This window comes from Marinobacter persicus (assembly GCF_900114155.1).
Lineage (GTDB): Bacteria > Pseudomonadota > Gammaproteobacteria > Pseudomonadales > Oleiphilaceae > Marinobacter > Marinobacter persicus.
The window spans coordinates 57,672-115,342 of sequence record NZ_FOSC01000011.1; the positions used below are offsets into that span (position 1 = coordinate 57,672).

General features: G+C 56.1%; 51 protein-coding genes and 1 riboswitch (2 of these 52 cut by a window edge). Of the genes, 22 read left to right on the plus strand and 29 right to left on the minus strand.

Going from position 1 to position 57,671, the window contains the following annotated elements; translation table 11 throughout:
• From BMZ63_RS12585 to BMZ63_RS12620, 8 genes are all read right to left on the minus strand, one after another.
• A protein-coding gene (locus tag BMZ63_RS12585) for an AAA family ATPase (protein ID WP_091705990.1) crosses the window boundary here: on the minus strand, positions 1 to 1,163 show its 5' portion. The gene continues 301 nt to the left of window position 1, outside the view; the window shows 1,163 of its 1,464 coding nt (coding positions 1-1,163); its start codon is at positions 1,161 to 1,163; its stop codon lies off the left edge, out of view.
• A gap of 3 nt (positions 1,164 to 1,166) precedes the next feature.
• Positions 1,167 to 2,261, minus strand: coding sequence for a 3-dehydroquinate synthase (gene aroB / locus BMZ63_RS12590; protein ID WP_091705992.1), 1,095 nt, complete (start codon positions 2,259 to 2,261; stop codon positions 1,167 to 1,169).
• The gene (aroK, locus tag BMZ63_RS12595) at positions 2,242 to 2,820 is read right to left on the minus strand and encodes a shikimate kinase AroK (RefSeq protein WP_091705993.1); all 579 of its coding nucleotides are present in this window, start codon (positions 2,818 to 2,820) and stop codon (positions 2,242 to 2,244) included. The genes aroB and aroK overlap by 20 nt, the downstream gene beginning before the upstream one ends.
• A gap of 135 nt (positions 2,821 to 2,955) precedes the next feature.
• On the minus strand, positions 2,956 to 5,058 hold the full coding sequence (locus BMZ63_RS12600) for a type IV pilus secretin PilQ (protein WP_227663591.1): 2,103 nt from the start codon (positions 5,056 to 5,058) through the stop codon (positions 2,956 to 2,958).
• Between the two features lie 65 nt (positions 5,059 to 5,123).
• Complete coding sequence (locus BMZ63_RS12605) at positions 5,124 to 5,666, minus strand: pilus assembly protein PilP (protein ID WP_091705996.1); 543 nt, start codon at positions 5,664 to 5,666, stop codon at positions 5,124 to 5,126.
• A gap of 2 nt (positions 5,667 to 5,668) precedes the next feature.
• Positions 5,669 to 6,280 (minus strand): type IV pilus inner membrane component PilO, encoded by a 612-nt coding sequence (locus BMZ63_RS12610; RefSeq protein WP_091705998.1) that lies wholly within the window; start codon positions 6,278 to 6,280, stop codon positions 5,669 to 5,671.
• A complete protein-coding gene (locus BMZ63_RS12615; protein ID WP_091705999.1) occupies positions 6,277 to 6,843 on the minus strand; it encodes a PilN domain-containing protein in 567 nt (188 codons plus the stop codon). Before BMZ63_RS12615 ends, BMZ63_RS12610 begins: the two co-directional genes overlap by 4 nt.
• Positions 6,843 to 7,907: a pilus assembly protein PilM gene (locus BMZ63_RS12620; RefSeq protein ID WP_091706001.1), complete on the minus strand. Its 1,065-nt coding sequence runs from the start codon at positions 7,905 to 7,907 to the stop codon at positions 6,843 to 6,845. The genes BMZ63_RS12615 and BMZ63_RS12620 overlap by 1 nt, the downstream gene beginning before the upstream one ends.
• 258 nt (positions 7,908 to 8,165) lie before the next feature.
• On the opposite strand from BMZ63_RS12620, the gene BMZ63_RS12625 reads away from it, so the two are divergent.
• A complete protein-coding gene (locus tag BMZ63_RS12625; protein WP_091706002.1) occupies positions 8,166 to 10,691 on the plus strand; it encodes a penicillin-binding protein 1A in 2,526 nt (841 codons plus the stop codon).
• Positions 10,692 to 10,787: 96 nt separating this feature from the next.
• Here the strand turns inward: BMZ63_RS12625 and BMZ63_RS12630 are convergent, their stop codons facing one another.
• Positions 10,788 to 12,053 (minus strand): malic enzyme-like NAD(P)-binding protein, encoded by a 1,266-nt coding sequence (locus tag BMZ63_RS12630; RefSeq protein WP_091706004.1) that lies wholly within the window; start codon positions 12,051 to 12,053, stop codon positions 10,788 to 10,790.
• A 217-nt stretch (positions 12,054 to 12,270) separates the two neighbouring features.
• The gene (gene rpmE / locus BMZ63_RS12635) at positions 12,271 to 12,489 is read right to left on the minus strand and encodes a 50S ribosomal protein L31 (RefSeq protein ID WP_091706006.1); all 219 of its coding nucleotides are present in this window, start codon (positions 12,487 to 12,489) and stop codon (positions 12,271 to 12,273) included.
• A gap of 232 nt (positions 12,490 to 12,721) precedes the next feature.
• Between rpmE and BMZ63_RS12640 the strand changes: the two genes are divergently transcribed.
• The 5 genes from BMZ63_RS12640 to hslU all read left to right on the plus strand — a co-directional run bounded on the left by BMZ63_RS12640 (position 12,722) and on the right by hslU (position 19,315).
• On the plus strand, positions 12,722 to 14,893 hold the full coding sequence (locus BMZ63_RS12640) for a primosomal protein N' (RefSeq protein WP_091706007.1): 2,172 nt from the start codon (positions 12,722 to 12,724) through the stop codon (positions 14,891 to 14,893).
• Between the two features lie 131 nt (positions 14,894 to 15,024).
• Complete coding sequence (gene argS, locus BMZ63_RS12645; RefSeq protein WP_091706009.1) at positions 15,025 to 16,710, plus strand: arginine--tRNA ligase; 1,686 nt, start codon at positions 15,025 to 15,027, stop codon at positions 16,708 to 16,710.
• Between the two features lie 7 nt (positions 16,711 to 16,717).
• Entirely contained in the window at positions 16,718 to 17,371 is a 654-nt protein-coding gene (locus BMZ63_RS12650; protein WP_091706010.1) for an SPOR domain-containing protein, read from the plus strand.
• A 70-nt stretch (positions 17,372 to 17,441) separates the two neighbouring features.
• Positions 17,442 to 17,972, plus strand: a complete 531-nt coding sequence (gene hslV / locus BMZ63_RS12655; protein ID WP_091706012.1) for an ATP-dependent protease subunit HslV — start codon at positions 17,442 to 17,444, stop codon at positions 17,970 to 17,972.
• A gap of 11 nt (positions 17,973 to 17,983) precedes the next feature.
• Complete coding sequence (gene hslU / locus BMZ63_RS12660; protein WP_091706014.1) at positions 17,984 to 19,315, plus strand: ATP-dependent protease ATPase subunit HslU; 1,332 nt, start codon at positions 17,984 to 17,986, stop codon at positions 19,313 to 19,315.
• A 69-nt stretch (positions 19,316 to 19,384) separates the two neighbouring features.
• Here the strand turns inward: hslU and ptsP are convergent, their stop codons facing one another.
• Both ptsP and BMZ63_RS12670 read right to left on the minus strand, forming a co-directional pair.
• Positions 19,385 to 21,691, minus strand: a complete 2,307-nt coding sequence (gene ptsP / locus BMZ63_RS12665; protein ID WP_091706016.1) for a phosphoenolpyruvate--protein phosphotransferase — start codon at positions 21,689 to 21,691, stop codon at positions 19,385 to 19,387.
• A gap of 12 nt (positions 21,692 to 21,703) precedes the next feature.
• Positions 21,704 to 22,237 carry an RNA pyrophosphohydrolase gene (locus tag BMZ63_RS12670; RefSeq protein WP_091706017.1) on the minus strand — a complete coding sequence of 178 codons (534 nt, stop codon included), beginning with the start codon at positions 22,235 to 22,237 and terminating at the stop codon, positions 21,704 to 21,706.
• 220 nt (positions 22,238 to 22,457) lie between these two features.
• On the opposite strand from BMZ63_RS12670, the gene BMZ63_RS12675 reads away from it, so the two are divergent.
• Positions 22,458 to 23,114, plus strand: a complete 657-nt coding sequence (locus tag BMZ63_RS12675) for a histidinol-phosphatase (RefSeq protein ID WP_091706019.1) — start codon at positions 22,458 to 22,460, stop codon at positions 23,112 to 23,114.
• Positions 23,115 to 23,118: 4 nt separating this feature from the next.
• On the opposite strand, the gene gcvH is transcribed toward BMZ63_RS12675, so the two are convergent.
• Positions 23,119 to 23,511 (minus strand): glycine cleavage system protein GcvH, encoded by a 393-nt coding sequence (gene gcvH / locus BMZ63_RS12680; protein ID WP_091706020.1) that lies wholly within the window; start codon positions 23,509 to 23,511, stop codon positions 23,119 to 23,121.
• Positions 23,512 to 23,557: 46 nt separating this feature from the next.
• A complete protein-coding gene (locus tag BMZ63_RS12685) occupies positions 23,558 to 24,448 on the minus strand; it encodes a LysR family transcriptional regulator (protein WP_091706022.1) in 891 nt (296 codons plus the stop codon).
• 112 nt (positions 24,449 to 24,560) lie between these two features.
• On the opposite strand from BMZ63_RS12685, the gene metE reads away from it, so the two are divergent.
• Positions 24,561 to 26,834 (plus strand): 5-methyltetrahydropteroyltriglutamate--homocysteine S-methyltransferase, encoded by a 2,274-nt coding sequence (gene metE, locus BMZ63_RS12690; RefSeq protein WP_091706023.1) that lies wholly within the window; start codon positions 24,561 to 24,563, stop codon positions 26,832 to 26,834.
• A gap of 3 nt (positions 26,835 to 26,837) precedes the next feature.
• On the opposite strand, the gene cpdA is transcribed toward metE, so the two are convergent.
• From cpdA to thiC, 4 genes are all read right to left on the minus strand, one after another.
• A complete protein-coding gene (cpdA, locus tag BMZ63_RS12695; protein ID WP_091706025.1) occupies positions 26,838 to 27,644 on the minus strand; it encodes a 3',5'-cyclic-AMP phosphodiesterase in 807 nt (268 codons plus the stop codon).
• A 166-nt stretch (positions 27,645 to 27,810) separates the two neighbouring features.
• Entirely contained in the window at positions 27,811 to 28,296 is a 486-nt protein-coding gene (locus tag BMZ63_RS12700; RefSeq protein WP_091706027.1) for a DUF1249 domain-containing protein, read from the minus strand.
• Positions 28,293 to 28,916, minus strand: a complete 624-nt coding sequence (locus BMZ63_RS12705; RefSeq protein ID WP_091706028.1) for an NUDIX domain-containing protein — start codon at positions 28,914 to 28,916, stop codon at positions 28,293 to 28,295. Before BMZ63_RS12705 ends, BMZ63_RS12700 begins: the two co-directional genes overlap by 4 nt.
• Positions 28,917 to 28,989: 73 nt before the next feature.
• Complete coding sequence (thiC, locus tag BMZ63_RS12710) at positions 28,990 to 30,867, minus strand: phosphomethylpyrimidine synthase ThiC (RefSeq protein ID WP_091706030.1); 1,878 nt, start codon at positions 30,865 to 30,867, stop codon at positions 28,990 to 28,992.
• A gap of 79 nt (positions 30,868 to 30,946) precedes the next feature.
• Positions 30,947 to 31,058: riboswitch (TPP riboswitch) on the minus strand.
• 133 nt (positions 31,059 to 31,191) lie between these two features.
• On the opposite strand from thiC, the gene BMZ63_RS12715 reads away from it, so the two are divergent.
• Positions 31,192 to 32,556, plus strand: a complete 1,365-nt coding sequence (locus BMZ63_RS12715) for a TolC family outer membrane protein (protein ID WP_091706032.1) — start codon at positions 31,192 to 31,194, stop codon at positions 32,554 to 32,556.
• Between the two features lie 56 nt (positions 32,557 to 32,612).
• On the opposite strand, the gene waaA is transcribed toward BMZ63_RS12715, so the two are convergent.
• Positions 32,613 to 33,866 (minus strand): lipid IV(A) 3-deoxy-D-manno-octulosonic acid transferase, encoded by a 1,254-nt coding sequence (waaA, locus tag BMZ63_RS12720; RefSeq protein ID WP_091706034.1) that lies wholly within the window; start codon positions 33,864 to 33,866, stop codon positions 32,613 to 32,615.
• A gap of 98 nt (positions 33,867 to 33,964) precedes the next feature.
• On the opposite strand from waaA, the gene lpxL reads away from it, so the two are divergent.
• Together lpxL and BMZ63_RS12730 are read left to right on the plus strand one after the other, a co-directional pair.
• Complete coding sequence (gene lpxL, locus BMZ63_RS12725) at positions 33,965 to 34,915, plus strand: LpxL/LpxP family Kdo(2)-lipid IV(A) lauroyl/palmitoleoyl acyltransferase (RefSeq protein WP_091706036.1); 951 nt, start codon at positions 33,965 to 33,967, stop codon at positions 34,913 to 34,915.
• Positions 34,916 to 34,960: 45 nt separating this feature from the next.
• On the plus strand, positions 34,961 to 35,857 hold the full coding sequence (locus BMZ63_RS12730) for a lysophospholipid acyltransferase family protein (protein WP_091706037.1): 897 nt from the start codon (positions 34,961 to 34,963) through the stop codon (positions 35,855 to 35,857).
• 55 nt (positions 35,858 to 35,912) lie between these two features.
• Here BMZ63_RS12730 and BMZ63_RS12735 read toward each other — a convergent pair whose 3' ends face one another.
• Genes BMZ63_RS12735 through rfaD form a run of 4 tightly spaced genes read right to left on the minus strand, consistent with a single transcriptional unit; the run spans position 35,913 to position 39,698 of the window.
• Entirely contained in the window at positions 35,913 to 36,956 is a 1,044-nt protein-coding gene (locus BMZ63_RS12735; RefSeq protein ID WP_091706039.1) for a glycosyltransferase family 4 protein, read from the minus strand.
• 50 nt (positions 36,957 to 37,006) lie between these two features.
• Entirely contained in the window at positions 37,007 to 37,762 is a 756-nt protein-coding gene (locus BMZ63_RS12740; RefSeq protein ID WP_091706041.1) for a glycosyltransferase family 2 protein, read from the minus strand.
• Positions 37,753 to 38,760: a lipopolysaccharide heptosyltransferase II gene (gene waaF, locus BMZ63_RS12745; protein WP_091706042.1), complete on the minus strand. Its 1,008-nt coding sequence runs from the start codon at positions 38,758 to 38,760 to the stop codon at positions 37,753 to 37,755. Before waaF ends, BMZ63_RS12740 begins: the two co-directional genes overlap by 10 nt.
• Positions 38,757 to 39,698: an ADP-glyceromanno-heptose 6-epimerase gene (gene rfaD, locus BMZ63_RS12750; protein ID WP_091706044.1), complete on the minus strand. Its 942-nt coding sequence runs from the start codon at positions 39,696 to 39,698 to the stop codon at positions 38,757 to 38,759. Before rfaD ends, waaF begins: the two co-directional genes overlap by 4 nt.
• Before the next feature lie 209 nt (positions 39,699 to 39,907).
• Between rfaD and BMZ63_RS12755 the strand changes: the two genes are divergently transcribed.
• The 10 genes from BMZ63_RS12755 to rffA are packed head-to-tail and all read left to right on the plus strand — an operon-like array spanning position 39,908 to position 49,487.
• A complete protein-coding gene (locus BMZ63_RS12755; protein WP_091706046.1) occupies positions 39,908 to 40,492 on the plus strand; it encodes a D-sedoheptulose-7-phosphate isomerase in 585 nt (194 codons plus the stop codon).
• The gene (gene hldE, locus BMZ63_RS12760) at positions 40,489 to 41,937 is read left to right on the plus strand and encodes a bifunctional D-glycero-beta-D-manno-heptose-7-phosphate kinase/D-glycero-beta-D-manno-heptose 1-phosphate adenylyltransferase HldE (RefSeq protein WP_373296710.1); all 1,449 of its coding nucleotides are present in this window, start codon (positions 40,489 to 40,491) and stop codon (positions 41,935 to 41,937) included. Before BMZ63_RS12755 ends, hldE begins: the two co-directional genes overlap by 4 nt.
• Before the next feature lies 1 nt (position 41,938).
• Positions 41,939 to 42,982 carry a glycosyltransferase family 9 protein gene (locus tag BMZ63_RS12765; protein ID WP_091706049.1) on the plus strand — a complete coding sequence of 348 codons (1,044 nt, stop codon included), beginning with the start codon at positions 41,939 to 41,941 and terminating at the stop codon, positions 42,980 to 42,982.
• Positions 42,979 to 43,488, plus strand: coding sequence for a D-glycero-beta-D-manno-heptose 1,7-bisphosphate 7-phosphatase (gene gmhB, locus BMZ63_RS12770; RefSeq protein ID WP_091706051.1), 510 nt, complete (start codon positions 42,979 to 42,981; stop codon positions 43,486 to 43,488). The genes BMZ63_RS12765 and gmhB overlap by 4 nt, the downstream gene beginning before the upstream one ends.
• Before the next feature lie 11 nt (positions 43,489 to 43,499).
• Positions 43,500 to 44,756 carry an O-antigen ligase family protein gene (locus BMZ63_RS12775; RefSeq protein WP_091706053.1) on the plus strand — a complete coding sequence of 419 codons (1,257 nt, stop codon included), beginning with the start codon at positions 43,500 to 43,502 and terminating at the stop codon, positions 44,754 to 44,756.
• Between the two features lie 2 nt (positions 44,757 to 44,758).
• On the plus strand, positions 44,759 to 45,844 hold the full coding sequence (rfbB, locus tag BMZ63_RS12780) for a dTDP-glucose 4,6-dehydratase (protein WP_091706055.1): 1,086 nt from the start codon (positions 44,759 to 44,761) through the stop codon (positions 45,842 to 45,844).
• A complete protein-coding gene (gene rfbA, locus BMZ63_RS12785; protein ID WP_091706057.1) occupies positions 45,841 to 46,722 on the plus strand; it encodes a glucose-1-phosphate thymidylyltransferase RfbA in 882 nt (293 codons plus the stop codon). The genes rfbB and rfbA overlap by 4 nt, the downstream gene beginning before the upstream one ends.
• Positions 46,723 to 46,734: 12 nt before the next feature.
• Positions 46,735 to 47,790: a TDP-N-acetylfucosamine:lipid II N-acetylfucosaminyltransferase family protein gene (locus BMZ63_RS12790; protein WP_091706059.1), complete on the plus strand. Its 1,056-nt coding sequence runs from the start codon at positions 46,735 to 46,737 to the stop codon at positions 47,788 to 47,790.
• Between the two features lies 1 nt (position 47,791).
• The gene (locus BMZ63_RS12795) at positions 47,792 to 48,364 is read left to right on the plus strand and encodes an acyltransferase (RefSeq protein ID WP_091706061.1); all 573 of its coding nucleotides are present in this window, start codon (positions 47,792 to 47,794) and stop codon (positions 48,362 to 48,364) included.
• The gene (rffA, locus tag BMZ63_RS12800) at positions 48,351 to 49,487 is read left to right on the plus strand and encodes a dTDP-4-amino-4,6-dideoxygalactose transaminase (protein WP_091706063.1); all 1,137 of its coding nucleotides are present in this window, start codon (positions 48,351 to 48,353) and stop codon (positions 49,485 to 49,487) included. The genes BMZ63_RS12795 and rffA overlap by 14 nt, the downstream gene beginning before the upstream one ends.
• Before the next feature lie 38 nt (positions 49,488 to 49,525).
• Here the strand turns inward: rffA and BMZ63_RS12805 are convergent, their stop codons facing one another.
• The 6 genes from BMZ63_RS12805 to glnE all read right to left on the minus strand — a co-directional run bounded on the left by BMZ63_RS12805 (position 49,526) and on the right by glnE (position 56,722).
• Complete coding sequence (locus tag BMZ63_RS12805) at positions 49,526 to 50,125, minus strand: YrbL family protein (RefSeq protein ID WP_091706064.1); 600 nt, start codon at positions 50,123 to 50,125, stop codon at positions 49,526 to 49,528.
• Position 50,126: 1 nt separating this feature from the next.
• Complete coding sequence (locus tag BMZ63_RS12810) at positions 50,127 to 51,239, minus strand: glycosyltransferase family 4 protein (protein ID WP_091706066.1); 1,113 nt, start codon at positions 51,237 to 51,239, stop codon at positions 50,127 to 50,129.
• Between the two features lie 87 nt (positions 51,240 to 51,326).
• Positions 51,327 to 52,151, minus strand: coding sequence for a BUD32 family EKC/KEOPS complex subunit (locus BMZ63_RS14910; RefSeq protein ID WP_143072220.1), 825 nt, complete (start codon positions 52,149 to 52,151; stop codon positions 51,327 to 51,329).
• The gene (locus BMZ63_RS12815) at positions 52,112 to 52,792 is read right to left on the minus strand and encodes a 3-deoxy-D-manno-octulosonic acid kinase (RefSeq protein WP_177187082.1); all 681 of its coding nucleotides are present in this window, start codon (positions 52,790 to 52,792) and stop codon (positions 52,112 to 52,114) included. The genes BMZ63_RS14910 and BMZ63_RS12815 overlap by 40 nt, the downstream gene beginning before the upstream one ends.
• Before the next feature lie 2 nt (positions 52,793 to 52,794).
• Positions 52,795 to 53,721, minus strand: coding sequence for a branched-chain amino acid transaminase (locus BMZ63_RS12820; protein WP_091706069.1), 927 nt, complete (start codon positions 53,719 to 53,721; stop codon positions 52,795 to 52,797).
• 100 nt (positions 53,722 to 53,821) lie between these two features.
• The gene (gene glnE / locus BMZ63_RS12825) at positions 53,822 to 56,722 is read right to left on the minus strand and encodes a bifunctional [glutamate--ammonia ligase]-adenylyl-L-tyrosine phosphorylase/[glutamate--ammonia-ligase] adenylyltransferase (protein ID WP_091706070.1); all 2,901 of its coding nucleotides are present in this window, start codon (positions 56,720 to 56,722) and stop codon (positions 53,822 to 53,824) included.
• 78 nt (positions 56,723 to 56,800) lie between these two features.
• Here glnE and BMZ63_RS12830 point away from each other — a divergent pair, with 78 nt between their 5' ends.
• Positions 56,801 to 57,671: the 5' portion of a potassium channel family protein gene (locus BMZ63_RS12830; RefSeq protein ID WP_091706072.1), read on the plus strand. Its footprint extends 305 nt past the window's final position; only the first 871 of its 1,176 coding nucleotides appear in the window; it begins with the start codon at positions 56,801 to 56,803; its stop codon lies off the right edge, out of view.

Below are 57,671 nucleotides of genomic sequence, written 5' to 3' on the forward strand. Positions count from 1 at the left end.
TCTGGCTCTGGCTCTGGCTCTGGCTCTGGCTCTGGCTCTGGCTCTGGCTCTGGCTCTGGTTCGACAGGTTCGGACAACTCTTCCACTGGTTGCAAGGGTTGCTCGGTTGTCTCGGGAACCGGTTCCGGCGCGGGCATTGCCTCCGGCATGCGCTCCACGGTACCGGAATTGCCCTCCGTGACCTCCGGGTTATCCGGGCCGATGGTGATGCTTTTGCGCACCGGCTCCACTTTAGGCGGTTTTTCCGACTGGCGCACCGCGTCGTTGTATTGCTGGGAGACAAACCAGAAAGAGCCACCAAGCAGCACCAGGGCCAACGCCGGCCAGCGCAAAGTCCGCACGGAAAGTACGCCCGACAGGGATGGCAAACCCGCAGACCCGCCGGCTCCGGCAGACACCATGTCCAGCCAGACTCCTGGCGTTACCCGCCTGATCCTGCTGAACCGCCCTTCGCTCAAGGCGTGGATTTTTTTCAGGTTAGCCAAAGAAAGCAATTGCTTTTCCGCGCCCCCCGCTCGCTCCACCCGGGGCTGCAGATAGGCACGAATGTCATCCAGAGACAGGGGTGTGAGCGCAATGTGATGAAGCCGGGAACTGTCAGCCAACTCGGTCAGCATCGAGTAAAGCGGGGGCTCACCGGCAAACACCGGGACGGCTGCCATGGAACGATCCGCAGCCAGGTAACCGGCCAGCAACAACTGCACCGCCTCTGTGGCCCCCTGGCCGGCATCATCCACCAACAATACCTGCCGGCTGCCACGCTGGGCGCGAGTCTCCGACCACCGAAAATAGTCCTGCACCACGCCTCTGGCATCGGCATCTTCGGAAATGGCGGAGCGGGCAACTTTCTTCAGGTCCCGCGCCAGTGCATGGGCACTGGTCAGCGCGGACGCCGGAATCCGGTGAATATCCAGCCGCCCGGCCTCGTGGCGAACAAATTCCGCCAGCAGGCGGGTTTTGCCGGTTCCCGGCTCGCCGGTGACGACCAGTGCCATGTCACCAAAACCGCACAGATGGCGCAAAGATTCCAGCGCCTGCTGGCGCCCGGCACCGGCATAAAACGGGGCATCCATGTCCAGCGGGTTTCCCCGCAAGCCATAACGCTGCTGCAGGCGTGGAAAAAGCCCGCCGTCTTCAAGACTGTTCAGAGTGTCTCGAGCCACACGTTATCCCTGATGAATAAAAGCCTGCAAAGTTGCCTGAAGGTTCTCGGGACTGGCATCCGCAGTCACGTATGCGTCACCCAAAGAACGGAGCAGCACCAGACGCAATGCACCATCCACATTTTTCTTGTCGACCGCCATCAGACCCATAAAGTCCTCAACCGACATGCCTTCCGGCGCGCGGTCAGGCAGTGAGGCACGGCGAATCAGTGCAACGGCTCTTGCCTGATCGTCCCTACTGATCTTACCCTCACGTACCGACAGGTCGGCCGCCATCATCATGCCGGTCCCCACGGCCTCTCCATGCAACCAGTTACCATAACCGGCAAAGGTTTCAATGGCGTGGCCAAAGGTATGCCCAAGATTCAGTATGGCCCTCAAACCACCCTCTTTCTCGTCCTGGGCCACTACATCCGCCTTGCATTGACATGAGCGATAAATGGCCTCGCCCAACGCCGTGGGCTCCAGCGAAACCAGCGCATTCATGTTCTGTTCAAGCCAGACCAGGAAAGGCTCGTCACGAATCAGTCCGTATTTGATGACCTCCGCCAGCCCGGCGGACACCTCTCTCGGCGGCAGGGTATTCAGCGTATCGGCGTCAATCAGCACCGCCTCGGGCTGGTGAAAGGCGCCCACCATGTTTTTACCCAGCGGGTGGTTGATGCCTGTCTTGCCACCAACCGAAGAGTCCACCTGGGATAACAGCGTGGTCGGAATCTGGATAAAAGGTACGCCACGCTGGTAGCTGGCTGCCGCAAAGCCCGTCATATCCCCAACAACACCACCGCCCAGAGCCACCAGGGTGGTTTTCCGGGTGTGACGCTTTTCAAGCAGGGCAGTAAAAATCAGGTTAAGGGTCTGCCAGTCTTTGTATTTCTCGCCATCGGGCAATACCACGACATCGATCGCTTTACCGGGGAAACAGGCTTTTGCCTGCTCAAGATAAAGCGGTGCAACCGTATCGTTGGTGACGATCATCACCTGATTTCCAACCACCCAGGGGGTCAGATCAAACTCACCCAGCAAATGCTGACCGATGATGATCGGGTAGCTGCGCTCCCCGAGATCTACCTCAAGCTCACGAAGTACCTTTTGCATACTGACGACCTTGTTTTCGACGCTGGCGCTTCTGCCGGGGCGTTTTAGGATTCAATCGGTTAACCAGTTGCCGGACCACCAAACGGGGACTCTTCCTGTCGGTAAACATCACGATATCGGCCAGTTCGGTATAAATGGGGTCACGCACGGCAAACAGGTTGCGTAACACTGCTTCCGGATTGTCGTTTTGCAGAAGCGGCCGGTTCCGGTCCTTGCGGGTTCGCTCCACCTGCTGCTCAAGGGAGGTCCGCAAATACACCACAACCGCGTCTTTTTTCAGGAATTCGTGATTTTCCCGGCGCATGACAGCGCCACCACCGGTGGCCAGCACGGTACACGACGCTTCGGACAGCTCCCGCAACATGGCGGATTCACGCTGGCGAAAACCGTCTTCCCCTTCAACATCAAAAATCCACGGGATGTTGGCACCACAACGCTCCTCGATTATGCGATCGGAATCCAGAAACCGGTAACCCAGCTCCTTGGCAAGCATTCGGCCGATAGTGCTTTTTCCGGCCCCCATGGGCCCAACCAGAACAACACGTTTGGGCAAAGTCATAATTTCCGCTCAACAGCTTTCAAGCCGGTGAGAATAGCACAGGGCGCCGCTTTCCATAAGTCAGACCATGATCAGGCAAACACCAGGGCATAAAAAAACCGCCGGATTAACGGCGGTTTTTTATGCAAGTCCCGATTAACGGAGCAAATCGGTTTTGACGATTTTCGGAGTAATGAAAATCAGCAGCTCCGCCCGCTCGTCAATCTTCTCGGTGCGCTTGAACAGGCGCCCGACATAGGGAATGTCACCCAGGAACGGTGTTTTGGTGGTTTGGGTCGCCTTCTCGGACTGGAAAATGCCACCAAGCACCACGGTTTCGCCGTCAGCCGTCAACACCTGCGTGGCAACCTCGTTGGTGTTGATAGACGGGATACCCGCCGTTACTTCGCCCCGGGAATCCTGGCTGACCACCAGATCCATGATGATCTTGTCATCCGGAGTAATTTGCGGAGTGACTTCCAGAGACAGTACCGCCTCCTTAAAGGATACTGATGTAGCGCCGCTAGACGAGGCTTCCTGATACGGAATTTCCTCACCGGATTTAATCGTGGCTGTCTGGCGGTCAGCGGTCAGGACCCTCGGCTGTGAAACCACCTCAGCTTTACCGTCCGTTTCAAGCGCTGACAGCTCCAGATCGACCAGAAAATCATCACTACCAAACCCAATTGCGAACGATGAGGCGCCCTCACCAGTAACGCCAAGGTTAACTCCAAGAGCTCCCGGGAAAGAGATCTCGCCATCACCACCTTCAGCTGCATCACGAGCTTCCTGAAGCGTCTCCTGCGAACCACCAATGGTGATCACGTCATTGCCGTTCACGTCATATGCCGCTCCACCCCAGCGAACACCAAGATCTTCAGACACGTTAGTCTGCGCACGGACAATCCGGGCTTCGATCGACACCTGGCGCACCGGCACGTCCCAGGTATCCACCAGCCGGCGAATTTCTTCCAGCTTCTCGGCTGTCTCACGCACACTGATGGTGTTGGTGCGCGCGTCAGAGGAAACGAAGCCTCGGGAAGAGACCAGGTCCTTGTCCGCCTGGATGAGTGAAACAATATCGGCCGCCTTGGCGTAGTTCACCTGAATGATATCCAGACGAATCGGGGCCAGTTCGGCAATCTGTTTGTCGGTTTCCAGCTCCAGCTTTTCCCGGGCAGCAATTTCATCCGCCGGAGCAACCAGCAGGACATTGCCAATCTGTCGCTTGTCCAGGCCCTTGGTTTTCAGGATCAGGTCCAGGGCCTGATCCCAGGGAACATTCTGCAGGCGCAAGGTAATGCTGCCACCGACGGTGTCACTGGCGACCAGGTTCAGGCCCGTGAAATCGGCGATCAGCTGCAGCACCGAACGCACTTCGATATCCTGGAAGTTCAGGGACAACTTGTCGCCGGTGTACGGGAATTTTTCTTCACGGCGGGATTCCGCCTCTTCTTCGGTCAGTTGCTCAACACTGACTGTGAACTCGGAGCCGGATTGGTAGGCAATATAGTCGTATGCACCTTCAGGCTGAATCTCTATCGTCGCCTGGCCGGCTTCAATAAAGGTGTCCACACGGGACACCGGCGTGGCAAAATCGGTAACGTCGAGACGGCGGCGCAGGTTGTCTGGCACGGTCAGTCCCGGCATGGTCAAACGAATACGGCCACCGCGCTCAACCAGGTTCACATCAGCCTTGCTGCTACCCAGGTCAACAATAACCCGGCCTTCGCCGTCTTTGCCGCGGCGGAAATCAACGCCGGCAAGCGCATCACCATCACCTGATGCCGCACCCGTATCCCGCCCCTGCAGGGCGGCTTCCGCCCTAGCCATACCGGAGCTTTCGGCAGCCGCTGCCGGCTCCTGCTCCGCCACCTGCTGGTCACCACCAATGGTCATGACCAGGGCGTTGTCTTCCCGGCGGGTTTCATAGGGCACCAGATCAATGAGATTGAAAATCAGGCGAGTGCGTTCGCCCGCTTCCACCACCGTCACACTTTGGGCATTGCCATTACCCAGGGAAATGCTGCGCTGGTTCAGGCCGCTGCGGGTATCCCGAAGGTCCAGCGCAATACGGGCCGGGCGCTCGATGGTGTAACCGGATGGTTCCGGCGGGGCGCCATCAAATTCAAGCGTGACTTCCAACGCCTCCCCCGGCAGCGATGTAAACGATACATCCTCCAGCGTGACCGCGCTGGCCAGGCTGCTCCACAACCCTACGGCAATAATGCCGGCACATACCTTGATTGTTTTGAACATCGCTAGCCTCGACCCCAATACTTTTGCTGCATTCATGGTTCTTGTGTTCATCCTTTTACCGCTCCTCAGCCTTCATCCAGAGACAGGGAGCGCGGGCGTTCAACCCATCCGCCCCGACCATTGGGAACGATTTCAATCAGTTCGATATGGGTTTCATTAATACCGGCAATCCGGCCGTAATTCTTGCCCATGTAGTTGCCGGTTTTCACCCGATGCACCACGCCGGTTCCGTCTTCCACCAGTGCGTACATCACACCGTCAGTGCCCTCGAGAGTACCGACCATCGACAGGGAACTGATCTGGAAATTCTCAAGCACCTCTTTCGGCCGATCCAGATCCGGCTCCACCTCGCTGACCGGCTGTTCTTCCACCATGGTCAACTGAACCTCAATGGGGGGTTCAAACGGCGCTCGCCGGTCGGCCGCCGAATAACTGAATGCCTCATACGCCTGGAATTCCGGCAAGGGCTCCACATGCCCCCGGGGTTTGGCCCGTGTGTCAGCCATGAACTTGTCCAGATCGGAAAAGCCATCACTCTGGGAACACGCCGCCAGCAATGAGGCCAGACACACGCTCAGCCAGGCTTTTCCTGCATGCTTTCCTGTCATGCTCATTCTCCAGCCCGGTAGCGGTAGGTACGGGCTACAACCTGCATATCAAGCTGATCGCCATCTCCGCCTGTTGGTTTGATGGTTAAATCGTGCAACGTCACAATCCGCGGCAGGCCGGCAACACTGCTGACAAAGGAGGCCAGCTCATGGTAGGAACCAGACACCCGGATGTTGATCGGCAATTCAGAATAGAAATCCCGCTGCTGCTCGGGCTGCAACGCAACCTCCTGCAGAGACAGACCACTACCCAGGGCAGTGTTGGTTATATCTTCCAGCAACCCCGGAACCTCGGTCTCACTGGGCAGCTGCCGCACCAGGGCCCCAAAGGTTTCCTGCATCTCCTCCATCTGCTGCTTGAAGGTGTCCAGGTTGGCAACCTGGTAAGCCTTGGTTTCGTAGGTCTGCTTGAGCTCCTGCTCCTGCTGTTCAACCCTTTCCAGCTGTGCGTACTGATCCTTGATGAAAAACCAGTAGGCGCCACCGAGAATCAATCCGAACACGATCAGCGCCACAATCGCCTTGACCGGAGCCGGCCAGATACCGGCGTTATTGATGTCCAGGTCGTTGATATCGAAATCGTTCAGTTTTTTAAGCGAGTCCGCGAGGCTCATTCCTTATCCTCCCCTTCGGGCTCAGGTGTTTTCTGCTGCACAGACAGGTTGAACTGACTGTAGCCCGCCCGTCGCTCATCGGCGGACGCCACGTTGGAAAGGTTCGGATCATCAAACCATTCCGATTCCTCAAACCGGCGCATCAAATTGGAAATGCGGCTGTTGGACTCGGCCATACCCACAATATCGATCCGCTCGCCACTCTTCTTGAGATCGGTATAAAACAGACCGTCAGGCAGAGTCCGGACCAGCTCATCAAACACCCGCACAATCACCGGGCGCTTGCCCTGAAGATCCTGGATAACCTGCATCCGCGCCAGCAATTCATCTCGCTTCCGCTTGAGATTCTCGATTTCCCTGATCTGTTTATTCAGTTCCTGGGTGGCCCGCTCAATGTACGAATTACGGGATTCCTGGTAAGCAATACGGCTGTCCATATCCGCTTTCCACAAATAACCAAGGCCGGCAGCAATAATCACCGCGCCGGCTATCATGACAATGAACTGCTTCTGCTTTTCGGCCCTGAGTTCTTCCCGCCACGGCCTGAGGTTGATTTTCGCCATCAGTCGAAACTCCTCATTGCCAGGCCACAGGCAATCATCAGCGATGGCGCATCATTGCCCAACGCCGACGCATTAACTCGCGAAGCCACCGCCATGTTGGCAAACGGGTTTGCCACCAGGGTCGGCGTTCCGGTTTTCTCTTCCACCATTTCGGTCAGTCCCTGAATCGATGATGTGCCACCGGCCAGCACCACGTAGTCCACCACGTTGTACTGACTGGCCCCGAAGAAGAACTGCAGCGCCCGGGCAACTTGCTGAACAACCGCCTCGCGGAAGGGGGTCAACACCTCTTCTTCATAGTCATCCGGCAGGCCGCCCTGTTTTTTCGCCAGACCGGCCTCTTCCATGGACAACCCGTACCGACGCTGGATTTCCTCGGTCAATTGCTTACCACCGAAAATCTGTTCGCGGGTGTACACGGTCTGGCCCTCGGCCAGTACGCTCAGGGTTGTCATGGTGGCACCGATATCCACCACGGCCACCACCAACTCTTCACCCTGGGAATCAAGCTGAGGCTCTATCAGCTCGTAAGCACGCTCCAGAGCATAGGCTTCCACATCCACCACTTTGGTGTTCAGCCCCGCAATTTCCATCACGTCTTCGCGCACATCGACATTTTCTTTACGACAGGCAGCCAGAAGCACATCGACCTGTTCCGGGCTGTTCTCGGACGGGCCCTGAACCTCAAAATCGATGGCAACTTCGTCAAGGGGATAGGGGATATACTGGTCGGCTTCGAGGGCTATCTGGTCTTCCATCTCGAACTCATTCATGCCGGAGTCCATCTGGATGACCTTGGTAATAACTGCGGAGCCGGAGACGGCCACAGCCACGTTCTTCACACTGGTGCGGGACTTTGCAACCACCCGTTTGAGAACATCACCCACCGTTTCCACATTGGTGATGTTTTTTTCCACCACCGCATCGGCCGGCAACGGCTCCACCGCATAACTTTCAACTCTGTAACGCTCCCCGTGCTTGGAGAGTTCCAGAAGCTTTACAGAACTGGAGCTTATATCCACTCCCAGCACCGCACTGGATTTTTTTCCTGGTAATCCGAACACGCGCTCACCTGTACCTGGTTGACGACACCCTGCCCTGGAACCCCGAACCACTCCCTGTTACGGCGATTATTTCAGCGGAGCTCCATCTGTTTTTTTATGTAAGAGAATTTTCTGGCTAATCAGTCTACAATGCTCCTCTTCAAAAGCAGAGAGACTTTGGTTGCATACGGAAACCTTTTTTTCTGTAAAAGTGAACCGGTTCCCGTCTAAAGTAATTTCTCAGATAATAGACCTATATCCAACATTTGTCAGGAAAAAATGTCTTATTTGCTGCGCACGTCTCGCATTTTTCTGTGGCTCGCACTGACCGGCCTGAGCACCGGAATCCTCGTTGCTTCAAGCCTGTATCTTTACCTGAGGCCCAACCTTCCGGAGGTTGAGCAACTGCTCGATGTGAAGCTGCAGACCCCGTTACGGATTTACAGCAATGACAATAAATTAATAGCAGAATTCAGTGAAAAAAGAAGGGAACCTGTCACAATCGGCCAGATCCCCGAGCTGCAACTGCAAGCTTTCATGGCCGCCGAAGACTCCCGTTTTTTCGACCATTTCGGCGTTGACATCAAGGGGCTGACCCGCGCTGCCTATGAACTGGTCTCCACCGGCTCCATTCAGTCCGGCGGCAGCACCATCACCATGCAGGTGGCCAAAAACTACTTTTTGACCCGCGACCGGACCTTCATCCGCAAATTCAACGAGATACTCCTGGCACTTCAAATTGAACGGGAACTGCCAAAGGACACCATCTTCGAGCTGTACCTGAACAAGATTTACCTCGGCAACCGGGCGTACGGCCTGGCCGCTGCCTCACGAGTGTATTACGACAAGCCAATCAACGAGCTGTCGCTGGCCCAGATGGCGATGATCGCCGGGCTCCCCAAAGCCCCATCCGCCTACAATCCGCTGGCCAATCCCGAACGGGCACTGGAGCGCCGTAACTGGATTCTCGGTCGCATGAAAGAACTGGGCTACATTTCCGAGGACGCCTGGTCGCTGGCCATCGAAGCACCGGTAACCGCTGGCTATCACACCCGCGAAGCGGAAGTGGATGCCGACTACGTGGCGGAAATGGCCCGGGCCGAGATGGTTCGCCGCTTCGGGGAGGAAGCATACACGGACGGCTACACCGTGGAATTGACGGTAAACAGTAAAAAGCAACAAACTGCGACCAAGGCCTTGCGCGACGGCCTGGAGGCGTACGACCGCCGCCACGGTTTCCGCGGCGAGATCGGCCGGTTCGAAATCAAGGGCCTGTCTGCTGAACAGCTGTCTGACCGCATGCTGAACTACAATCAGGTGGCCTCACTTATTCCCGCCGTCGTTACCGAGGTGGATGACAAAGCAGGCGAAGCCCTGGTTCACCTGCGAAAACTGGGCCCGGCCATCATGCCCTTTGAATCCATGAAATGGGCTCGCCGCTACCGCACCGAGAGCCTGACCGGCCCCGAGCCGGAAAAGCCCTCGGACGTTGTCTCCGAAGGCGACGTCATCTACGTGAAGGTCCTGGAGCTGCCGCGAATCGAAGAATCGCAGGATGACGCCCCCGCAACCCAGGCCCCTGCCGACATGAACCCAAGGGTCGGCCTTGCTCAGGTTCCCCGGGTGGAGGGGGCCATCATCTCCCTGGACGCCCAGACCGGCGCGATTGAAGCACTGAGCGGCGGCTACAGCTTCAATCAGAGCAAGTACAACCGCGCCAGCCAGGCAGAACGCCAGCCGGGCTCGACTTTCAAGCCGTTCCTGTACCTGTCGGCACTGGAAAACGGCCGCACACCAGCCACCATCTATAACGACGCCCCTATCGTGTTTGATGACGACGAACTGGAAACTGCCTGGCGGCCACAAAATGCCTCTGGCCAGTTCTACGGCCCCACCACACTGCGCGAGGGCCTTTACCGGTCCCGCAATCTGGTATCCATCCGGCTGCTACGCGACCTGGGCGCCAGCACCACACTGGATTACCTCGAGCAACTGAAGATCCCCACGGACAACATGCCCAAAGACCTCTCCCTGGCACTGGGCAGCGGCCAACTGACGCCCATGGAACTGGCCCGGGGGTTCGCCGTCATTGCCAATGGCGGCTATGACGTTCAGCCGTATCTGATCAAGAGCATCAAGGAATCGGACGGCACCGTGGTCTACCAGGCGCCAGAAACCATCCTGTGCGATGAAGACTGTGACGAATTGCTGGCGACCCGGAACAAGTCCCAACAGGACGTTGATGAACTCCCCGAAACCGAAGGCATGGTGCTCCCGGCCTCAGCGGAAGATGACAACCAACCGCGAGTGATGCGCCGCCTTGCCGATGAGCGTGCGGTGTACATCCTGCACTCCATGATGCAGGACGTCATCAAACGGGGCACCGGCCGGCGTGCACTGGCACTCGAACGCGACGACATTGCCGGCAAAACCGGCACCACCAACCAGCAAAAGGACACCTGGTTTGGCGGCTTTAACCACTCAGTGGCTACCACGGTCTACGTTGGTTTTGATCAGCCCGCGCCACTTGGCCGGGGCGAGTTCGGCGCCACCACGGCACTTCCGATCTGGCTGGACTATATGAAAGTGGCGCTGGACGGCACCGAACCCTCCACCATGCGCCGGCCCAACGGCATCGTCAGCATACGGATCAACCCGGAAACCGGTGAACGGGCCCGACCAGGAGAAGACGGTGTGTTTGAAATGTTCAGGCGCGAAGAAGCGCCGGAACCGCTGCCGCCGGAGGACTCCGGTAACGGCAGCAACGGCGAGCAGGATGAAGACCTGTCACGACAGATTTTCTGACTCAGACTTCTCGCCCGGTCACAGGCCGGGCAGATCCGGACACAAAAAAACCGGCGGGATCACCGCCGGTTTTTTTGTGCCTGAAGCGAACAACAATCAGATAATGTCGTCCATGGACTTCAGCGGATAATGCGCCGGGTACGGGTTCTTGGCCACACCGGAATCCACGGCCGCGCGGGCAACCGCTGCCGGCACTTTTTCCAGCAGACGCACATCCATCGGCTTGGGAATGATGTATTCACGGCCAAATTCGAGACTATCCACGCCATAGGCTTCGCAGATTTCCTGCGGCACCGGCTCTTTGGCCAGTTCTCGGATGGCATGGACGGCCGCCACCTTCATTTCCTCGTTAATGGCAGTGGCACGTACGTCCAGAGCACCGCGGAAAATGAACGGGAAACCCAGCACGTTGTTCACCTGGTTCGGATAATCCGAACGGCCGGTGGCCATGATCAGATCATCCCGGGTGGCCAACGCCACTTCCGGACTGATCTCCGGGTCCGGGTTCGAGCAGGCGAACACAATCGGATTTGCCGCCATCTTCTTCAACTGCTCGGCTGAAAGCAGATCCGGGCCCGACAGGCCGAGAAATACATCGGCGCCGTCAATGGCCTCATCCAGCGTGCGCTTGTCCGTCTCGTTGGCGAACATGGCCTTGTACTGGTTCAAATCCTCACGACCTGAGTGGATCACACCCTTGCGGTCAAGCATGAAGATGTTCTCAGGGCGGATCCCGCAGCTGATCAACAACTTCATGCAGGCAATGGCGGCGGCACCGGCGCCCAGACAAACCACCTTTGCCTCTTCGATTTTCTTACCCTGCAGCTCAAGGGCATTGATCATGCCGGCCGCAGTTACAATTGCCGTACCGTGCTGGTCATCGTGGAAGATGGGCACGCTACACTTTTCGATCAGCGCACGCTCGACCTCAAAACATTCCGGTGCCTTGATGTCTTCGAGGTTGATACCACCAAAGGTATCGGCAATACGCTCGACCGTTTCAATAAACGCCTGCGGGCTCTCGGAATTGACTTCGATATCAAAGACATCAATTCCGGCAAAGCGTTTGAACAGTACGCCTTTGCCTTCCATTACCGGCTTGCTCGCCAGGGGACCGAGATTGCCAAGACCAAGAATGGCGGAGCCGTCAGAGATCACGGCCACCAGGTTACCCTTGGCGGTGTACTTGTAAGCATTCTCGGGGTCCTTCGCGATCTCCCGGACCGGTTCGGCAACCCCGGGGCTGTACGCCAGGGAAAGGTCGCGGGAGGTACGGGTCGGCTTGGTGATTTCAACACTCAGCTTACCCGGCCGCGGTTTGGCGTGATATTCAAGGGCTGCATCTTTCAGATCTTGAGACATTGCCACTGTTCCGTTTGTCACGTTTTAGAGTTAGATCCCACCTGCCTTCGGCAACGCGGGCAGACCATTATGGCCCGCGGGCACACAAACAACAACCCGAACGAAAGGTCCAAATTCATCCGTCAATAGTGCATTTTGCCTACAAGCACATTTCCCCGGCCCTGAACGCAAAAAAGCGCCCGCAGGCGCTTTTTTTTCAACATTCCGGTACGGCAGATTACTTCTTGCCGCCGATACGACCACCGAAACGCTTGTTGAACCGCTCGATACGACCGCCGGTGTCCATTACCTTCTGCTTGCCGGTGTAGAACGGGTGGCACTGGGAGCACACGTCCAGCTGCAGATCCTGGGTAAAGGTGGAACGGGTCTTGAAGCTGTTACCGCAAGAGCAGGTCACAGAAATTTCTTCGTACTTCGGGTGGATACCTTCTTTCATGGCGAACCTCTTTGGTCATGCCGCTACCTGATTACCCGCTTTGGCGCCAGGCACCGCATGTTTGAATCCATTGAAAAGACCGTGCACAATCAAGCCCGGCCATAAACAGACCGCGAATCTTACTGACAAACCCGGCTGCAGGCAAGTCTCTTCAGCCGCTTTAGCCGGCCGCATACACCCGCGCCCGGCGCTTGCGCTCGTTTTCAGCCTCTTACCAGGATACGCACATACCGTGACACGGCCAGCCACCGCCCGAATTGCCCTCAACCGCCCCCTGCGGCGCCTGTTCGACTATCTGGTGCCCGCGCACCTCGAGGTACAGCCCGGGCAGCGGGTAAAAGTACCGTTTGGCCGCCAGGCACTCACGGGGCTGGTGGTGGAAACCGGCGTTGAGCCACCGGCAGGCATCACCTTAAAACCGGTCAGGGACATACTGGAAGACTGGCCCGCGTTACCCGAGAACACCTTCCGCCTGCTCACCTGGGCCAGCGACTATTACCAGCACCCACTGGGCGAATGCCTGTTCACCGCTCTGCCGCCAGCCCTGCGCCGCGGCCGCCCGGCCCATGAAAAAGCCGAGGAACACTGGCTTCCACTCGAAGCTGAAGTGGCACTGGCCGCCCACGCACACAAACAAAAGGCTTTATTCGAAACCATCAAAGACCAACCGGGCATCACCTCCAGCTCGCTGGTCCAACTGGGCTATACCCGCGCACAAATTCGCAACCTGGAAAGTAAAAGCCTGATTGCCCAGGGACAAGCGCCTCGGCAACCAACGCCCCAAGAAGCAGATGAGCTACCCGGGCCGTCACTATCACCGGCCCAGCAAAAAGCGGCCGACCAGTTGCCCGACCACACCGACCAGTTCTCCGCCACCCTGCTGCACGGCATCACCGGCAGCGGCAAGACCGAACTCTACCTTCATTATCTGAAGAGCCACCTGAAAGCCGACCAGCAGGCGCTGGTGCTGGTGCCGGAAATTAACCTTACCCCGCAAACCCTGGCCCGTTTCCGTCGCTACTTCGGTGATCGCATCGCCGTGTGGCATTCAGCCCTGAATGACGGCGAACGCTTGCGCACCTGGCTGAAAATCCGCAACGGCGAGCCGGTCATCCTGATTGGCACCCGCTCTGCCGTGCTGCTGCCCTTCACTAACCTGCGCACCCTGATCGTCGACGAAGAACACGACAGCTCCTACAAACAGGGCGATGGCTTTCGTTATTCCGGCCGCGATGTGGCGGTATACCGGGCCCACCTGAACCAGTGCCCGGTCATTCTGGGCTCGGCCACGCCTTCTCTGGAATCCTGGCATAACGCCAGGCAGGGCAAATACCAGCTGGTCTCTCTGGACGAGCGGGCCAACAACGCCCTGCCGCCGGAACTGGCCCTGCTGGACATTCGCAGCCGGCCACTGGAAGCAGGCCTGGCCCGCCCCGCCCTGCAGGCAATCAAGGAAACCCTGGCCCGGGGCGAGCAGGCCCTGGTGTTTGTCAACCGCCGCGGCTATTCCCCCGTGATGATGTGCTTTGACTGCGGCCACCTTGAGGAATGTCCCCACTGCGACACACGGCTGACCTACCACCGCCGCGACCGGGCCATGCGCTGTCACCATTGCGATTATCAGCAGGCCGCCAGCCCCACCTGCCCCAAATGCGAGAGTGAAAATTACAAACCCGTGGGCCAGGGCACCGAGCGCGCCGAAGAAACCCTGGCTGAACACTTCCCCGACACACCATTGGTACGGGTTGACCGGGACAGCACCCAGCGCAAGGGCAGCATTCAGAACATCCTGAAACGGGTAAACAGCGGCGAGCCCTGCATACTGGTGGGCACCCAGATGCTCGCCAAGGGCCATGACTTCCCCAACGTAACGCTTGTTGTCGTGGTCAACGCCGACGGCGGCCTGTTCAGCGTGGACTTTCGCGCCCCAGAACAGATGCTGCAAACCCTGCTTCAGGTCAGTGGCCGCGCCGGCCGGGGCAACAAGCCCGGCAAAGTCCTGATACAAACCTGCCACAGTGATCATCCCTTGCTGCGCAGCCTGTGCACCGGCAACTACCCGGCCATGGCGGAGCAACTCCTGGCCGAGCGGGAAAGCGGCCAGCTCCCCCCTTTTCGCGCCATGGCCATACTCCGGGCCGAAGCCAGCACCATGCAGGCCAGCCTGCAGTTACTGGACACCATCAAACCCATGACACAAACCGGAAGCACGGAAGTCTGGGGCCCGCTGCCTGCCGTCATTGCCCGTAAGGCCAACCGCCATCGCGCACAACTGGTCCTGAACAGCGACAACCGTAAACACCTGAACCACCTGCTCAGCCACCTGTGCCAGCACCTGGACCAGAGCAAACTGCCAGCCGGCAGCAAATGGATGATTGATGTGGATCCGCAGGAAACCGGTTAAATCCGGGCCCTGAACGGAATCGCGAAGGCTTTTGCTTACACCCCCACTTTCCGCGATAATACGCCTCTTCTATATTTCAACGGGCGCCCTGCCCGACACCCATTCTTCTGTGAATCGAGTCGTCTGACAGCATGAAAGAGACCGTATCCGAGCTTCTCCAGTCTGCGCTGGCCGCGCTGCAGTCCGAAGGCACCTTGCCGGCGGACCAAACCTTTACCCCGCAGATCGGCAACACCAAAGACAAGGCCCACGGCGATTACGCCTGCAACATAGCCCTGGCAGCGGCAAAAGCTGCCGGTTGTCCGCCGCGGCAACTGGCCGAGGCACTGGTGGCCAACCTGCCCCGGAGCAAGGCCGTAGACAAGGTGGAAATTGCCGGACCGGGTTTCATCAACTTCTTCATGAGCACCGCCAGTGCCTTCGGGATCGTTGAGACCATTCTTGCTGACGGCGAACAGTTCGGACGCAACCAGACCGGCAAGGGCGAGAAAGTCCAGGTGGAATTTGTTTCCGCCAACCCCACCGGCCCTTTGCATGTGGGCCACGGCCGTGGCGCAGCCATCGGCGACAGCCTGTGCCGGCTACTGGAAGCCAACGGTTACGACGTTACCCGGGAGTTTTACTACAACGACGCGGGCGCCCAGATCAACAACCTGACGTTGTCGGTGCAGGCCCGCGTAAAAGGCCTGACGCCGGAACACGAAAGCTGGCCGGAAGACGGCTACCGGGGCGATTACATTGTCGATGTCGCCAATGCCTACCTGGCCGGCGACACCGTGGTGGCCGACGATCGCGCCGTGACTGCCAAGGGCGACCCGGAAGACCGCGACGCCATTCGCGAATTCGCCGTTGCGTATCTGCGTCGCGAGCAGGACCTGGACCTGAAAGCCTTTGGCGTCAAGTTCGACGTGTACTTCCTGGAATCCTCCCTGTACGAAGACGGCAAGGTGGAAGCCACCGTAAAGCGCCTGAAGGAAAATGGTTACACCTACGAACAAGACGGCGCCATGTGGCTGAAAACCACGGAATTCGGCGACGACAAAGACCGCGTCATGCGCAAGAAAGACGGCGGCTACACCTATTTCCTGCCGGACGTGGCCTATCACCTGGACAAATGGCAGCGCGGATTTACCACCGTGATTAACGAACAAGGCGCCGACCACCACTCCACCGTCACCCGTGTGCGTGCCGGCCTGCAGGCACTGAAAGCCGACATCCCACAGGGCTGGCCCGACTACGTGCTGCACCAGATGGTGATGGTGACCCGCTCCGGCGAAGAGGTGAAAATCTCCAAGCGGGCCGGCAGCTATGTCACTGTGCGCGATCTGATTGACGAAGTGGGCCGTGATGCCACCCGCTACTTCCTGGCCGCCCGCCGGGTAGACAGCCAGCTCACCTTCGACATTGATCTGGCCCGCTCACAAACCAACGAAAACCCGGTGTACTACATCCAGTACGCCCACGCGCGCATCTGCAGCGTACTGCGAAAGCTGGCCGAGGAGGGTACGCCGAGAGCGTTCGATGAGTGCAAGGGCGACCTGTCCATCCTGACACTGGACGAAGAAAAAGAAATCGCCAACCAGTTGGCCAAGTACCCGGAACTGGTTGCCAATGCCGCCGCCCAGCGCGAGCCACACCACGTGGCCCACTACCTGCGGGACCTGGCTGGCCTGTTCCACACCTATTACAACGCCCATAAAGTGCTGATCGAAGACACCGCCCTGCGCGATGCGCGCGTGAGCCTTTACCTGGCCGTGCGGCAGGTCATTGAGAACGGCCTGGGCCTGCTGGGCGTGAGCGCACCGGAAGAGATGTAAACCGGCCATGGCCAGGGACTACGCCAAGAAAAACCGCCCTGCCGGTAAAGGTGCCCAGGCCCCCAGGGGCAAACCAGCACCTAAACCCGGCAAGGCGCCAAAACGCAAGGAAAGCGCACCGGCGCGGGCACAACACGGGAGTTTATCGTTGAAGTGGATCGCCTCTCTGGCCCTTGTGGGCTGTTTTATCGGTTTTATTGTCTATCTGAACACCCTCCCGGAGACCGGCCAGCCGGCGAAGCCTGAAAAAACGCAGGCCAGGGAGACTGCTGCCCCTCAGCCAAAGCAGGCTACGCCCCCGGAATCCTCCGGCCAGCAGCAAACCGCCAAAGAGTTCCGGTTTTATGACATGCTGCCGGAATCCGAAGTGGCCACTCCGGAGGTCAACGAATACACGCCTGGCCCTAACATGCAGGACTTCGATTACATCGTGCAGGCCGGCTCTTTCCGCAACCAGCAAGATGCCGAACGGCTGCGGGCCGAGATCGCCTTTCAGGGCCTGCGCGCCCACGTGCAAACCGTGGAGCAGAACAACGGCAGCGTCTGGTACCGGGTGAATGCCGGGCCCTTCAAGTCCCGCAGTAACATGAACTCGGCGGTGGATAAGCTCGTCTCCATCGACATTCAGCCGCTGGTGCGCAAGATTGCCAAGGAAGGCTGATCTCTTGAATTCTTGCTCCCCGCCTCCATAACATCCGCATAACCACTGTAAACAGGCAACTGGAGCCCGAATGACTACCATAGTTTCTGTCCGCCGAGGCGACGAAGTGGCCCTGGCCGGTGATGGCCAGGCAACACTTGGCAACACCGTGATGAAAGGCAACGTGCGCAAAGTACGTCGCCTGTACAACGACAAGGTCATCGCCGGCTTTGCCGGTGGTACGGCGGATGCCTTCACCCTGTTCGAACGCTTCGAAGCCCAGCTGGAAAAACACCAGGGGCACCTGACACGCGCCGCCGTCGAGCTCGCCAAAGACTGGCGCACCGACCGCGCTCTGCGAAAGCTCGAAGCCCTGCTGGCGGTAGCGGACAAAACCGCGTCACTGATCATTACCGGCAATGGCGATGTCATTGAGCCGGAGCAGGGGCTGATCGCCATTGGCTCCGGCGGCCCCTATGCCCAGGCCGCCGCCCGGGCTCTTCTGGAAAATACCGACCTCAGCGCCCGGGAGATCACCGAGAAGGCCCTGGCCATTGCCGGCGACATCTGCATTTACACCAACCAGAACCGCACTCTGGAAGTGCTGTCCACCAAAGACTGACCGGAGCGACCATGTCTGCAATGACTCCCCGTGAGATTGTCCACGAGCTGAACAAGCACATCGTGGGTCAGCAAGAAGCCAAGCGCGCCGTTGCCATTGCCCTTCGCAACCGCTGGCGCCGTATGCAGCTGGACAGCAGCCTGCGTGACGAGATTACGCCCAAGAACATCCTGATGATCGGCCCCACCGGCGTAGGCAAGACCGAAATCGCCCGCCGCCTGGCCAAGCTGGCGGATGCGCCCTTTCTGAAAGTGGAGGCCACCAAGTTCACGGAAGTCGGCTACGTGGGCCGCGATGTGGAATCGATTATCCGAGACCTGGCGGATTCCGCAGTGAAAATGCTGCGCGAAAAGGAAATGAAGCTGCATGAAAACCGTGCCCTGGATGCCGCCGAAGAGCGAATCCTCGACGCCCTGATCCCACCACCCCGGGACTTGCAGGAAGACAGCCAGCGTACCAGCAACGACTCCTCCACCCGCCAGCTGTTTCGCAAAAAACTGCGTGAAGGCGAGCTGGACGACAAGGAAATCGAGATTGAACTGCGCAGCGGTGGCGCCGGCGTGGAAATCATGGCACCTCCGGGCATGGAGGAAATGACCAGCCAATTACAGAACATGTTCTCCAGCATGTCATCCGACAAGCGCAAAACCCGCAAGATGAAAGTGTCGGATGCGCTCAGGCAGGCCCGTGATGAAGAAGCGGCCAAGCTGGTGAACGAGGAAGAGATCAAACAAAAAGCCATCCAGGCGGTGGAACAGAACGGCATCGTGTTCCTGGATGAAATCGACAAGGTGGCCAAGCGCTCCGAAAACACTTCCTCTGATGTATCCAGGGAAGGTGTTCAACGGGACCTGCTGCCGCTGATTGAAGGCAGCACCGTCAGTACCAAGTACGGCTCGGTACGCACGGATCACATTCTGTTCATCGCCTCCGGCGCCTTCCACCTGAGTAAGCCATCGGACCTGATTCCGGAGTTGCAGGGCCGCCTGCCGACCCGGGTGGAACTGAAAGCCCTGACACCGGAAGACTTCAAGCGCATCCTGACCGAACCGGACGCCTCCCTGGTGCAGCAATATGAGGCGATGATGGCCACCGAAGGGGTGAAGCTGACGTTTGCCGATGAGGCCATCACCCGCCTCGCGGAAGTGGCCCACAAGGTGAACGAAACCACCGAAAACATCGGTGCCCGCCGGCTGCATACGGTACTCGAGTGTTTGCTGGAAAGCCTGTCGTTTGACGCTGGCGATCAGGTAAACGGCGAGTTTGAAGTCACCGCGGCCTACGTGGACGAAAAGCTGGGCGAACTGGCGGAAGACGAGGACCTGAGCCGCTATATTCTGTAAGCGCTCAAGTGTCTTAAAAAGGCCGGCAGGGAGGCACCCTCCGGCCTTTTTTATTGTGCGCCCCGCGAGTTACGCAGACGTTTTCTTGGCCAGGGCAGCAGAGGACGACCGGGCCGGGCGCAGGTAACGGCCAAAACCCTCATTGCGCAGAGCCAGATCCACGCAGCTCTTGATAACGTGCGGCGAATCCAGCAGAAGCACGTCTTCCAGCAACTGGGCGGCCCATTCGCGGCTGACGTTGCGGATCACCGACTTCACTTTCGGCAGACTGGCCGCGTTCATGGACAGGGAATCGTACCCCATGGCCATTAACAGCAAGGCGCCGCCGGGATCGCCGGCCAACTCGCCGCAAATACCCACCGGTTTGCCCACCGAATGGGCGTCCTGCGCCACTCGTACGAGCGCCTGCAGCACTGCGGGATGGTAAGAGTGGTACAACTGGGCCACACGCGGGTTGTTGCGATCCACCGCCAGCAGGTACTGGGTGAGGTCGTTGGAGCCCACGGACAGGAAATCCACCCGCTCCGCCAGCTCCCGGATCTGGTACACCACCGCAGGCACTTCCACCATCACGCCCACCTTCGGCATGTGGATTTCGTAACCCTCTTCACGTACCTCATGGTAAACGCGGTAAATCAGGTGCAGGGACTCTTCCACTTCGGAAATGTTGCTGATCATCGGCAGCATGATCTGCAGGTTGTTCAGCCCCTCGCTGGCCTTGAGCATGGCTCGCACCTGCACCAGAAATATCTCCGGGTGATCCAGGGTCACTCGAATGCCACGCCAGCCCAGGAACGGGTTTTCTTCCTGGATCGGGAAATAGGTCAGCGCCTTATCGCCCCCGATATCCAGGGTGCGCATGGTCACCGGGTTGGGCGCGAAAGCCTCCAGCTGTTCCCGGTAATACTCCCGCTGTTCCTGTTCGGAGGGAAAGCGGTCCTTGATCATGAAAGGCACTTCGGTGCGGTACAGCCCAATGCCTTCGGCACCATGGGAAAGAGAGCGGGCCACATCGGTCATCAGACCGGTATTCACCAACAGGGCCACCCGATGGCCGTCAGTGGTTTCGCAAGGCTTGTCACGCAGCGCTTCCAGCCCCCGGAAAAGCTCAGCCTCCTCGTCACAGATTTCCTGGTAGAAGGCTCGCAGCTCCGACGACGGCGAGGCAAACAGCTGACCCTCAAAGCCGTCGACCACCAGCTCTTTACCATCGAGCTGGTTAACCGGAATATCCACCAGCCCCATCACCGTGGGCACACCCATGGCGCGGGCCAGAATGGCAACGTGGGAGTTGCTGGAGCCTTTCACCGACACCAGGCCAACCAGGTGCCCCTTGGGCACCTCACCCAGCATGGCCGGCGTAATTTCCTCGCTGACCAGCACCGTGTTTTCCGGATACTCTACGTTCTTTTCCTCGCCTTCCTGCAACCGGGAGAGCAGCCGGCGACCGAGATCGCGGATGTCCACCGCCCGTTCACGCAGATACAGATCGTCCATCATCTCGAAGTGACGGATGTATTGCTTCACCACCTGCTTGAGCGCGCCCTGGGCCCAGACCCCTTCACGAATGCGGGCATCCACCTCGCCCGGCAGCGCCTTGTCCCCCAGCATGCTCAGATAAACATCGAACAGCGCCAGTTCCTCCGGGCGCAGCTGCGATGACAACCGCTTCGCAACCCTCTGGATGTCTTCACGTACCGTCTGAACCGCAGCCCGGAACAGTTCCAGTTCCTGTTCGATATTCTCAGCGGCTTTCTCCGGTACCGCATCCAGGTCGGCGGTGGAATACACCACCACCCCGGTGCCGATGGCAACACCCGGTGCGCCCGGTACGCCGCTGAAGCAAATGTCTTTGGTTTCCTCGCCAGTCAGTGACAGCCCGCTGATGGCACCAGTGGCTTCGCTATGGGCGATAACACTGGCCAGTTGCGCAGAAACCGTGACCAGAAACGCTTCTTCGCCCTCATCAAAACATCGTGAGCTTTCCCGCTGCTGAACCACCAGCACGCCGAGCATCCGCCGGCGGTGGATAATGGGCACGCCCAGAAAGGAACGGAAACGTTCTTCACCGGTTTCCGGAAAGTAACGGTAGCGGGGATGGGAGGGAGCGTCTTCCAGATTGATCGGTTCTTCCCGTGCACCGACCAGGCCAACCAGACCCTCGGAGTGCCCCATGCTGACCTTGCCCACCGACTCCTGATAAAGGCCTTCGGTAGCCATCAGGATATAACGGTTAGAAGCCGGATCCAGCAGATAAACCGAGCACACCTCAGTGCCCATGGCTTCCTGCACCCGCGATACGATAATACGCAGCGCCTCCTGGAGATCCCGGGCTGCATTCACTTCTTGTACGATATTTCGCAGGATGCTCAGCATGGGCTCAGTCCGTCATTTATTGAGTTCCTTCCGGCGTCGGTTCTGCTCGCCACTTCTCAACCACTGCTCCATGTTGTGGAACAGCCTGGGCGCCAGCTCCCGTAGCGCGCGCCGGTACACTTCTTTCTTGAATGAAACCACCTGCCCCAACGGATACCAGTAGCTAACCCACTGCCATCCGTCGAATTCCGGTGAATCGGTGCCATCCACGCGAACATGCGCATCCGGCGATAACATCCTCAGCAGGAACCATTTCTGTTTTTGCCCCACGCAGACGGGGTGCGAGTTGTAGCGCACCATTCGCCTTGGCAGACGGTACCGAAGCCAGCCCCGGGTGCAACTGATGATCTCCACATCGCTGGCACTCAGGCCGATTTCCTCGGCCAGTTCCCGGTACAGTGCATCTTCCGGCGTCTCGTTGTGCTTGATACCGCCCTGAGGGAACTGCCATGAATCCTGCCCTATTCGCCTTGCCCAGAGCACTTCGCCCCTGTGGTTGGCCAGAATGATTCCGACGTTGGGTCTGAAACCGTCTTTGTCGATCACGGCACAGTCCTCTTAAAATAAGTCGGCTGCCAGTTACTTTTTTACTGGCGACAATTGTCCAAGTTGCTCTCATTCTTGCAGAAACCCAAGGCGCGGGCAAACAGAGCCTGAAAGTCCCCCATTAAGATACCTTCACCGGAGACAGGAAGAGCCATCACTCAATGGGCATGGTAGACTCCGGCTTTTGCCGACCAGCCTGACAACCATGGGAGGACGTCACTTGACGCTTGCGATTTTTGATCTGGACAACACTCTGCTTAATGGCGACAGCGACCACGCGTGGGGCGAGTTTCTGGTGGACGAGGGACTGGTGGACGAAGAGGAATACCGCCGTGCCAACGATCAGTTCTATCAGGAATACCTGAACGGCGAACTGGATATATTCCATTACCAGCGCTTTATTCTGAAGCCGCTGGCGAGCCACAGCATGGAAGAGCTGGAGCGCTGGCGGGACACCTTCATGCAGAAAAAAGTGGCGCCGATGATGCAGAAAAAAGCGGCTGAGTTGCTGACACGCCACCGCGAACAGGGCCACACCCTGATGATTATCACCGCCACCAACCGGTTCATCACCGAACCCATCGCAGCCGCACTGGGCGTGGAGCACCTGATTGCCACCGAACCGGAACTGGTGAACGGCCGTTTCACCGGAGAAGTGGCCGGCACCCCAAGCTTTCAGGAAGGCAAAGTGGAGCGCCTGCACGACTGGCTGGCGGGCAATGAAGAAAGCCTGGAAGGTGCCTGGTTCTACAGCGACTCACGAAACGATGTGCCACTGCTACAGAAAGTGGACAACCCGGTCGCCGTCGATCCGGACCCGACTCTGGAGCAGGTGGCCCGGGATAACGGCTGGCCGGTGATGTCCTTAAGGGACTGAACCTTCAGCCCTCGGAGGCGGCGTGCTCGACGTAGGCGGTGGCATCCATCAGGCCATCCAGCTCGCCGGCGTCCGCCAGTTTCACCCGGAACAGCCAGCCTTCGCCATACGGGTCTTCATTCACCAGCTCCGGCTCATCTTCCAACTTCTCGTTAACCTCAAGCACTTCACCAGTGACCGGGCTAAACACATCGGAAGCGGATTTGACGGACTCGGCCACGGCGGCCTCTTCCCCGCCATTGACCGTTGCCCCCACCTCGGGCACTTCCACGAACACGATGTCGCCCAGCTGTTCCTGGGCAAAGTCGGTAATGCCCACCGTGGCGGTGCCATCATCGGCAACCCGCACCCACTGGTGGGTTTCAATGTATTTGAGATCGGCCGGGGTTTCGCTCATGGTGCTTATTCCTGTCTGAATTTTTGCCGCAGTTTAACCGAAGAGACTAGCTCCAGCGAACCTCTCGCGCCAGCCGGATGAAGGCTGCCAGATAGTCCAGCGATTCATCCCGTTCCCGACAGCCCAGAAATATCTGTTTCGGCATTCCTTCGCGCCCGAGTCGCAAGGCCTTGATCGGCATTGTTCGCGCATATTCGTCAACCAGCCAACGGGGCAAAGCTGTTATGCCCCGCCCGGCGGCGACCATCTGCAGCATGATGTCAGTCGTTTCAATGGTTTTGTGCCTTGCCGGCGAACAGTGAGCGGGCAGGAAAAACCGGGTAAAAATATCCAGCCGCTCGGCGGCTACCGGATAAGTAATCAGGGTTTCCTTTTCCAACTGCTCCGGTTCAACCCATTCGTTGCCGGCCAATGTGTGGCCCACCGGCACCACCAACACCTGCTCATAATCAAAAACCGGCTCAAACAGCACGCCGGGGCGATGCAACGGATCCGGGGTGACCAGCAAATCAATGTCGTGGCCAAACAGCGCACCCATGCCACCGAACTGGAATTCCTGCTTTACGTCGACATCCACATCCGGCCATTGCTGCAGATAAGGCCCCACCACTTTCAGTAGCCACTGATAACAGGGGTGACACTCCATACCGACCCGCAAACTACCACGTTGACCCCGTGCAATTTGCCTCACCAGCATTTCAGCATGCTCAAATTGCGGTAACAGGCGGTTTGCCAGCCCCAGCAACTGCTCGCCAGCCTGAGTAAACCGCAGTTGCCGGCCTTCACGCGTCCAGACCGGGGTGCCCAGTTGCTGCTCCAGCTTTCGCATGGCATGGCTCAGGGCGGATTGAGTCAGGTGCAGTTGCTCCGCGGCGGCAGTCAAGGATCCCTGGCGCTCGGTAGCCCGCAGGATTTCCAGATGGTTTCGCTCGATCATGGCTTTCCGTGAAATTTGTTCATGGCTTGGTGAAATAATACCATTTTTATTCATCCTTCAAGCGCCCTAACCTTGGCCACCTGTTCAAACCAACAACACCAGGGACATCATCATGGTTACCACACATAATCTCGGCTTTCCGCGAATCGGCGGCCACCGGGAACTGAAATTCGCGCTTGAAGCTTACTGGGCCGGCCAACAATCCGAACAGGCACTGGCGGAAACCGCCTCCGCATTACGCCAGCGGCACTGGCAACAACAGGCCCAGCTGGATCTCGCGCCCGTTGGCGACTTTTCCCTGTACGACCAGGTGCTGGACATGTCCGTCACGCTGGGCAATCTGCCAGACCGCGCCAAAGGCCCGGAGGGCTCTGAACTGGATGCCTATTTCCGCGCCGCCCGGGGCCGGGGTGCAAACGACAGCGCCTGCTGCGCCATTGCCGCCGGAGAGATGACCAAATGGTTCGACACCAACTACCACTACATCGTGCCGGAACTGAATGCCGACACCGAGTTCACTCTGAACCCGGACCGGCTGCTGGCCGAACTGGCCGAGGCAAAAGCGCAGGGTGTACAGGCAAAACCAGTGATTATTGGCCCGGTCACTTACCTGTGGCTTGGCAAGACCACGGATGGCAGCAACCGGCTGGACCTGCTGGAACGACTGCTGCCAGTCTACGCCAAACTGCTCGAAACCCTGGCCGATGCCGGTGCCGACTGGGTACAGATTGATGAGCCGGCACTGGTGACCGACCTGGATGCCAATTGGCGACACGGCTTCAATCTGGCCTACCATCAGTTGAAAAGCAGCCGCCCAAAGGTACTGCTGGCCACCTATTTCGGAGAGCTCCGCGATAACCTGCAACTGGCGTGTGAGCTACCGGTCGCCGGCATTCATCTGGATGCTGTCAGCGCCGCTAATGAGGTAAACAGGGTGGCCGACTGGCTGCCTACCCACAAGGTGCTGTCTTTGGGCGTGGTGAACGGACGCAACGTTTGGAAAACCGATCTGGAGGCCCAGCTCAACTGGCTGGAACCGCTCCATGAAAAACTGGCGAAACGGCTTTGGCTGGCGCCTTCATGCTCACTGCTCCACGTGCCGGTCGACCTGGCACCGGAAACCGAACTGGACCCGGAGATCCGCACTTGGCTGGCATTCGCGCTGCAAAAACTCGAAGAAGTACTGGTGCTCAGCCAGGCATTAAATGAAGGCCGCGATACCGTGGCATCAATACTGGCCGAAAACCGGGCCGCCATCGACCGTCGCCTGAACTCAGAACGTGTCATTAACCCGCGGGTTCGCGCAGCCGTTGCAGCAATCAAAGCGTGCCAGGGACAACGCAACAGTGACTACGCGCAACGTATTGCCCTGCAACAGCAAAAACTGCAGCTGCCGGCCTACCCCACCACCACGATCGGCTCTTTTCCCCAAACCCGGGAGATTCGCCAGGCCCGGCTGAAATTCCGTAAAGGTGATCTGGACGCACAAACCTACAAAGCGCAAATGGAAGGCGAAATCGAGCGCTGCATTCGTGAACAGGAAATGCTGGGCCTGGATGTGCTGGTACACGGCGAGCCGGAACGCAACGATATGGTGGAGTACTTCGGGGAACAGCTGGACGGCTACGCGTTTACCCGTTTCGGCTGGGTGCAATCCTACGGCTCCCGCTGCGTGAAGCCGCCCATTCTATTCGGTGATATCGAGCGCCCCAACGCCATGACGGTAGGCTGGATTCGCTACGCCCAGTCGCTGACCGATAAACCGGTCAAAGGCATGCTGACTGGCCCGGTCACCATTCTGAACTGGTCGTTCGTGCGCGATGATCAGCCGCGCAGGGATTCCTGCCTGCAACTGGCGCTGGCGATTCGCCAGGAGGTGCAGGACCTGGAAAAAGCCGGAATTCGTATCATCCAGATCGACGAAGCCGCGCTGCGCGAGGGCCTGCCCCTGCGTCGTTCCGATTGGGAAAGCTATCTGGAATGGGCAATCAACTGCTTCCGCCTGGCCGCCAATGGTGTGGACGACACAACCCAGATCCATACCCACATGTGTTATTCGGAATTCAATGACATCATCGAGGCAATTGCCCGCATGGATGCGGATGTGATCACCATCGAAACCTCCCGCTCAGACATGGAGCTGCTGGATGCCTTCAAGAATTTCGAGTACCCGAACGACATCGGCCCGGGCGTGTACGACATTCACTCGCCGAATACGCCTGGGAAGGATCACATCAGCAAACTGATGAAACTGGCGGCTGAACGGATTCCGGCTGAACGGCTGTGGGTCAACCCGGACTGCGGCCTGAAAACCCGCAAATGGGAAGAGGTGCTGCCGGCACTGGAGACCATGGTGGCGGCGGCAAGAGAACTGCGGGCCGGGTAGCCGTCAGTACCCGCCACTCTGTTCATCCAGGTCAAATTCAAACCCGGTTGCACGGCCGACCGAGGTTTGAAGGTCGCCGGAAGCGTGCAGCTCAAACCACCGGTAACCCGGCGCTGCCGGTTCCACGGCGAAGCCTTCGGAGCCGGCGGCGAACTGGATGCAGGTGGAGGGCGAGGCGAGCAATTGCACACCGTTCCGTTGCTGGTGAAAATCCTGGTGAATGTGGCCCCACAGGACAACTTTCACTTGCCGTTGGCGATCGACTACCCGCCAGAACGGCCCGGGGTCGATCAGGCCGATTCTGTCCATCCACGCCGAGCCAATGCTGACCGGGTGATGATGCAGGCATACCATGGTGGGCAAGTCCGGGTGTTCGGCCAGCGCCTTCTGTAGAAAGGCCAACTCGCTCTCTGCAAGTTCACCATATACCTTGCCGGGCACCGAGGAATCCAGCATGACAAAGTGCCAACCGCCCCGCACCATCTGTTTTTGCCCTGCCTGAAACTCACTGGCGATCGAGGCCTGCACCGCCGCGTCATCGTGATTGCCCGCGATCCAGAGCGAGGGACACCCGAATACATTTAGGCGCTCACCGAAGTAACGATAGGCGGCTTCCGAGGCATCCTGGGTGATGTCTCCGGTAGCCAGCACCAGATCCGGCCGACCATGAGCCGAGAGCACTTCATCAATGACCGCGTTCAGGCTGTCACGGGTGTTAACGCCCAGCAGGCTGCCCTGCTCGTCGGCCATCAGGTGGGGATCGGTCAGCTGCAATACCCGCAGCGGTTGGTCAAATCGGGAGTCGGTCATGCCTGGCCTGTGTGCTTTCGTTGCAATCAATTACGGATTGTTACCAGTGTACGACAGGCATAGTCGGGTTGGTCATGCAGGAATGGAGAACCGTTCACATTCTGAACAGCTTACCGGGAAATTTTACAAACTTTCACATCCTGGGAGGCGGCGGCCGTCAGGCCGGTCATTCCAGCCCTCCTCCGGCAGTCCAGGCGGCGTGCTCCATAGGTAAATGACCAAAGCGCAGGCAGAAGTCCAGCCAATCGGCAAGGAAGCTGTTCACCTGCACTTTTTCGTCCGGGTGGTGCATGTAACGGTTGGGGTAATCGTTAACCGGGGCAATCTGACGCTGGCGGTAACAACTGATGATCTCAGCCATGGCGGCATCGTGGTACACGCGCACGGTCATTTGCGGGTTGTTCAGCCACCGGCCGCTATTGTGCACCTGTTCCAGCAGCAGGGTTTCGGTGAACTTGGTGGTTTGCAGCACCTCGATACGCACCCGGCCCAGGTACTGGTTCTCCCGGTGCAGCTCGAATTCACACACCGGCTGACCTGCTACTTCCAGCTTTCGCAACTTGCGCAGGCGCTGGTAATTGCCGTCACACAACGCACCAAAACGTCGCAGATCCGGCACATACGGCTTCGGCCGTTTTACCCACTCGGTCATGCTGCCACCCACTCCCGGCGCAGCCGCTCACGGTTCAGTTGCAACCACTGGATGGCGATGATGGCGGCAGCATTGTTGATGCGACCGTCCTGAATCATGGCGATGGCCTCATCCGCAGGCACCACATGCGCCCGAATGTCTTCGTGTTCGTGCTCCAGGCCATACAAACCGCCGGCGTCAGTTGTGCTGGTGTGGCCACAATACAGGTGTACCAGTTCGGTCGTACCACCCGGCGACACCAGGTAGTCACAGACCTTTTCCAGATGGCCAAAGGTCAATCCGGCCTCTTCCTCGGCCTCGCGGCGGGCCACCTCTTCCGGCGCCTCGCCGTCTTCATTCATGCCGGCCACCAGTTCCAGCAACCAGGGTGACTGATCCCTGCCCAGCGCGCCCAAGCGAAACTGCTCCAGAAGGACCACTTCATCCCGCTCGGGGTCGTAGGGCAGCACGCAGGTGGCATCGCCACGCACGAAGAGCTCGCGGGTAAAGGTAGGCATTTCGCGGCCATCAAAACGCGCGTGGGTCAGCCAGAGCTTGTCCATGCGGAAAAAGCCCTGGAAGACGGTTTCGCGTTTTTCGACGGTGACGTCGTTGGCATTGAACTGGAATGGTTTGGGCATGGACGCTTCCGGCTATGTGTTCGGCCTTGAACGATAGCCGGAAGCATGGCGCTACTGCAAGTTACCGCGCCTGTCAGACCTTGTCGTAGAGCTTGCTGCCGGACTCGACAAACTCCTTCGACTTCTCCTGCATGCCGGCGTCAATCGCCGTCACTTCGTCCAGACCATTTTCCGCCGCGTAATCCCGCACTTCCTGCGAGATTTTCATGGAGCAGAACTTGGGCCCGCACATGGAGCAGAAGTGCGCCACCTTGGCCGATTCCTTGGGCAGGGTCTCGTCGTGGTAGGCACGGGCGGTGTCCGGGTCCAGGCCGAGGTTGAACTGGTCTTCCCAGCGGAATTCGAAACGGGCCTTGGACAGCGCGTTGTCGCGAATCTGAGCGCCCGGGTGGCCCTTGGCCAGGTCGGCGGCGTGAGCGGCGATCTTGTAGGTGATGATGCCGGTTTTCACGTCGTCCTTGTTGGGCAGGCCCAGGTGCTCCTTGGGCGTCACGTAGCAGAGCATGGCACAGCCGTACCAGCCGATCATCGCGGCACCAATGCCGGAGGTGATGTGGTCATAGCCGGGCGCGATGTCGGTGATCAGCGGGCCGAGGGTGTAGAATGGCGCTTCGTCGCAGCATTCGAGCTGCTTGTCCATGTTCTCTTTCACCAGGTGCATGGGCACATGACCCGGGCCTTCGATCATGCACTGGACATCGTGCTTCCAGGCAATCTTGGTCAACTCGCCCAGGGTTTCCAGTTCACCGAACTGGGCCGCGTCATTGGCATCGGCGATGGAACCTGGGCGCAGGCCGTCGCCCAGGCTGAAGGCCACATCGTAGGCTTTCATGATTTCGCAGATGTCTTCGAAGTGCTCGTACAGGAAGCTTTCCTTGTGGTGGGCCAGGCACCACTTGGCCATGATCGAGCCGCCCCGGGACACAATACCGGTGGTCCGCTTGGCGGTCAGGGGCACGTGGTGCAGGCGCACACCCGCGTGAATGGTGAAGTAGTCCACGCCCTGCTCAGCCTGTTCAATCAGCGTGTCCCGGAAGATTTCCCAGGTCAGGTCCTCGGCCACGCCGCCGACTTTTTCCAGCGCCTGATAAATCGGAACGGTGCCGATGGGCACCGGCGAGTTGCGGATGATCCACTCACGGGTTTCGTGGATGTTCTTGCCGGTGGACAGGTCCATCACCGTATCCGAGCCCCAGCGGATGCCCCAGGTAAGTTTTTCCACTTCTTCCTCGATGGAAGAGCTAACGGCGGAGTTGCCGATATTGCCGTTGATCTTCACCAGGAAGTTACGACCGATGATCATCGGCTCGGTTTCCGGGTGGTTGATGTTGGCGGGGATGATCGCGCGGCCACGGGCCACTTCGTCACGCACGAACTCGGGGGTGATCTCCGGCGGCAGGTTGGCGCCGAAGGACTGGCCGGGGTGCGGGTCATCCAGCAGGCCGTTCTCCCGGGCTTCCTGCAGCTTCATGTTTTCCCGGATGGCGATGAATTCCATCTCCGGGGTAACAATGCCCTGGCGGGCATAGTGCATCTGGCTGACGTTTTTACCGGGCTTGGCGCGCAGCGGCTTGCGTTCGTCCATGAACCGCAGCGGGTCCAGCTGCGGGTCTTTCATGCGCCGGCGGGTGAACTCGGAGGTGTAGTCCGCCAGCTGTTCCACATCACCGCGCTCTTCAATCCAGGCCTGACGAATGGGCTTGAGACCCTTGCGCAGGTCGATGGTGGCTTGTGGATCGGTATAGGGCCCGGAGGTGTCGTAGACCATCACCGGCGGGTTCTTTTCACCACCCATCTCGGTGGGCGTGTCTTCCACCGTAATTTCCCGCATTGGCACGCGGAGATCGGGTCGGCTACCCTGCACGTATATTTTTCGTGAGCTTGGTAATGGTTTGATTGCTGCCGAATCCACTTGCGCGGAATCGCTGAGGTAGGAAGGAAGATCCGTCATTGTCTGCTCCCGGTTCGTTTGGTGGTCGGGTCGCGTATGACGGAGCACACCTGTAGCCCGGAAACGGGCGCACTGGTGCTATTCATCTGGTCTTAATCCCTACGCCGGTATTATCCGGATCAGGTTGCGGGTTCTGCTGTGCAATCTCAGCCGGCTGCCGTTTCTGGCCGCCAGCACCCCGTCAAGACGCGATACTTGTCTACTTTGCTCACAAAGTGAGTCGAATTTGCAAGTGTAGAGACAGGAACCTTTATTGTCCATAATGGTCCTTTACAATCTGTATCCAGATCACGGATGCCCGTAGACAGCACATCAGGAGATACAATGAAGAAACGCTTACTCCCAGGCTTGATCGCCCTGCTGGCCGCACAGCCGGCCTTTTCCCTGGATCTCATGGAAACCTATGAACAGGCGCTGTCGTACGATTCCGGCATTGCCTCGGCTCGGGCGCAGTTTGAGGCGCAGCAGGCGGCGACGGATGTCAGCAAGAGTGCGTTGTTGCCGCAAATTGCAGCTTTCGCCGAGGGCAACCACACCGATTTCGAATCAAAAAATGGCCAGAGCGATGACAGTTACCGCACCCTGAATTACGGCGTTCAACTGACACAGCCGGTTTTCCGCGCCGATAACTGGTTCGAGTTCGACGCCAGCCAATTCCAGACCGAAGCCGCAGAAGCTCAATACAACCTGGCTCAACAGCAGCTCATGCTGGATGTATCGACCGCCTATTTTGATGTGCTGCGCGCCCAGGATACGGTAACTACGGCACAGGCAACCGAAGCTGCCATTCAGCGCCAGTACGAACAGGCCCAGGAGCGTTTTGACGTTGGCCTGATTGCGATCACCGAGGTCTATGAAGCGCGGGCCAGTTACGACGACGCCAAAAGCCAGCGCATCGCTGCGGAAAATCAACTGAACGTGGCCAAGGAACAGCTGGCCCGGCTCACCGGCGAATACCCGGCCGATCTGGAAAACCTGCGCCAGAACTTCCCTCTCGGCCGTCCGGAACCGATGAACCCGAACGCCTGGGAAGCCACGGCCCTGGAACAGAACTGGTCCATCCAGGCGGCCCTGTCAGAACTGAACGCAAACGAAGCCAACCTGAAAGTGGCGAAATCCGGGCATTTGCCAACCCTGGACCTGGAAGCCTCTTACGGGGAAACCGACTACGACGGCCGACTGACAAGCCAGGGCGAAGGGACTCAAGCCGTGGTTGGGCTCAGCCTGAATGTGCCCCTGTACATGGGTGGCGGCACCCAGGCCGGCGTTCGCCAGCAGCGCTCCCTGGTTACCGCCGCCGAAGAAGACCTGAACACGGCCCGCCGTGACGTTCAGGTCAATACCCGCAGCCTGTTCCTGACGGTGAACAACAATATTGAAACCGCCAACGCCTTCGAGCAAACCATCATCTCCCGCCGTAGCGCACTGGACGCTACCCGGGCCGGCTATGAAGTAGGTACGCGGAACATAGTGGAAGTACTGGATGCGGAGCGGGCCTACTATGTTGCGCTAAGAGACTACGCAAATGCGCGTTACGACTACGTGGTCAATACCCTGCAACTGAAGCAGGCAGCCGGCACCCTGAGCCCGCAAGACCTGCTGGAGCTGAACAACTGGCTCAGTGAAGGCGCTCAGGGCATAGAGGCACTGGCCAACGATGAGGAAGTGCTGGACGACCCGATGCAATAACGCTGGCCTTGAGCATTACACCAGCCAGGCGGGCCTCCTGATTCAGGGGCCCGTTTTTACAGGCGCTCGACAATACCCTCAACGACCCTGTCCAGTGCCCCGCGATTTTTATTCACCACCGCCAGTGCCCGCTCCCCCAGAGCCTGCCGCTCTTCCCGGGTCGCCATTAAACGGACCACGGCCTGGCCCAACTCGTCCCCGCTTTGGACCATCACCACACCCTCGCCGGCACGAAGGCGCTCATACACCGTCTCAAAGTTGAACACATGCGGGCCGGAAAGTACCGGAATACCCCAGGCCGCCGGCTCCAGCGGGTTGTGGCCGCCCCTTTCAATCAATGAACCGCCGACAAACGCCATGTCACCCGCGCCGTAGAGCATCATCAGCTCGCCCATGGTGTCGCCCAGGTATACCTGAGCATGGGCAGGGTCTTGCTGCAGTGAGCGGCGGGCCACGGTGAAACCGGCTTTTACCGCCAGCTCCGCCACCGAACCAAACCGGTCCGGGTGGCGGGGCACAATCACCAGCAAAGCCTGCGGGTGTTGCCCGAGCACCGCCCGATGGGCCTCCAGCAGCTGTTCATCTTCGCCGGCATGCGTACTGCCAGCGACCCACACGGGCCGCGCTCCCAGGATTTGTCGACACTGGCGGGCTGACTCACGAATGCCTTCGGTGATATCCACGTCAAATTTCACGCTACCCGTGACTTCCACACTGGCCGGTGCGACGCCAATTCGCCGGAAACGCTCGGCATCTTTCTCCGCCTGGGCGGCGATCCAGGTAATTTTCTGCATGACCGGTCGGACCAGTCCCCGCACCCGCTCGTAGCCCCGGGCCGAACGCTCCGAGAGACGGGCGTTGATGAGGAAAACGGGAACCTGTTTGCGGTAGCACTGGGTGATCAGGTTCGGCCAGATTTCGGTTTCCAGAACCACGGCCACTTTCGGGGTTACCCGTCCCAGAAAACGGCGCACCGAGCCGGGGGTGTCAAGGGGAACGTAAGAATAATCGACATCGTCCCCGAACATTTTCCGGGCCTGTGCCAGACCGGTATCTGTCATGGCAGTCACCAGAATCCGGGCTTCAAGCTTCCGATCAAGAAGCCGCCGAATCATGGGCCCTGCAGCAATTACCTCGCCCACAGAGGCCGTATGCACCCAGATAACGGGCTGACTATAACACTGCACGAGCCCTAGCCGCTGTCCCAGGTTCTGCCTTAACGCCGGCGCGTGGCGGCCCTGCCACCAGAAACGAGCAAGCACCAGTGGCACCAATAGCCTCATTAATTGTGAATAAAGAAAGTGAAACACACACGACTCCAAATGAAACAGTGCGTTATCATAGAGGTAATAGTGCCCAGGCGCATCTTGCGCCGACGTAAAGCTTTACCGATTCAGGAACCGGAATTTTGAAGAAGAAGTACCGCCAAACGTCCCGGAATACCAACTACTCAGCCTACCTGCATCCGCGCTGGTGGCCAACATGGCTGGGCATAGGGCTGATGTGGCTGGTGGCACAGCTGCCGATTCGTTTCCAGTGGTGGCTCGGAAAAATCGCCGGGCTTGCCACCTGGAAGCTGGCCAAAAGCCGACGGCATATCACCGAAACCAACATCCGCCTGTGCTTCCCCGAATACAACGACAAGCAACGCGCAGCCCTGGTGCGCAATTCATTTATCGCCAATGGTATTGGCCTGATGGAAATCGGGATTGCCTGGTTCAGAAATGCCAGCAAATTGAAAAGCATCACCGACGTTCATGGACTGGAACATTTCAATACAGCACTGGAAAAAGGCCGGGGTATCCTTTTGATTGGTGGGCACTACAGCACACTGGATTTGGGTGGGGCCATGGCAACGGAATATATTGATGCTGACGTCATGCAACGCGACCACAACAACCCACTGATGAACGCCGTAATGACCCGCTCGCGCGCCAAACGCTACGGCAAAGTACTGGCGGCCAAAGATCTTCGCGGACTGTTGCGCAGCCTAAAAGACAACCATGCTGTGTGGTACGCCACCGACCAGGACTATGGCCGGAAAGACATCGTCTTCGCACCCTTCTTCGGCGTACCCGCCGGCACCATCACCGCCACCTCCCGAATTGCTGAACGCAGCAAATGTGTGGTCATGCCATTCAGTCATTTCCGCCGGGAGGACAAGCCAGGTTACGACATCTATTTCCATCCACCACTGGAAGGCTTCCCAAGCGGTGACGATCTGCAGGACGCCACTCGCATTAACGCCGTGATCGAACAGGAAATCCGCAAGGCACCTGACCAATATTTGTGGATGCATAGGCGGTTTAAAACCCGTCCAAACCGGGACGATCCCGGTTTTTACGACAAAAAGCGCTGAAACAGTTGTGATTGAACTTAAAGACTGCCTAACAGACGAAAGATCATGAGCAAACTGAAATATTATCTGATCGCCGCCTTCCTTCGGATCGCTGGCTCGCTGTCTCTTAAGACAGCACAACGCATTGGTAAATGGGCCGGACTTCTGGCGTGGAAACTGGGTGGACGTTCACGCAAAGTCACCGACACAAACATCCACCTGTGCCTGCCAGAGTTATCAGAGCAGGAACAACGTGAACTTTCCAAAAAGTCCATGATGCATACGGGTATGACGGCGATGGAGATCCCGCTTATGTGGGAATGGCCGGTCGATAAATGCCTGTCACTTATCAAGGAAACTGAGGGACTGGAGCTTGTTGACGAAGCTCTGGCGTCAGGTAAGGGATTGATCTTGCTGGCTCCCCATCTGGGTAATTGGGAGCTGACCGGTTTGTTCTTCTCGTCACGTTACAAAATGGCTGCTCTCTACAGTCCGCCGCGAATAAAAGAACTTGAAGACTACATGATTAGAGTACGCAGTCGGCTGGGCTCTGAACTGGTTAGGGGAGATCGAAAGGGGCTCCTGCAGTTAATACGCATACTTAAAAATGGTGGTGTTGCCGGCATCCTACCTGACCAATCACCAAGCCGGAAAAAAGCTCATGTTATGGCACCCTTTTTTGGCATCGAAGTACGAACTATGACTCTCGCAAATAAGCTCCTACAAAAAACCGGTGCCTGTGTACTAGTGACCTATGCAGAACGACTGCCGGAAAGCAAAGGGTTCAGAATTATTGTCAATAGTGCCGAAAAGGGTACCAGCGATGCGGACCCTGAAATTGGTGCCACTGCCATAAATCAGTCTGTGGAGAAGGTTGTTTACAGGGCTCCCGAACAGTATCAATGGGAATACAAACGATTCCGACACCTTAGCGCCGGAACAAGCACCCCTTACGGTTTATAAAAATAGTGTCACGGCACATACGAAATACAGGTGCAGAGGCTCCTGTGTTCGAAAATCACTCACCAAACTCGAATAGAACGTGTTTGTATAAAGACAAATAACGTTCTGCAACAGTATTTGGACTGAAACCAGCGAGGCCTTGAATCGCCCGCCTGGTAAGCCATTCACGCTGGCGTTCGTTTACGACCAAAGTCTCAATCGCCACTCTCAATGTGTCTGGATCCCCGGGCTCAACAAGAATTCCGTTTTCGCCATTCTTGATCAAATCAGGAATCCCCCCCGCTCGCGAAGCAATCACGGGCACCTCATGCTGCATGGCTTCCAGAATTGTGGAGCCCAATCCCTCAGACAGCGACGGAAAAACGAACACATCCAGCGCCGCGAGCCAGTTGCCCACATCCTGCTGAAACCCAACAAACTGAATGTTTGGGAGTCCGGCCGCCAAGTCCCTGAGCCAGTCCTCATCCGGTCCTTCACCAATAAACAAGAACTGAATTTCCGGATGGGAGGTGACCAGTTTCCGTGCCGCCTCTATGGTTACGTGATAGCCCTTGTGCTGAAGAAGTCGGCCGACCTGGCCCACCAATACCTTGCCGTCAAAGCGCTGCCGAATTGCAGAGACCCGCTCCTCGGACGAAGGGAAACCTGAGAAACTCGATGGAATTACCGTGGTTTTTGCATCAGGCACCCGATCCTGCACGGCATTCTGGATAGCAGAACTCAAACAGGCCACGCGACTGGCCATTCTATAGGCCAATTTGGTGCCCCCCCCTTTGCCCAACGGGTTATCGACACGCCTGGTAATGACGTAAGGAGTTTTCCGGAAGAATCGCTCCAGCAGTCCCCAGTAGACCCCTTTGCCATCGTGGCAATGAACCAGATCCCACAAATCCGCCGGTTTGCCATGCCCCTTCAAAAAGTGGCGACATTCACGGCCCGTGAAAAGCGGCGTGCCCTCAAGCTCATCAAAAAGGCGACTGCCAGGGCGGGCGACCAACGTCTGATGAATCCCCCGCTCCGCCAGTTGCCGAATGAGATTGACTGTTTGCCTCTCACCACCGGAAAATCCCCGGGCCAGATTCACGTGGCAGATATGCATTCGCAGCTATTTCCCTTCGGAGAGCCCATTAATTAGAGTGTTTTCACTATCTAGCGGTACGTTTTTAGCCAGAGCGCGGCGTACTTGTTAAACGCATATATTGCGGTCGTCACTGCCAGCAAAAAACCATGTCGGCCGTCGAGAAACCCTTTCTGCAGCACGTATTTCCGAAAAAAAGCCGCAAGGCTGTGAGAGCAGGCAGAAAACAGAGAAGCCGTTTTTCCCCGGACTGCGCGAGCGTCCGCCCAGTCATTGGCATACCTCAGAGACTTTGCCATGTAATCAGCAAAATCAGTGGCAGTGTAATGGAGAAGGTCTCCATCAAGGGTGTCCATCATCGCCCCCGGACAATGCACCTTTTCGTGAACGAGCGCATCATCATAGCCAAATTCGCCACGGCGATAGAGCCGAACAACTTTGTCCGGATACCAGCCGGAATGCCGTATAAACCGCCCGAAAAACCAGGACAAGCGCTTTACCTGGAACACCGTGTTTTCCGGCCCTCGGGCAACCACGTCCTGAATGGAGGCGGCAAGGTCGTCGGTAACGACTTCATCCGTATCCACCCAGAATAACCACTCGCCCCGGGCATGTTCCTGGGCTCGCTGGCGCTGGGGACCAAAACCCGGCCAGTCCTCCGAGACAAACACTCTGGCGCCAGCCATTTCGGCAATGGCCACGGTGTCATCGGTGGAGCCGGAATCCAGAACCACAATCTCGTCAGCAAACGCCAGGCTGTCCAGACATTGCTGAAAATAGGGGCCGCCGTTCTTGGTAATCAATACTGCGCTGATCTTTACTGACACGCTTGCAGCACCTCATCCACGGAAATTTGAGTTAAACACTTGTAGTGCCCAAACCGACAGGTACGGTCAAAGCACGGACTGCACTCAATGGGATAACGCATAATGGTCGCCTTGTCGGTCAGTGGCGGCGTGAAGTCCGGGCTAGACGACCCGTAGATAGCGACCACATCGGCCCCTGCTGCGGCCGCCACGTGCATCAATCCCGAATCGTGGCTAACCACCGAACGGCAACGACTGAACAGATCGACGGTATCTTCAAGCCTAGTTTTGCCACAAAGGTTGAACACTCGTTCCTGGCCACCGGCAATGGTTGCTCCGGCCTCGCCATCCTTCGGCCCGCCAATGACCCACACCTGGTAACCACGCTCAACCAATTTCCCTGCCAGCGACCGGTGGTAGTCCAGGGGCCACTGTTTGGCGGGGCCATACTCGGCTCCGGGGCACAGGGCAACGGCCGGCCTTGTGGCATCGAGGCCCAACTGGGCAAGCACTTGTTCCGCGTTGGCGTCATCGATTCTCAACGCGGGCTGAGGCACATCAAACTCATAGCGCTCGTAGGCCGCTTTGGAGGCCCCAAGCCCCAGATAACGCCACACAGTTTTGTCGGTAATCTCGGCACCGTTACGGGTCGGCCGCCGTTTCCGGGCATCCGTCAGCAGGATCGATCGGCCTTCACCACTAAAGCCAACCCGCTCTGGAATGCGGGCCAGAAAAGGAATGAGAGCTGACTTAAAAGACCGGGGAAGCACAATGGCCTTATCGTAATCCTTCAGGGATCGGGCAAGCCGCCACTGCTCTTTGAAGGCCAGCTCACCGCTCTTCCAGGGCGCGGCAATGCCCTCGCGGACTTCCGGCATGCGGGCGATGATAGGCAACGACCACCCCGGCGCCAACACATCAATCCGGGCATCGGCATCCTGCTGTAACAAGGATTTGAACAGGCTCTGGGCCATGACCATGTCACCGACCCAGGAAGGCCCTACAACCAGATATTTCATCGATCCAGCCAGGCCAGGTAGGCAGCCACACCACCGGCAACGTCCGTAAACGCTTCGGCATACCCCGCATCACGCAGGGCACTGACGTCCGCCTGAGTGAAGCTCTGGTAACGGCCCTTGAGCTCGTCCGGGAAGGGAATGAACTCAACCTTACCTTTCTGGTGGTACTCAATCACGGCCTCGGCCACCTCCAGGAAGGACTGCGCACGCCCCGTACCCAGGTTGAAGATGCCAGATTTCTCGGGGTTATCGAAGAACCAGAGGTTCACCTTGCAGACATCATCAACGAACACGAAATCCCGCTGCTGGCCACCGTCGGGGTAGCCGTCCCAGCCTTCAAACAGCTTGGGGTTCTGTCCCGCCTTGATCTGTTCGTGCAGGTGATAGGCAACCGAGGCCATCTTACCCTTGTGCTGCTCGCGGGGACCGTAAACGTTGAAGTAACGGAAGCCAACAATCTGGCTATCCGCCACCGGCAGCATCTTGCGTACGTACTGGTCGAACTGCCATTTGGAGTAACCATACACGTTCAGCGGCTTTTCACAGCCACGCTCTTCCCGGAATTCGTCGCTGGCGCCATACACCGCAGCGCTGGACGCATACAGGAAAGGCACTTTCCGGTGCATGCACCAGTGCAGCAACTCCTTGGAGTAGGTGTAATTGTTCTCCATCATGAATTTGCCATCCCACTCGGTGGTGTCCGAGCATGCGCCTTCATGAAACACCGCACGGATGCCGCCTGGCAGCGCGTTGGCCTTCACCTTCTCCAGGAACTCGTGCTTGTCCATGTAGTCGGTGATATCGAGTTCCGCCAGGTTGCGAAACCGCGTTCCGTCGGTCAGGTCATCGACCACCAGGATGTCGGTTTCCCCGCGCTGGTTCAGTGCATGAACAATGTTGGCTCCGATGAAACCGGCACCGCCAGTAACGACTATCATGGTAACGCTCCTGAAAACTCTCTTTGGAAGGCCGTGGCGTGGCCCGTTCAAGGCGTAATACTAACCGCTTTTGCAGGCGCCTAAAACATCCCGGCCAGGTCCGTGGAAAAGCATATGGGAGGAGTTTTTCGGCCATGGTACACTTCGTCTTTTGAATCAGTACCGTGCGCAGAGTACGGCCACTGTCAGAATTCGACTTGGAGGCCCCGATGTCCCAGCAAAGCAGCTACCTCGCCACCCTGGAACGCCATCGCCAAACCTTTGCCGTTCTGGAGGACCATCAGGCGTCCGCCGGGCAGTTGCTTGAGCATGCCAAGAAATGTCTCAAAAACGGCGGCAAAATCATCTTCATGGGTAATGGAGGTAGCGCAGCGGATTCCCAACACCTGGCAGCGGAGTTCATGGTGCGCTACAAGCAGGAACGCGGGCCACTGGCCTCCATTGCACTGACCACCGACACCTCCATTCTCACTGCGCACCCGAACGATTACGAGTTCGAAACAGTATTTGAACGCCAGATTCGTGGCCTCGGCAAACCCGAGGACCTGGTGATTGGCCTGACCACTTCCGGCCAGAGTGAGAACATCAATCTGGCACTCAAGGCTGCAAACGAGCTTGGCGCCACCACAGTTGCGCTGACCGGCAAGGATGGCGGAAAGGTAAAAGACATTGCCAAGCTCTCCATCATCATCGGTTCCAATGAAACAGCCCGCATCCAGGAGGCACACATGTTTATTGGCCATTGGTTGTGTGAAGCCATGGATGAGGTGGTTACAAGTGGAGGCTTGAACTGATGTTTGACCCGGCCCGGCTGGACCAGTTGAGTAACGCCTCGGTACTAGTGATTGGCGACGTTATGCTGGATCGCTATTTTATCGGCGACACCAATCGGATATCCCCAGAGGCTCCAGTACCCGTGGTGCGCATTGGCCATACCGAGGACAGAGCCGGTGGCGCGGCAAACGTGGCCCGGAACATTGCCCACCTGGACGGCAAGGCCTCATTGCTGGGCATTATCGGCAACGACTCCGATGGCCGCCTGCTGCAGGATCTCCTGGTGCAGGAAAAGGTCCATTCGGAACTCCTGTCGCTGAACGATGCCCGCACCATCTCCAAAACACGGATACTTTCCCGGCACCAGCAAATGGTGCGGTTGGACATGGAAGACACCTTCGCCGAAAGCCAGTCTGAGCAACTGAGCGAGCACTTCACCCGCCTGGTTCAACAATACGACACCGTCATCCTGAGCGACTACGCCAAGGGCACCCTCGCCAGCGTCCGCAAACTGATCGACACCGCCCGGGCCGCCGGCAAGCGGGTACTGGTGGATCCCAAAACCAAGGATTTCTCCAAGTACCGGGGCGCCACCATCATCACCCCGAATCTCACCGAATTCCGTGCTGCCGGTGGTGACGACAGCTCTGAAGAAGCCATGCTGGCTTCCGCCAGAAACATCCTGAACACCGCCGGCATCGAGATCATGCTGCTCACCCGCAGCGAGCAGGGTATGAGCCTGATCACCCCGGATGAGCACCACCATTTCCCGGCCGAAGTGCTGGAGGTCAGTGATGTGACTGGTGCCGGCGATACGGTGATTGCCACGCTGGGAACCCTGCTAAGTGCCGGTTTCGAGCTCAGCGACGCCGCTTGGCTGGCCAACCTGGCCGCCGGCATTGTCGTGGCCAAGCTAGGCGCGGCGACCGTATCTCCGGAAGAGCTGGCCGCCAAGGCCAGCCATCAGTTGTCCTCTAAAAACAGTGGCTACCACCCGAGCACAGAGCAAAGCCTGCTGCACATCGATTATGCCCGCCAACAGGGCGAACGTATTGTGTTCACCAACGGCTGCTTTGACATCCTACACGCCGGCCACGTCCGTTACCTGGCCCAGGCCCGCGCCCTGGGCGACCGGCTGGTAGTCGGCCTGAACTCGGACGCGTCCGTGCGCCGCCTGAAAGGTGACGAACGGCCGGTGAACAATCTGGAAGATCGAATGGAAGTGCTGGCTGCCCTGGCCTGTGTGGACTGGGTGATCCCCTTTGGTGACACACAAGAGGAAAACGACACCCCCGAGCAGTTGATCCGGCGCGTCCAGCCTCAGGTCCTGGCCAAGGGTGGTGACTACACCGTCGATACCGTGGTTGGCGCTGATTTCGTACAAGAGAATGGCGGCGAAGTAGCCATCCTGCCAACGCTGGAAGGCCGGTCCACCACCGGGCTGATCGATAAAGTCAGAGGTTGATTTGCCGGCTCCACGTTCTATCTGCCTGCTTCGGCTCTCCGCCATCGGCGACACCTGTAATGCCGCCGCCGTGGTGCAGGCCATTCACGACCATTACCCGGACACCGAGATCACCTGGATCATTGGCAAGGCCGAAGCCTCACTAATGAGCGGCATGCCAGGCGTGAAGCTTGTGGTGTTCGACAAAACCGAAGGCTGGAGGGCATACACCAACCTGCGAAAAAAGCTCAAAGGTCAAAGCTTTGATGTCCTTCTGCTTATGCAGGTCGCACTGCGAGCCAACCTCGCCAGCCTGTGCATTTCCGCCAAGCGTCGGATTGGCTATGACAAAGCCAAAAGCAAGGAACTGCACAGCCTGTTCATCAATGAGCGCATCGAAGCCACCGACAAGCCCCATGTGCTGGATACCTTCCTGCAATTCCAGAAAGCCCTCGACATTCCTCTTGAGGCACCTCGGTGGAGCCTTCCAGTCACGGAGCAGGATCAGGCCTGGGCGCAACAACAAATCGACGCTCACCGGACAAAGCACCTGGTCATTGTCCCGGCCGCCTCCAATAGCGAGCGCAACTGGCTACCAGAGCGTTACGCTGCAGTCGCCGATTACGCAGCCGACAAGGGCTTTGCCGTATACCTGTGTGGCGGCCCCAACCCAACAGAAAAAAGCCTGGCCGAAGCCGTTCAAGCCCATGCCCAGGCACCTGTCAGAAACCTGGTGGGGCACTCTTCCCTCAAGCAATTGCAGGCATTCCTGAAAGTCGCTGACGTGGTCATCGCCCCGGATACAGGTCCGGCGCACATGGCCGTGGCCGCCGGCACGCCGGTCATCGGTTTGTATGCCCACAGCAACCCCAGCCGCACCGGCCCCTATCTGTGGCAGCAGTACGTGGTCGACGCGTATACTCCCGCGCTCAAGGAATCGCGTGGTGAAACCCCGGAACAGGCGCAATGGGGCCAGCGCCTGAAAGGCGCCCACCTGATGGAACGCATTACCACCGAGCAGGTTTGCAGCATGCTTGACCGCTGCATTCAGGAGCAGGAATTATGAGTAACAAGGCCGTCTTCCTGGACCGCGATGGCGTGATCAATGTGGATCACGGCTACGTGTACCGCAAGGAGGATTTCGAGTTTGTGGACGGCATTTTCGAGGTCTGCCGGCATTTCCAGAAACAGGGCTACCTGCTGATCGTGGTGACCAACCAGTCCGGTATCGCTCGAGGCATGTACACCGAGGCCGACTTTCAACGATTAACCGAGTGGATGCTGGAGCGTTTTCGGGAAGAAGGCATCGAGATAGCTGCCGTGTACCACTGCCCCCATCACCCGAAGTTCGGGCCGGAGGAAACACGGGATTGCGATTGCAGGAAGCCGAAGCCGGGGATGATTCTGAAGGCTATCGAGGAATTTGATATAGCGCCATGCCGATCGATTATGCTCGGAGACAAAAGCACTGATGAAGAGGCTGGTATTCGAGCAGGCCTAGGAAAGAACATCAAGATTAACGATTCTTCCGATATCATAAAAATCATATTCTCACTCCCACCCAAGGATTAAGCCGAATTTTTATGCAATTCACAACCTCATTTCTCGCCTTCTCTTTCGGGGCTCTTGCTCTTATACTCCCTTCTGGTTATTCATGGGGGCCGGCTGCACTGCTGCTTTGCGCAATAGGGGCTGCTATACGGTACCGTTCAGCAAAATTTATTTTGCCTCGCCCAGAAGACAAAGTTCTGGTTATTTCTTTTATTCTGTTTTTTCTTGTAGCTTTATTTGAAGTCCTAGTACACGGTACAACGACGAGTGAACTGGATAAACCCAGCCGCTTTATCTTGGCACTTCTCGTTTTGGCACTCCTGAACGAGCGCCCACCATCAGAGTCTTGGGTCTGGCTTGGTTTCGCTACCGGGGCAATCGGGGCATGCTTAGTCGCTCTTTACCATGTGTTTGTGGTTGGATTGCATCGAGCAGGCGGGGGCATGAACCCAATTCAATTTGGCAACCTTTCCATGTTACTGGGGCTGATCTCTCTCTGTGGAATCGGCTACACACTAAAGAACGAAAAAAAAGCATTCCTATTCAAAATATTCATGTCAGCCGCTTTCTTTGCAGGCGTTCTTGGCTCATTCCTGTCCGGAACTCGCGGCGGGTGGTTGGCACTGGCGGTGATTCCACCGATTGTTTTTGTTTTCTACGCGCAGTCCGTAAACACCAAAAAGGTTCTGGCAGGAATTTTTTTAATATGTATAGCATCAGTAGTACTAATGAATGTTGCCGGCAACAGTGTTGAGCGTCGCATAAACAGTGCAATCACTGAAATGGAAGCGTATCACGATGTTAACAACACCCGGTCCTCTCTTGGGGTTCGCTTGGAACTTTGGAAGACAGCCTGGCTACTTGGAAAAAGCAAGCCCTTAATAGGCTGGGGAACAAACGGATTACAAGAGGGTAAACAACACCTGGTAGAGCAAGAATTGGTTAGCAAAAACGCGTTAAGATTTTCACATGCCCACAATGACTACCTCGACCTTTTCCAGAAAAGGGGGGCGCTCGGCTTTTTATCCGTTGTTTTGCTTTACTTAGTTCCAGGAATCTTTTTTTTCCAAGCGGCTCGAAACAATGATCCAGGAAAACCTGTGGCCCTTGCCGGCATGACTACAACACTAAGTTACTCTATTTTCTCTCTGTCACAAGCATTCCTAGAACACAATAGTGGCGTGATGATGTACGCATTTAGCGTCGTGATCTTCTGGTGTTTGTACAAAGCACGATCGAGAAGATACGTCTCAAATCCTGAATTGTATGTGCACTCTTTCAGAGGCTGACAATGAAACTTTTGATAACTGGCGGTGCTGGTTTTATAGGGTCAGCACTCATTCGATATATTATCTCTGAAACTACCGATGAGGTTGTCAACGTAGACAAACTCACATACGCCGGAAACCTGGAAAACCTGCCGGGGATGAGCCAAAGTGGGCGATATAGCTTTGAGCAGGTTGATATATGTGATGATTCGGAAATTCGACGTATTCTGAATCAATATCAGCCAGATTCAATAATTCACCTAGCTGCCGAAAGTCACGTTGATCGTTCTATTGACGGTCCAGCAGGTTTTATTGAAACAAATATTGTTGGCACTTATACCTTGCTAGAAGCAACTCGACATTACTGGCAAACACTAGAGGAAGAAAGGAAACTTAACTTTCGTTTTCATCATGTTAGCACAGATGAGGTTTATGGTGATCTGCCTCACCCACACGATTCCGACAATGACGATATACCCTGCGCTCTACCAATGTTCACAGAGTCTACGCCTTACAAACCCAGCAGCCCATATAGCGCGAGCAAAGCCAGCTCAGACCATCTAGTAAGGGCTTGGCGAAGAACCTATGGATTACCGACCCTAGTCACAAACTGTAGCAATAACTACGGACCATACCATTTCCCTGAAAAGTTCGTCCCTTTGATGATTTTAAATGCCCTAGAAGGCAAGCCGCTTCCTATTTATGGAAAAGGCGATCAAGTGAGAGACTGGCTCTACGTGGAAGATCATGCACGGGCACTATACACCGCCCTAAATAAGGGTGCTCCAGGTGAGACCTATAATATTGGCGGCCATAATGAAAAACAAAACATTGAAGTACTACACACCATCTGCAAGATTCTCCAACAATTATGTCCTCAGAAAAAAGATTACCGGGATCTCATTACTCATGTACAGGATCGACCTGGGCATGATCGACGTTACGCAATAGATTCGACTAAAATCCAAAGAGAACTCGGCTGGGCCCCAAAGGAAACTTTTGAAACGGGAATTCAAAAGACCATAGAGTGGTATTTAAAAAACCTGGATTGGTGTCGACGCGTACAGAGCAAAGGCTACAAAAGAGAAAGACTAGGTGTAAAAAAATGAAAGGTATCATTCTAGCGGGCGGCTCCGGTACTCGCCTTCACCCGACAACCCTCGGAACCTCCAAACAGCTATTACCGGTTTATGATAAACCAATGATTTACTACCCTCTTTCTGTACTTATGTTAGCGGGCATACGGGACATCCTGGTAATCACAACGCCGGAGGATCAGGAGGGATTCTACAGAGTACTTGGCAACGGCAATCAGTTTGGCATCAGCATAGAGTATGAAATACAGCCTGCGCCCGATGGTTTAGCTCAAGCTTTCATTATTGGGGAAAAGTTTATCGGTGAAGACAACGTATGCTTAGTATTAGGGGACAACATCTTCTATGGCCAAGGCTTCACTCCAAAACTTTACGAAGCGAAACAACACGTCGAAAAGGTAGGTGGCGCCACGGTTTTTGGCTACAAAGTCAAAGATCCTGAACGCTTTGGTGTTGTAGCATTTGACACTAATCAAAAAGTAGTTTCCATTGAAGAAAAACCGAAACAACCAAAATCTCACTTTGCTGTGACGGGAGTTTATTTTTATGATAACAATGTCGTAAAAATAGCCAAGTCCATAGAGCCTTCAAGTCGAGGTGAGCTTGAAATTACAGATATTAATAAAGCTTACCTAAGGCAAGGGTCCTTAACTGTAAATCTTTTAGGTCGAGGCTTTGCGTGGCTCGACACGGGAACACATGAAAGCTTGCTAGAGGCTTCACAGTTTGTAGAGACGATTGAGAAACGTCAGGGTTACAAAATAGCTTGCCTTGAAGAAATCGCCTTCAAACAAGGCTGGCTTGACGAGGGTGATTTACGAGATCGAGCTTTATCACTGAAAAAAAATAATTACGGATCCTACCTGATAGCTTTGGCAAATAATGAGATATAAAAAGGCAATCGGATGATTTTACATATTGCTACTGTTAACAAGTTCATGGTTCCGTTCATCTCACTTATTAACAATGAATTCCCGGACCAAGATCATGAATTCTGGCTATCGGGGGCAAGAAAACTAAAGTCTACACCAATTGAACGCAGAAAAAATATTCACTTCGACAAGGACACCCTTGGAGATCGTGCGCTCTCTTTGATAAAACTTTTCCTTTTGATGAACCGTGCAGAAAAAATAATCTTACACGGGCTAAATCGACGTGTGCTAAATGTTTTGCTCGTCAATCCACACCTTTTAAAAAAATGTTACTGGGTAATCCGTGGCGGTGACTTATACCAATACCAGTCACCCAAACCAAAAGTTTCTCAAAAAATCAAGGAACTAAAAAGATCTTTTATTATAAAGCGACTTGGACATATCGTTACATATATTCCTGGTGATGTTGAACTCGCACGAAAGTGGTACGGGGCGACCGGGAAATATCATGAATGCTTGATATATATTAGCAATGTAGTTGACTTCGACATAGTTCCTGAGTCACCAAAAATCCAGAATCCCGACTCTAAAATAAAAATTTTACTTGGAAATTCTGCCGACCCCAGCAACAATCACATAGAAGCGCTTGAGAGACTTCTGCCGTACAAGGAACATGACATAAAAATATATTGCCCCTTATCATATGGGGACCAATCTTACGCCCAAAAAGTTATTGATTCTGGCCACAATCACTTCGGTGATAAGTTCGTCCCCTTGACAAGTTTTTTGGCATTCGACAAATACGTAGAGTTCTTAAAAAGCATCGATATTGCTATTTTTAATCATCATCGACAACAGGCCATGGGCAATACCATCACTCTCCTAGCCATGGGGAAGCGGGTGTTCCTGCGCAGTGATGTCACCCAGTGGAAAATGCTGGAGAACTTAGGCTTCACCCTTGGCGACTCAGCAGACATTACCCTTCGACCATTCGATAACTCAAAGATTTACGAGAATAGCCGGATAGCACGAGAAAATTTTTCGAGAAGAACATTGGTTCGCCAACTTACAAAAATTTTTGAGGAATGACGTGGCATATCTAACCGAGCGGGAAGTTCAAGAGTTTGGCTTTAAGGCTGTAGGTAAAGGGGTAAAGGTCAGCTCCAATGCCAGTATCTATAACCCCGAATTAATTGAGCTAGGAGACTATTCCCGTATTGACGATTTCTGTGTCATCTCGGGAAATATAACCTTTGGCATGCATGTCCATATAGCGCCATTCTGCCTCGTTGCTGGGGGCGATAAAGGAATCATTATGGGTGATTTTTCAGGTCTTGCATACGGTGTACAGGTATTTTCTCAGTCTGATGACTACTCGGGGAGAACTTTAACCAACCCGACCGTTACTGCCCAATTTAAGCGGGAACGCAAAGCACGGGTGACTGTAGGCAAGCACGTCATCATCGGCGCAAGCTCTGTAGTATTTCCGGGAGTCAATCTTGCTGAGGGTTGTTCTGTTGGGGCCATGACTTTAGTTAATAAAAGCACTAAACCTTGGGGTATTTACTCTGGCAACCCTGCTAGACGCATCAAAGAACGAAAACGAGACCTACTAGAGCTTGAAACACAATTTCTAAAAGAGCACGAAAATGATTCCATTTAATAGGCCTCCTCTCACCGGTGGCGAGAGCCAATACATTAACGAAGCGTTGGGCAATAACAAACTGTCCGGAGACGGTCCGTTTAGTCAACAATGCCAACAATGGTTCGAGTCCAGGCTCCCTGCCACGAAAACCCTGTTAACACCTTCTTGCACTGCAGCTCTAGAACTGGCTGCAATACTAATCGATATAAAGCCCGGTGACGAGGTCATCCTTCCGAGCTATACGTTTGTAAGCACTGCGAACGCATTTGTACTGAGAGGGGCCAGAACTGTGTTCGTGGATATCCGCCCAGATACCATGAATATCGATGAACAGCTTATAGAAGCAGCAATCACTCCTAAAACAAAAGCTATTGTGCCAGTACATTATGCGGGTGTAGCCTGCGAAATGGACGTCATCATGAATATAGCCGAGCGATACGGCCTCTTCGTAGTTGAAGACGCAGCGCAAGCTATGATGAGCACCTACAAAGGCCGAGCGCTGGGTACCATTGGGCACTTCGGCACCTTCAGTTTCCATGAGACCAAAAATTACACCAGCGGTGGCGAAGGCGGCCTGCTAATCATCAATGATGACGACTTTGCACAACGTGCTGAGATCATTCGAGAGAAAGGAACTAACCGCAGCCAGTTCTTCCGAGGAATGGTCGATAAGTATCAGTGGGTGGACGTTGGTAGCAGTTATTTGCCAAGTGAGCTGCAAGCGGCCTACCTCTTGGCTCAGCTGGATGCGGCAGAACTCATCAATGCAAACCGGCGTGCTACTTGGCAGCGTTACCACGACGGATTAATACCACTGCAAAAAGCAAACAATGTCAGTCTCCCCCGGATACCTCCAGGCTGTGAACACAATGCTCATATGTTTTATCTCAAAGTTGCCAATCTGCACGAACGCACAGCATTGCTAAGTCACTTGAAAGCCTCAGAAGTTCTGGCTGTTTTCCATTATGTACCGCTACATACGTCTCTGGCTGGTCAGCATTTCGGGCACTTTCATGGCGAGGACAGGTTCACAACCTCAGAGAGTGAAAGACTGGTGAGACTGCCAATGTACTATGGGTTGGAGCAAATGGAGCAGGATCGAGTGATTGAGAGCATTAATGAGTTTTTCTGTCAAAATTGAGGGGCACGCGAACAGAATTCAATTTTGAGGTTATCGCCCTATTCGTGATCCCCTTGCCTTATAAAGGCGTGGCGCTCCCTAAAATGTGGAAGAACCATATCATCTATAAATCTCTTCCACTTTCTCTCAATTTTCTTTCGGCCAATGTAACGAAAATAATTAGAAAGGCCCAAGAACTCTGTCGCACCAAAACCATCCACCATCACACTGCGAATTCCATCTTTCTCTTTAACAATTAAAATGTTACTCATCACGAGATCACAAGGAATAACGTTATATTTTAGCAAATAGCCTTTCAGTTCCGCCAATGCTTGCCAAAATTCCTCCTGTTCAGCTTTCGACAACTGCAGCTTTAAATAATGGCGAATATCAGGAGGCTGGCCTCCAGAGGGGGACTTTATCAACTGCTGGTCGATACCTATCAGCGTATCGGTTTCCACTACTCCGTAAAATTCCGGAATGTGGATAAATGGAACATTCCGCTTAACTAGATACTGAAAATATCGAATTTCACGCTTTGATTGCTTGCATTTCTCTTTCCGACTCACCTTTACACAGCGCATTGGATCATTTGGGTTCTCATAACATACACGCTCGTCGCCTCGGCCCACTTCCCGCCACTGCGTAAAATCTTCCATATCAATCACATTTTCCTCGGTGGACTTCCAGAATTTTTTGATAGTTCTGCTCCATCACCTCTGATATATCTAGCTTCAAAATTGAGCTCCGACAGGACTCTCGCAACTCCTGCTCATTGCGTCTACCTACCCAGAAACTCATGGCTTCGGCCATTTCACTCGGATCGACATTCGCTCCCACTACTGTCGAAACGCTAGAGCTCAAAACCTCTTTCGCACCACAGTTTTCCGTTGTTATGACAGGGGTACCACAAGACAAAGCTTCGATAACTGTGAAACCAAAAGGTTCATACTTTGTTGGGAGAACATAGCAATCCGCAATAGAAAACCAAAGCTCAGGCTCTCTTTGCTCACCCATAAACCGGCAACTTTCAGTTATCCCAAGAGAGTTCGCATAGTCTTCATATACATCTTGGTGATTTTCTCTCCCTGCAATCAAAAGCCAAGCCGGAAAGCCCAACATCGAAAAAGCCTTCATGGCTTCTTTCAAACCCTTCCTGTCATACCCGGAACCAAAAAATAAGAAAACAGGGGCGCCGCCGGACAAACCAAGAGCACGGCTGAGCTTTTCCGCCTTATCTTTCACCCGTTCACGATTGAATCTCTGCGTGTCAACGAAATTATGTATTACAGAAATGTGCTTCTTTTCCACTCCGTAGGAGCTCTGAATCTCGCGGGCACTTTTATGCGAGTTCGCCACTATATGACGGTAAGCACCCTTAGCCATTGCTTTCTTTTCGATAGCAATGGCAACTTTATCCTTCAGCCTTTTACGCCCATCCTGCATGGAACGTACAAGATCAAGATGGGTTCCCCCACCTATTCGCAACATATCGTGCGTCCAGGTCTTTCCCAACCCATAGACAAAATCATAATGGTTTTCTGAAACGTGTTTCTCTACAGCTTTGGCAAATTTCCACATGCGATGCCCCTTACCAACGGCAAAGCCTCCAAGCTTTATAAACTTTACGCGTGGGTCCGGCGGAGCAACATGGGAACGACAAATAATGGTTACTTCCTCTCCCTTTTCCACTAAATACATAGCAAGCTGATTAAGAAACAGTTCGGTACCGCCACTGTATGCATGCCGCATATGAACCAGCGCAATTTTCATGCTTCATCTTCCAAATATTGGGTTCGGAGTATTCCAGTACTGAGCTAACGGTATAGCGGCATACATCACGGCAATAGCGACCTCAATTCATGGAAGTAACTTCCGCTTCATTGTTTGTTTCCTCTTCCGCAACCACTGCGATGCTCGCCAAAAACGCCAAGCGACGATAAGGGTAGACCTGCTATAGCCGTAATAGTGCCCAACTTCCAGTGCACGAGAAAGGTTACCAGCTAACTGACAAACTTCTACAGCGCACCTGAGATGCCCGAAAAATCTCGGCTTGGTAATCCGAAAATCAATCAGATAAACCTTTTCACCATCGACAATATGATTTGCAACACGAGGATCCGAACGACGAAAACCTTGCCTATAAAGAGGAGCGAGCACTTCTATGATTTTTGGCAAATCTCTATGTGATGCCTGCCTTCCTTCTATCAAGCCGTACACATAGAAGCTATCAAGTACTACTCCATAACGGCGCCTCTCAGCCGCCAAAATCGGTCGGGGACCAAGTATTCCCAGCTCGACTAGTGCTTGCATATTACGGAACTGCCTAATGCCCTCTCCATCTCGGAAAAGTGTTAAAAAGCGCTCCCAAGGCCTACTGCTTCTGGCTTTTGGAACCTTAAGCACTAGTTCTTCCGCTTCTCCAGCTTCAAACGAGGCGACTAGACATTTCGGTCTATCTTTGAAAATAGTCTTAAATTGAAGACTATTTGAGACGATTTTTCTGACCAGCTTCCGAGCATCAGCTTCTGGCTTTGTTGTGAGTACTCTATAGCCAGCAACTGGGTCGTAAAACGAGCAGACGGATTCCTTTGAATTGTTCATCGTGATAGAAAGTAATCGCAACAAATAGGCAGAGCTCGCCCCTAAGGAACGGTTTGGTATGCGGATACGAGAGCCGCCCATTGCTTTTCTAAAAGCGCAAACTCTTCGGAATTACACAGGTTCTTTTTAAGGGAACGATATAAGCGTTGAAGGCTGACCTCTTTTAGATTGTCTTTCATATCATTCCAACGCAGAAGGTATCCCCGGTCAAAGTCGATAAGATAAGCCGTTTCACCTACCAGAAGGATGTTGAAACAGTTCAGATCCGCGTGAAACACCCCAGCATCATGAAACTGCCGAATAACCCGCCCTATCTCGGCCCAAGTTTCCTCAGGCAGATCTCGCCAAACGGAACCAAACGTAACGGCCCCCGGTATCCGCTCAACAATAATCGACGCCTGATAAACCGGCCCCTTTCGCTCATACCAGGCTGCCACCGGTTGCGGCACGGGTAAATCGAGATCGTACAACTCTTTTAACAGCTCAAACTCGGCAATTGAGCGTACCCGCTTGTAGCCCGTGAAAAGATATTGTTTCTCCGAAATTTTGGCAACAAAACCTCCTCGACGGTACTGCCTTAGCACCAGGCCATGTTCACCGGCATCCACAAACCAGGCACTGCCCCGCCCACCCGCATCCACCGGCCTGGCTTGTGCTCCCCAATAGTCAGGATCAAACCAGGCTTCAGTGACATTCGGAAAGGCGGGGTTCGTCAGAATCACGATCAGCTATTAACGTAAGTCAACCAATCCGAATGCTCCGGCAACTCACCCTTAACCGCCGCAAAGTACTTAGCCTGCAGCTTCTCAGTAACCGGCCCACGTTTACCTCCACCAATCTGGCGGCCATCCAGTTCACGGATGGGCAGCACTTCGGCGGCGGTGCCGGTGAAGAAGGCTTCTTCGGCGATGTAGACTTCATCGCGGGTGATGCGACGCTCTTTTACTTCCAGCCCCATGTCGCGGGCGAAGTCGAGGATGGTGGCGCGGGTGATGCCTTCCAGGCAGGAAGTCAGTTCCGGGGTGTGCAGCACGCCGTCGCGTACGATGAAGATGTTCTCGCCAGAACCTTCAGCCACGTAGCCTTCGTTATCCAGCAGCAGGGCCTCTTCGGCGCCGCTGGTAATGGCTTCGTTCAACGCCAGCATGGAGTTGATATAGTTGCCGTTGGCCTTGGCCTTGCACATGGTAATGTTGACATGGTGGCGGGTATAAGAGGAGGTACGCACCTTGATACCCAGCTCCCTGGCTTCTGGCGACATATAAGACGGCCAATGCCACGCTGCCACCATTACGTGAACCTTCAGGTTATCGGCGCGCAGGCCCATGCCTTCGGAACCCAGGAACACCATGGGGCGCAGATAGGCTTCGTCCAGGTTGTTCTCCCGCACCGCCGCACACTGCGCTTCATTCAGCTGCTCTTTGCTGAACGGCATTTTCATATTGAGGATATGGGCAGAACGGAACAACCGGTCAGTGTGCTCTTGCAAGCGGAAAATGGCCGGGCCGTTTGCAGTGTTGTAGGCACGCACACCCTCAAAGCATCCAAGACCATAATGCAGGGTATGGGTAAGGACGTGAGTTTTGGCTTCCCTCCAGGGAACCATTTCACCATCCACCCAGATAAGGCCATCGCGATCAGCCATCGACATTGTTTTCTGCTCCTGATTAAGCGGTTTTCGGGGACCGGGCATTTTAGCAGGAAAGTCCGCCGGAAATAAATTTAGCCTGCTAACCATGTGGCGATTTTCATCAATCCAGCATCACTTTTTGCCACATACTTTGTATGTAGGCCCGCTCCTCGGGGAAGGCATCGCCTTCCACCTGGCTGTTCAGGTTTTGCAGAGCCCGGCGGTGAATGGTGGAGCGCAGGGTGATGAAGGCTTCACGCAGCTTTTCCGTGTCTTCCACCGGCAAGATACCCACGCGGCCGAGTTCTTCCATCTGGCGGATATTGTCGGAATATCCGGTCAATTCCGGATACTCCGCGCTCCAGGCCAGCATCAGGTACTGCACCAGAAACTCGATATCGATAATGCCGCCGTTGTCATGCTTGATGTGGAACACCTCCGCTCTCTTGGATTCGGGCGTGCCGAGGGTGTCGCGCATTTTTTCGCGCATTTTCACCACTTCTTCCCGCAAAGCGGTTTTATCCCGCTGCTGGCACAGAATGTCGTGGCGAATTTTCTCGAAGCCGGCCAGGGTGTCCTTGCAGCCAGCCACACCACGGGCACGGGCCAGCGCCTGGTGCTCCCAGGTCCAGGCATCGTTCTGCTGGTACTTCTCGAACGCCTTCAGGGTGCTGACCAGAAGCCCGGAGTTACCAGAGGGGCGCAGGCGCATATCCACCTCATACAGCTGCCCGGACGGCGTCTGGGTATTGAGGATGTGTACAATCCGTTGGCCCAGCCGGGTGTAGAACACCGCGTTGTCGATGGGTTTACCGCCATCAGTCGCCAGTTGCGGGTCGGCCTGATGCACAAACACCAGATCCAGATCCGAGGTGTAACCCAGCTCAATGCCCCCCAGCTTGCCGTATCCGATAATGGCAAAGTCGGTGTCGCAGGCGGAGCCATCCGCACGGCGCGGATAGCCGTGGCGGCTTACCAGGTTAGAGAAGGCCACCTCCACCACGTGGTCCAGCACCACTTCGGCAATCCAGGTGAGGTAATCACTCACTTTCATCAGCGGCAGGGTGCCCTTCAATTCGGATGCCGCTACCCGCAGGATGTGCGCTTTTTTGAAATGGCGCAGCGATTCCATCTGCTCTTCGAGGTCTTCAAACGGAATGCGCAGCATTTGCTGGCGCAGTTCGTCCTGCAACTCATCCTTGGTGGGCGGGTTGTACAGATTTTCCGCGTTCAGCAGCTCGTCCAGCAACAGCGGGGTTTCCGCCAGCAGGCTGGCAATCCAGGGGCTTTCGCTGCACAAACGCACCAGCTGCGTGAGGGCACCCGGGTTTTCCAGCAGCAGAACCATATAAGCGGTACGCCGCAGAATGGCTTCCACCAGCTGCAACACCCGCTCCAAAGTTTTTGAGCTGCCTTCCACTTCGGCCAGGGCGCTCAGCAGCATGGGCATGAACTGGTTCAGGCGTTTTCGGCCCTGGGTTTGCAGGCCCGTTACCGTACGGCTTTCACGCAATTCTTTCAGGCGCTTGTAACTGTCTTCGGGGTTTTCAAAGCCCTGTTCCGCCAGCCACTCCAGTGCATGGGGCTCGTCCATTTCATCCAGCCACAGCTCAAAGCAACCGTCGCCTACCTGGGACTCCTCTTGTTCATCCTCGTCTTCGGTAGCGATAATGTTGGCGAAGTGTTTGGCCACTTTTTCCCGATGCTCCGCCAGCGCCTGCTGGCAAGCAGCCCAGTCGTCAAAGCCCATGATGCGGGCTACACGGGCCTGGGAGAGCGCGTCTTCCGGAAGGATCTGGGTCTGTTTGTCTTCCATGCCCTGCAGTGCGTGCTCCAGATTACGCAGGAAGATATAGGCCTCACGAAGCTCTTTCACCACGGGTGAAGGCAGCAACTCCAGTTCTTCAAGCTCTTTGAGAATGGTCAGCAATTCGCGCTGCTGAAGCTCGCGGTCACGGCCGCCCCGAATCAGTTGGAACGCCTGAACCACAAATTCGATTTCACGAATGCCACCGCTACCGAGTTTGATGTTGTTTTCCAGCCCCTTGCGGCGCACTTCGCGGCTGATCATCGCTTTCATCGCCCGCAGCGATTCAAACGCGCTGAAATCAATGTACTTGCGGTAAACAAACGGGCGCAGGGTTTCCATTAAGACCTCGCCGGCGCGCTGATCGCCGGCCACCACGCGGGCCTTGACCATGGCGTAACGCTCCCAGTCACGGCCCTGGTCCTGATAATAGGTTTCCAACGCAGCAAAGCTGAGCGCCAGGGCGCCACTCTGGCCGTAGGGGCGCAGGCGCATGTCGGTGCGGAACACAAAGCCGTCGGCGGTAATCTGGTCCAGCGCCTGAATCAACCGCTGGCCAAGGCGCACGAAGAACTGCTGGTTATCCAGCGCCCGGCGCCCGCCACGGGTTTCGCCCTTGGAGGGAAAGCCGAAAATCAGGTCAATGTCCGAAGACACGTTCAACTCACGGCCACCGAGTTTGCCCATACCCAGCACCACCATCTTCTGTGGCACGTCTTCGCCGGTCACCGGGTCTGCGCCGTAGGGAGTGCCGAATTCCTCACAGGCTTTCTCGTAAAGCCAGCTCAAAGCGCCATCGATGCAGGTGTCCGCCAGCATACTGGCGGCTGCCATGGTCTCGTGCAGATCGGCCCAGCGCATCAGGTCACGCCAGATGATGCGGAACTGGACTTCGCGGCGGAATTGCCGGAGGGCGGCGTGCAGAGAGGGCTCACTGTCGACGCCTTCCAGGAATTGCGCCCAGCGCTCAGCCAGCCATTGCTCGGTGGTTGGCTCGGTCAGCGGGCGGGCTGCCACCGCCACCTGGATCTGCTCGGGGTGGCGCTCCAGGGTTTCCCGCAGGAACAGGCTGCGGGCCAGAGCCTCGGCGATATCGGTTTCCGACAGGCCGCTGTCCAACAACCAGGCCGGCACCTGCTCCGGAAACACCGCCGACCAGCAACCCGACACATCCTCTGCCAGTAACGCCGGCATATCACTCCAAGGCTCAGACATACATGCACTCCCCTGTCTCTCTGTTATATTTCGGGTACTGTATAACGAACTCACTCCCGACTGAAGGCGAACCGCCGAATGCTGCCACTGCGCCGCTCCCTGAACCCGGAGCATAGTGAAACCCACCTGCCCATGGGCCAGATGATCCGCAGCCGCGTGAAGCGCCTGTTGGGCGTTTTAGCCGGCATGGTTGTGCTGCAAATTCTGGTGATCTGGACGGTTGAAGACCTCACGCTGTTCGAATCCATCTGGCTCACCATGACCACGGCCACAACAGTGGGTTATGGCGACCTCTCACCGGAGACTTACCTTGGCCGAATCAGCACTATGCTGATTATGTTCATTGGGGTGATCACAATGATCACGGTGATCATCAGTGACGTGATTGAATACCGGTTCTACCGGCGCGAACAAATTCTTCAAGGACGCTGGATCTATAAAATGAAAGACCACATTGTCATCATCAACACCCCACGCAGCGGTGGTGAGCAGTATTTCATGCGCTTCGCCGCCCAGGTTCGCTCCGTGCCGGAGTACCACACCGTGCCCATCATGCTGCTGACCCGACAGTTTCCAAGCGGCTTGCCGGCGGAGCTGAGAGATTGCGGCCTGGTGCACTATCACGGGGCGGGCAACGACCCGGATGCCCTGAAGGCCGTGCATGCCGGCAGCGCAAAGCACATTATCGTTCTGGCAGCGGACGAGTCTGATGCTTCATCGGACAGCCTGACCTTCGATATCGCCCATCGGCTGAGCGAGTCCAACCTGGGGCACCGGACCACCGTGGAATGCGTGAGCGACCGTAACCGTGACCGTTTTAAAGCGCTGGGCGTACGCACCATTATCCGGCCTGTGCGCACTTACCCGGAGATTATGGTTCGGGCCGTGGTGGCCCCGGGCTCCGAGAAAGTGCTGGAAGACATGTTTAATTACGAGCGGGATCACCCGC

Excerpts from the sequence above, each read along its gene's own strand:
- BMZ63_RS12700 (WP_091706027.1), bottom strand. The coding sequence starts at position 28,296 with ATGACCGAGTGGGTAAAACGGCCGAAGCCGTATGTGCCGGATCTGCGA.
- rfbB (WP_091706055.1), top strand. The coding sequence starts at position 44,759 with ATGAAACTTTTGATAACTGGCGGTGCTGGTTTTATAGGGTCAGCACTC.
- BMZ63_RS12685 (WP_091706022.1), bottom strand. The coding sequence starts at position 24,448 with ATGATCGAGCGAAACCATCTGGAAATCCTGCGGGCTACCGAGCGCCAG.
- BMZ63_RS12600 (WP_227663591.1), bottom strand. The coding sequence starts at position 5,058 with ATGTTCAAAACAATCAAGGTATGTGCCGGCATTATTGCCGTAGGGTTG.
- rfaD (WP_091706044.1), bottom strand. The coding sequence starts at position 39,698 with ATGATAGTCGTTACTGGCGGTGCCGGTTTCATCGGAGCCAACATTGTT.
- waaF (WP_091706042.1), bottom strand. The coding sequence starts at position 38,760 with ATGAAATATCTGGTTGTAGGGCCTTCCTGGGTCGGTGACATGGTCATG.
- BMZ63_RS12805 (WP_091706064.1), bottom strand. The coding sequence starts at position 50,125 with ATGGAAGATTTTACGCAGTGGCGGGAAGTGGGCCGAGGCGACGAGCGT.
- BMZ63_RS12625 (WP_091706002.1), top strand. The coding sequence starts at position 8,166 with ATGTCTTATTTGCTGCGCACGTCTCGCATTTTTCTGTGGCTCGCACTG.
- argS (WP_091706009.1), top strand. The coding sequence starts at position 15,025 with ATGAAAGAGACCGTATCCGAGCTTCTCCAGTCTGCGCTGGCCGCGCTG.
- cpdA (WP_091706025.1), bottom strand. The coding sequence starts at position 27,644 with ATGACCGACTCCCGATTTGACCAACCGCTGCGGGTATTGCAGCTGACC.
- BMZ63_RS12820 (WP_091706069.1), bottom strand. The coding sequence starts at position 53,721 with ATGTCGATGGCTGATCGCGATGGCCTTATCTGGGTGGATGGTGAAATG.
- BMZ63_RS12605 (WP_091705996.1), bottom strand. The coding sequence starts at position 5,666 with ATGACAGGAAAGCATGCAGGAAAAGCCTGGCTGAGCGTGTGTCTGGCC.
- aroB (WP_091705992.1), bottom strand. The coding sequence starts at position 2,261 with ATGCAAAAGGTACTTCGTGAGCTTGAGGTAGATCTCGGGGAGCGCAGC.
- hslU (WP_091706014.1), top strand. The coding sequence starts at position 17,984 with ATGTCTGCAATGACTCCCCGTGAGATTGTCCACGAGCTGAACAAGCAC.
- ptsP (WP_091706016.1), bottom strand. The coding sequence starts at position 21,691 with ATGCTGAGCATCCTGCGAAATATCGTACAAGAAGTGAATGCAGCCCGG.
- BMZ63_RS12730 (WP_091706037.1), top strand. The coding sequence starts at position 34,961 with ATGAGCAAACTGAAATATTATCTGATCGCCGCCTTCCTTCGGATCGCT.
- BMZ63_RS14910 (WP_143072220.1), bottom strand. The coding sequence starts at position 52,151 with ATGGGCGGCTCTCGTATCCGCATACCAAACCGTTCCTTAGGGGCGAGC.
- metE (WP_091706023.1), top strand. The coding sequence starts at position 24,561 with ATGGTTACCACACATAATCTCGGCTTTCCGCGAATCGGCGGCCACCGG.
- rffA (WP_091706063.1), top strand. The coding sequence starts at position 48,351 with ATGATTCCATTTAATAGGCCTCCTCTCACCGGTGGCGAGAGCCAATAC.
- BMZ63_RS12755 (WP_091706046.1), top strand. The coding sequence starts at position 39,908 with ATGTCCCAGCAAAGCAGCTACCTCGCCACCCTGGAACGCCATCGCCAA.
- rfbA (WP_091706057.1), top strand. The coding sequence starts at position 45,841 with ATGAAAGGTATCATTCTAGCGGGCGGCTCCGGTACTCGCCTTCACCCG.
- BMZ63_RS12775 (WP_091706053.1), top strand. The coding sequence starts at position 43,500 with ATGCAATTCACAACCTCATTTCTCGCCTTCTCTTTCGGGGCTCTTGCT.
- BMZ63_RS12715 (WP_091706032.1), top strand. The coding sequence starts at position 31,192 with ATGAAGAAACGCTTACTCCCAGGCTTGATCGCCCTGCTGGCCGCACAG.
- BMZ63_RS12810 (WP_091706066.1), bottom strand. The coding sequence starts at position 51,239 with ATGAAAATTGCGCTGGTTCATATGCGGCATGCATACAGTGGCGGTACC.
- BMZ63_RS12705 (WP_091706028.1), bottom strand. The coding sequence starts at position 28,916 with ATGCCCAAACCATTCCAGTTCAATGCCAACGACGTCACCGTCGAAAAA.
- gcvH (WP_091706020.1), bottom strand. The coding sequence starts at position 23,511 with ATGAGCGAAACCCCGGCCGATCTCAAATACATTGAAACCCACCAGTGG.
- BMZ63_RS12650 (WP_091706010.1), top strand. The coding sequence starts at position 16,718 with ATGGCCAGGGACTACGCCAAGAAAAACCGCCCTGCCGGTAAAGGTGCC.
- hslV (WP_091706012.1), top strand. The coding sequence starts at position 17,442 with ATGACTACCATAGTTTCTGTCCGCCGAGGCGACGAAGTGGCCCTGGCC.
- BMZ63_RS12610 (WP_091705998.1), bottom strand. The coding sequence starts at position 6,280 with ATGAGCCTCGCGGACTCGCTTAAAAAACTGAACGATTTCGATATCAAC.
- BMZ63_RS12630 (WP_091706004.1), bottom strand. The coding sequence starts at position 12,053 with ATGTCTCAAGATCTGAAAGATGCAGCCCTTGAATATCACGCCAAACCG.
- BMZ63_RS12735 (WP_091706039.1), bottom strand. The coding sequence starts at position 36,956 with ATGCATATCTGCCACGTGAATCTGGCCCGGGGATTTTCCGGTGGTGAG.
- rpmE (WP_091706006.1), bottom strand. The coding sequence starts at position 12,489 with ATGAAAGAAGGTATCCACCCGAAGTACGAAGAAATTTCTGTGACCTGC.
- aroK (WP_091705993.1), bottom strand. The coding sequence starts at position 2,820 with ATGACTTTGCCCAAACGTGTTGTTCTGGTTGGGCCCATGGGGGCCGGA.
- gmhB (WP_091706051.1), top strand. The coding sequence starts at position 42,979 with ATGAGTAACAAGGCCGTCTTCCTGGACCGCGATGGCGTGATCAATGTG.
- thiC (WP_091706030.1), bottom strand. The coding sequence starts at position 30,867 with ATGACGGATCTTCCTTCCTACCTCAGCGATTCCGCGCAAGTGGATTCG.
- BMZ63_RS12790 (WP_091706059.1), top strand. The coding sequence starts at position 46,735 with ATGATTTTACATATTGCTACTGTTAACAAGTTCATGGTTCCGTTCATC.
- BMZ63_RS12615 (WP_091705999.1), bottom strand. The coding sequence starts at position 6,843 with ATGGCGAAAATCAACCTCAGGCCGTGGCGGGAAGAACTCAGGGCCGAA.
- glnE (WP_091706070.1), bottom strand. The coding sequence starts at position 56,722 with ATGTCTGAGCCTTGGAGTGATATGCCGGCGTTACTGGCAGAGGATGTG.